The organism is Paraclostridium tenue (assembly GCF_039521565.1).
GTDB lineage: Bacteria > Bacillota > Clostridia > Peptostreptococcales > Peptostreptococcaceae > Paraclostridium > Paraclostridium tenue.
Map to the genome: position 1 here is coordinate 1 of NZ_BAAACP010000003.1, position 57671 is coordinate 57671.

Consider the following 57671-nt stretch of genomic DNA (forward strand, 5'->3'; position numbering starts at 1 on the left):
CTGTTCCCATTCCGAACACAGAAGTTAAGCTCTTTAGCGCCGATGGTACTTGGTGGGAAGCCGCCTGGGAGAGTAGGACGTAGCCACGTAATCTTTTTTTAATAAAATTAGCTAGGTTATGTAGTAGCCTAGCTAATTTTATATTTGTCTAAATTTATAGGGGTAATGGAAATACTAATAAATAAATTGTACTTGAATAAAAGTTTAATATAAAACAAATAATTAGATTATATATAATTATTTGTTTTGGAGGATTTTATGTATAGAGTACAATTAAAATATTTAGATGTTAATAGTAAAGAAAATCCAATAATATTTGATTGTCAGTATTTTGATTTTGATAGTGAAAAATATAATTTTAAAAATGTAGTTATGGGTAATTTTATTATAAATAAATTAGAAGTAAATAATGAACATATAGCATTAATAAAAATAAAGTAATAAATGTGTAGTTTTAACTACACATTTATTACTTTATTTTAGATTTTACATGAAATAAATAATTAAATTTAAATACATCGAAAGCGTGTTCTTCTATATGATATAATTAATTTATAAAGGAAGGGATAGAATATGAATCTTGTAATTAAAGATAATTTAAATGATAGAAAGATTAATGATCTAAAAGATAAATATATAAATTCTATAAAAAATAGTGATAACAAATCAAGTAAAGTTTTATTAATTGTACCAAATAATAAAATAAAATATAAATATGATAATTTATTCAAATTAGATTTTAGTGAAGAGATAAAATCAACTACCTATATATCATTTATATCAAAAGAAGTAATTAAGTTTTGGCCTATAATTGATAAAAAGTGTAGTATCATAACAAATCATAGAATTAAGCCTTCAATTATATCAAATAGTTTAAGTGATTATATTATAAATGAAATAGTTAAAGAAAAAAGAAATCTTGATAACTATTTTCAAGATATTACTGCATCTAATAGGAGTATATCAAGTAGTATATCTTACAATATAAACAAATCAGCTCAAAGTTTAATGGATTTAAAGAGCATAGGTAATAAAATATATTATTCAAAATCAAACAGAGATAAGATAGATAGATTTTCATACACTCAGATGCAAGAAATAATAGATACGTATATAAATTTATTATTAGGAAATTCGATAGTAGATAATTCATTATTGATATATTTATATAATGAATATCTTTTAAAAGATGAGTACTACTTAAATGAATTAAAGAGAAATATAAACTATCTAATAGTAGATAGTTTAGAAAATTGTTCAGCATGCGAAGTAGATTTAATATCTAAATTACTAGATAGTGTATATGACTCACATATATATATTAATGAAACTAAAGATTATGCATCTTTTAATAATGTGGATATGGCTTACATAAAAAAAGAGATATTTAAAAAATGTAAGGTTATAGAAAATGGATATATTGAAAATGTAGATATAAAAAAATTAATCAATTTATCTAAAGATATAAATTTAAACCAAAGTAATCAATTATATAGTGAGATGGTAGTAGAGTCAATTAATAAAGTTATAGAACTTATAAAAAACGGATGTGAGCCAAAAGATATAGCTATAATATGTCCTATAAATAGTACTATATTAGATTATCAAATAAAAAATCTTTTATTAGAAAACAAGATAGATGTTTATAATACAAAAAAAGATAAAAGAATTATTGATTACCCATATGCACATGCATTAATGGTAGCTTCATGTATATTTTATGAGTGCGAAGAATTATTAAATGAAGAAGATTATATATGTTTTATAAGTCTTTTATTAAATAAGAATAAAATTAAATCTCTAAAGATATTAAGAGATAAATATACATGCAATGAATATATAGATTTGCTAAATTATATAGAAGATAAAAAAGATAAGAATATAAGTATATATGAGTTTTTAATTAAATTTTATATAGAAAAGTTATTAAATCTTTCAAATGGAAAAGAAAATGTAAAAATTTGCAAAAGGATAATCCAAGAAAGTGAGAACTTTACAGATAATATAAGTTTATTAGGATTTGATAGAAATAAAACTAAAGAAAAGATTTTTATAGAAGCACTTAAAACAAGTATAAAGGATTATTACTCTTTATCTGAATTAGAGGAGTTTAGTGAAGAAAACTCTATAGTAATTACTACACCATACACTTACATATCACATAATATGAATCATCCTATACAAATATGGTTAGATATAGGAAGTAATATGTGGAGTATGAAATCTGAAAAAGAAATAAGTAATGTACAGGTACTTAAAAAATCTTTTGGTCATAATCAAATTTATACTGAAGATATAGAAGAATTCTATAAGGAGTATTATTTATACAATACAGTATATAATTTATTACTAAACACAAAGAAAGTATATGCATATAAAAGTGAATACACAGTAAATGGATATATACAAGAGGGTCTTTTATATAGTCTAATTTTAAAGTTAATAAATAAAGGTGATTTCAATGAGTAAAATAAATTACAGAGAAGATCAAATACCTATAATTAATTATGAGAGAGGTACTATGGCAGTTCCAGCGGTTCCAGGAGCTGGAAAAACCTTCATAGTTACAAATTTAGTTGCTAAGTTAATAAAAGAAGGTATGAATAAACCTGGTAAAATACTTATACTTACATATATGAATAGTGCAGTTAATAATTTTAAAGGCAGAATAGCTAAGTTATTAGAAGAAAATGATATAAAGGAAACTAATTCCTATGAAGTTATGACAATACATAGCCTAGCTGTAAAGATAATAAAAGAAAAACCTGAAATAGTTATGTTAAATGAAGAGTTTAGCATAGTAGATGATTTAAAGAAAAGCATAATATTAAATGAATGTATAAATAATTTTAAAAATAATGGAGGCGAAAAAGCTTTTAACTTCTTTGTTAAAGAACAAAGAGATGATGAATGGAAAAATAGATGTCTAGAAGCATGGAATCAAGGATTCTTTGATTTAGTAGTAAATTCTATAAGCGAGTTAAAGTATAAATATATTTCTCCTCAAAAACTAGAAAATATAATATTAAATGGACATAAAGGAATATTAAAGTGCATTTTACCTATATATAAAGAATATGATAAGAGATTAAAAAATAATGGACTTTTAGATTATGATGATATTTTAATACTTGCATATGAAGCACTTAGTAATGATGAAGATTTGAAAATTAAATTTCAAAATAGATATTCATATATATTTGAAGATGAATGTCAAGATTCTAATGAACTTCAAGGTAAAATAATAAAATTAATATCAGAAAATAATAATAATCTAGTAAGAGTTGGTGATGTTAATCAGAGTATAAATGGAACTTTTTCTTCCTCAGACCCAATATTTTTTAAAAATTTTATGGAAGAAGCTGATAATTGTTACAAGATGGATATGTCTAATAGAAGTTCTAAAGATATTATAGAGTTAGCAAATGAGTTAGTAGAATTTATAACAAAAGATTTTTATTTAAATGATTGTAAAAGTGCTTTAGAGAAAATGGTAATTAGGACAGTTCAAAAAGGTAAAGGATATAAGGAAAATCCAAAGACAGATAAATACTTACTGAATGCAAAATGGTATGAAACTTGGGAAAAAGAAATAGCTCAGACTGTTAAATTTATAGAATATATAAAAAGAACAACTCCAGAAAAAAGTATAGTAATATTAGTTCCATTTAATAATCAGGTAAGAGAAGTTGCTGAAGTTTTAGAAAGTCATAATATAGAATTTGATGAGCTTGGACCAAATTCATCTCATAAAAGAAAAGTCATAAATAGTATAGGATATATAGTTGATTTTTTAGCACAGTGTGATGATGTTAATAAATTAGTAAATATATTTGATAAGATATATATTAATACAGATAATAAAATTGGAAAAGATGAATTTTTATCTAAATTAAAAAGGTACGATGTTGAAGATATAATATACGATACAGATAACGTGATTAAAGATATTGTAATAGATAACAAAGATAAAATATATCTTGACTTTATAAATGGTATAAATAAAATAAAAAATATTTTAGATTACATATCAGTAAAATTGGATGAGCTAATTTTACTAATAGGAGATAACATAGACGTAACTTGTGAAGAAAAATCAATGATATATTATGTAGCTTTTTATGTAAAACATTTGATTTTAGATAATCCAAATACAAGTTTATATGACATAGGTAAAATATTGTTAGATGATAGAAATAGAGTGTTCAATTATATAAGCGAGATTATATATGAAATAAATGGATATGAACCTAAACCTGGTGGGATTACTGTATGTACCTATCATAAATCAAAAGGAATGGAATGGGATGTAGTATTTTTACTTGATTTAACTGAATTTAAATTTCCAGCAGATATAAATCAAAAATTCCAAGGTGAGTTATGGTACTTAAAAGATAGGTATAAAAATCCAGTAGCTATTGCTAAATCAGAAGTGGAAGCTATTGTAACAGGTGAAAAACCAAAAGATTGTATGTATAAACACAAAATAAATATAATAAATGAAAAAATAAGATTGTTATATGTAGGTATAACTAGAGCAAAAGAGATGTTAATGTTATCTGGACACACTTATAAGGATAACAATTTAAATAAAAAGCAACAACAAAAGCCATCTTTTTATTTTAATAAGTTAGGTAGATTTATAAAAGAAAAAAGGGGTGAGTTAGTTGAATAAAAAACTAGATAATTTTTTATACAGTCAAAATTCTATAAATACATATAAAAATTGTCCTTTAAAATTTAAATTTAAATATATAGATAAGCTAAATTGGAAGCAAGATGATGAAGGTAGCAGAGAATATTATGAAAATCTTAGATTAGGTACGGATTTTCATCTAATATGCGAACGACATTTTAGCAATATACCAACAGGAATAGAATATGCAGATAATAAAGAATTTAATATATGGCTGGATAAAATAAAAAGACTTGTGCCTATAAAGAAGAATAAAATTTATCTTCCTGAGTATGAAGCAAGATATAGATTAGGAAAATTTAATATACAAGCAAAGTATGATTTAATAGTTTTAGATGAAAATAATATTAGCATATGGGACTGGAAAACAGAAAATAGAAAATTAGAATATAAAAATGTTGAAAACAGAATTCAAACTCTAGTTTATTTATTTTTATGTGGTGAAGTTGTAAATAAAATACATAACTTAAATTTAGATTATGAGAATATAAGTATAAACTATTATCAACCAGAATATTACAATGAGCCGATAACTATTCAATACAGTGAAGAAAGACATAACAGTATAAAAAAACAAATAGAAGTTTATATAGATAATATAAGAAAAACAAATTACGATGATGAGTCTAGTATAAAAAATACTAAGCATTGTAAGTTTTGTGAATTTAATAAGTTATGTAACAATGAAGATATAAACTATAGCATATTGGAGGATGAAATATATGAGTCTTAGGTTTATATTCGGAAGAAGTGGTAGTGGTAAAACAACATATTGTTTAAATGATATATCAAAAAAAGTAAATGATGGAGATACTGCTCCTATAATATTATTAGTTCCGGAACAATATACATTTGAAAGTGAAAAAAGATTAAGTAAACATATAGAAAAGGATCCTTATCTTAGAGCAAGGGTTCTTAGCTTTAAAACATTAAGTAATATAGTATTTTCTCAAGTTGGAGGACTTACAGATATAAATATAAATGCAAGTGGTAGATCTATGATGATTTATAAAGCATTAGATGAAGTTAGTGATGACTTACAAATTTTTTCAAAAGCATCTAATCAACCAGGATTTATAGGAACTATATCAGATATGATATCTGAATTTAAGCAGTATAATATTACATCAGAAGCTTTAGAAAATGTAGCAGGAGAAGTTAATAGTGAAACACTTAAGTTGAAATTACAAGATATAAGTAAAATTTATGATAATTATGAAAAAATATTACATGAAAACTATATAGACTCACAAGATTTATTAGCATCACTAGCAGATAAAATAGAAATGTGTAGCTATTTTGACAACGCAAAAATATATATAGATGAATTTACAGGATTTACACCAAATCAGTACAGAGTAATAAGAAGTTTACTATTAAAGGCATCTGAAGTTAATATAGCTTTAACTTTAGATAACAATTTAGTAAAAACTTATAATAAGAGAGATGTATTTTCCCGTACTAAATTTACAGAAGAAAAACTAAGAAAATTATGTTTGGAATCTGGAATTAACATAAAACCTGATATAAGTTTAAATGCAACTAAAATAAAAAGATTTGATGGAAATGAAGAGTTAGAACATTTAGAAAGAAACTATTTTTCATATCCTTATAAAGTTTATGAAGGAGAAACTAAAAGTATAGCTATAAAAGAATTTAGTAATTTATATTCAGAAGTAGAGCAAATAGCAAAAGAAATAGTATTTTTAGTAAGAGAACAAGGTCTTAGATATAGAGATATAACTGTATCAACTAGAGATTTAAATAGATATGATTTTTTAGTACAATCAATATTTAAAGAATATGAGATACCAAATTTTATAGATAACAAAACGGAAGCTAAAAATAATCCTATCATAGTTTTAATAATATCAGCATTAGAAATGCAAAGTAGAAGATATAGTTATGAAACTATGTTTAGATACTTAAAAAGTGGATTATTAGGAATTGATATTGAAGATATAAGTTTACTTGAAAATTATGTTTTAGCAAATGGGATAAAAGGTAAGAAGTGGTTTGAAGAAAGATGGAATTATAGATTAAATCATAGATTAAATGATGATGAAGATGAATATGAGATAGAAGTTATAGAAAGAGTTAATGAAATCAGAAAAATAGTAATAAATCCTATAATTAAGTTACAAGAAAAAGTAAAAGGTAAAAATAAAGCCAAAGATATATGTAAGTATATATATGAATTTTTACTAGATATTAATATACCAGATACTATAAAGAATATGATAGATAATTTCAAATCAAATAATGATATAGATTTAGCTAATCAATATTCTCAAGTTTGGGAAATCGTAGTTGATATATTAGATCAAATTGTTGAAATTATGGGAGAAGATACAATAAGTTTAGATAAATTTATTAAAGTAATAAGTATAGGATTTGATGAATATGAACTAGCTACAGTTCCTCCAAGTTTAGATCAAGTTTTAGTAAGTAGCGTTGATAGAATGAAAAATCAAAATACTAAATATTTATATCTAATAGGAACTACAGATGGAATATTCCCATTAATATCAAAAGATGATGGGATATTAAATGATAAAGATAGAGAAAATCTAGAAAACAGTGGGGTTGAAGTAGATATAGATAGTAAGACAAAGACATTTGAAGAACAATTTTTAGTGTATAAAGCATTGACATCAACAACAAACTCTCTAACAATAACTTATCCTATAGCCGATCATGAAGGAAAAACTTTAAGACCATCTGTAATAGTTTCTAGACTTAAAAAGATTTTCAAAAATATTAAGAATGAAAGTTATTTAAGTGATAGAATTTATGCTACTAGTGAAGATATAGTTGAAAATATAACTACAAAAGCACCAGTTTTTAATGAACTTATAAAATCTATAAAAGATTTTGAAGAAAATAAATATATAAATCCTGTATGGCTAGATTTATATAAATATTATATACAAGATGAAGATTATCATATTAGAGCTAAAAACATAGTGGAAGGACTAAATTATACTAATCAAGTTAAGAAGGTAGAAAGTGAGAAGATAAGAGAATTATATAATAATAAATTATTTAGTGTATCAAGACTTGAAAAATATGCTCAATGCCCATTTGCATATTTTATTCAATACGGTCTTAAAGCAAAAGAAAGAAAAGAGTTTGAATTTACTCCACCTGATTTTGGAACTTTCGTTCATAATATATTAGACAAGTTTTCAAAACAATTATCTAAAGATAATTTAGATTGGAGAGAAATAACTCCAGAATATATAGTTGATAAAGTCACAATTATAGTGGATGAATTAATATCAAAAATACCTGGATATATACTAGAAAGTTCAGCAAGATATAAATATCTATCTTATAGATTAAGAAATATGCTTATATTTGCAATATCTATAATTAGTGAACAGATAAAAAAAGGATCTTTTGACCCTACAGATTATGAAGTTGAGTTTGGTGTAAAAGGAAAATATCCTCCGATTAAAATAGTTTTAGATAATGGAGAAGAGATAAACTTAATAGGTCAAATAGATAGAGTAGATATGCTAGAAGAAGGACAGGAAAAATATATAAGGATAGTAGATTACAAGTCAGGTAATAAAAATATAAGCTTAACAGATGTGTATTATGGATTGCAACTTCAATTATTGGTATATTTAGATGCAATATTAGAAAGTTCAAAATATAATGATGGAAATTTAAACCCTGCAGCAATACTTTATTTTAAAATAGATGATCCTATAATAAAATCTAATGAAGATATGGAAGATGATAATATAAGAGAAGAAATATTAAAACAACTTAAAATGAAAGGTTTGGTATTAAAAGATAGCAATGTAATTAGAAAAATGGATAATACATTACCAGAAGGAGATAAAGGAACATCTTTAGTAGTACCTGTCTCTATAAATAAAGATGGGACAATATCAAAGACTACTTCAGGGGTAAATCAAGAAGAATTTAATGTGCTTAGAAAGTATGTAAAACATACTATAAAAGAATTAAGTAAAGATATGCTTGATGGAAATATAGGCATAACTCCATATAAATCTAAAGAGTTAACATCTTGCGATTTTTGTAGTTTTTCATCAATATGCCAATTTGATAGTACATTTAAGGATAATAACTATAGAATTATAAACAAAAAAAGTCAAGATGAAATAATAAATAAAATGAGAGGAGAGGTTGAGTAGATGAGTTCTCCTAAATGGACAGATGAACAACAAGCTGTTATAGATAGTAGAAATTGTAATTTACTTGTGGCAGCAGCTGCAGGTTCAGGAAAAACAGCAGTATTAGTTGAACGTATAATACAAATAATAACAGATATTAAAAATCCAGTAGACATAGACAAACTATTAGTAGTTACATTTACAAATGCAGCAGCCTCAGAAATGAGAGAACGTGTAGGGGATGCTATAGCTAAAGCTTTGGATAAAAATCCTGAAAATAGTCATTTACAAAATCAATTAGTACTTTTAAATAGAGCAAGCATTACAACTATACATTCATTTTGTTTAGATGTAATAAAATCAAATTTTCATAAGATAAATATAGATCCTAATTTTAGGATAGGGGATCAAACAGAATGTTCTCTTTTAAAACAGGAATCAATTGAAGAAGTTTTTGAAGAGTACTATCAAGCTAAAGATATAGGATTTTTAAATTTAGTGGAAAGTTATGCTGAAAAAAGAGGAGATAAAGAACTACAAGAAATTATTTTATCTATATATAATTTTGCTATGGCTTCACCTTATCCTAAAAAATGGCTACATGATTCTGTTGAGCTATTTAATATAAATGATGATTTTGATTTTTCAAACTCTATATGGGCAGAGTCTATATTAGATAATGTAAAGATAGAGATAAAAGGAATAGAATCTAGCATGAGAAAAGCTATATATTATGTAGATGGAATCGAAGAATTAGAAAGTTATAAAGAAAAACTTAATATAGAATACTTTAAGATATTAGAAATATTAAATGCTTGTAATGAAGGATGGGATAAAGCGTATTACTATATGAGTAATATGCAATTTGAAAACTTTTCAAAAGGAGTAAAAAGACTTCCAAAGGATACTCCAGAATATATAAAACAAGCAAGAGAAAGTGCTAAAGCAATAAGAGATAAAAATAAAAAATCTTTAGAAAGTATAATAGGATCTACTTTTTATAAGAGTAATAGTCAAGTTTGCCATGAGATAAGATATTTATATCCAGTTGTAAAGTCTATTTCAGATCTAGTAATATCTTTTGAAGAAAAGTATCAAGAAAAGAAAAAAGAAAAAGGGATTATAGATTTTAGTGATATAGAACACTTTGCGCTAGATATTTTAACTGACGAAGATGAAGAAGGAAATGTTGTTCCTTCAGATGTAGCTAAAATATATATAGATAGATTTTCAGAAATATTTATAGATGAATATCAAGATAGTAATTTAGTACAAGAAGTTTTATTAAGCACAATAGCTAAAGTTGAAAATCCAAATAGATTTATGGTTGGAGATGTTAAACAAAGTATATATAGATTTAGACAAGCTAAACCTGAAATATTCCTTGAAAAGTATGCTAATTATGATACTAAAGAAGGTAGCAAAAATAGAAAAATAATGCTTTATAAAAACTTTAGAAGTAGGAAAGAAGTGGTAGATTCAGCTAATTATATATTTGAAAATATAATGAGTAGAAATATAGGAGAGATTGAATATAATGAAAATGAACGTCTAAATTTAGGTGCAACTTTTAAAGAATGTGAAGAAGAAAATGCTATAGTAGGTGGGGCTACAGAAATACATTTAATGCAAAAGTCTAGTAAAGTTGAAGAAAGTTCTGATGAGAATGAACAAGAGAGAGAAGAAATAGACAATATACAATTAGAAGCTAGGATGATAGGGAAGATAATAAAAGATTTGATAAAGCCTGATGAAAGTAAAAAAGCAATGAAAGTGTATGACAAGAAACTAGATTCATACAGAAATGTAGAATTTAAAGATATAGTAATTTTATTAAGAGCAACATCGAGTTGGGCACCAGTTTTTGTTGATGAATTAATGAATATGGATATACCAACATATGCAGATACAGGAATAGGATATTTTGATACTATAGAGATAAAAACTATTATTTCATTGCTTCAAATAATAGATAATCCAATGCAAGATATACCACTTATAGCAGTACTAAAATCACCTATGTTTGGATTTACACCAGAGGAACTTATAGATATAAGAATAGAAGATAGACAGAAAAGTTTTTATGAAGTATTAAAATTAACTTGTGAAAAAAATGATGAATTAAGCAATAAAGTTAAGTACTTTATAGACAAGTTAGAAGACTTTAAGAAAAAATCATTATATATGAGCACTGATGAATTTTTATGGTACTTATATATAGAGACTGGATATTATGCATATGTAGGAGCTCTTCCGGCTGGAACTCAAAGACAAGCAAATTTAAAAGTTTTATTTGAAAGAGCTAAGCAATTTGAATCAACAAGTTTTAAAGGTTTATTTAACTTTATAAACTTTATAAAAAAATTAAAACGCTCAAGTTCTGATATGGGAAGTGCAAAAACATTAGGAGAAAATGCTAATGTAGTTAGAATAATGAGTATACACAAAAGTAAAGGATTAGAATTCCCTATAGTTATATGTGCAGGTATGGGTAAAAATTTCAATACCCAAGATTTTAAAAAGAATATTTTATATCATCATAAATTAGGATATGGACCTCAACTTGTAGATTACAATAGAAAAATATCTTATCCAAGTATAGCAAAAGAAGCACTAAAAACTATTATAAATATGGAAAACTTATCTGAAGAAATGAGAGTTTTATATGTGGCATTTACAAGACCAAAAGAAAAATTAATTATAACTGGTTCAATAAAGGATATAGATTCTAGTATAAAAAAATGGGGGGAAGATATAGAAAATGTTGGTCCAGTTTCAGAATATCAAATTTTAAAGGGGAAAAATTTTTTAGATTGGATAATGCCGGCAGTTTTAAAGCATAAAAATTTAAGTAATATAAGAGAGTTAATAAATCTAGAGACTGACACTTTTAATGAACATGAGTCAAAGTGGGAAGCAAGAGTGTGGGATAAAAGTGATGTATTGATAGAAAAAGAAGATATTGAGGATGAGGAAACTATAGATTCTATATTATTAAATATGGATTTAGATAAAGATAATAGTGATTACTATGGCTTAATAAGTAATAAATTAGATTATAAATATCCATTTATAGAATCTGTAAACAGAGCAGCAACAATATCTGTTACTGAAATTAAAAGATTAGAAAGTCAATTAGAAGAAGATTATATTGCTAAAGATTTAATAAGCAAACCAACAGAAATAAAAACCCCACTTTTTATACAGGAAAGTGAAAGTAAAGATAAAATTACAGCAGCTCAAAAAGGTACTATAATGCATTTATTTATGCAAATTGTAAACCTAAGTAAGGTAAGTAATTTAAATGATATAAAAGAAGAAATAAACTTAGCAGTTAAAAAGAAAATTTTAACTCAAACTCAAGCAGATACTATTAATCCATATAAAGTATTAAAATTTTTCAAATCTAATTTAGGAAAAAGAATGCTAAAAGCTTCATTTTTAAAAAGAGAGCAAGCTTTTTATTTACAAATTGGTATTAGAGATATATTTGAAGCAGAAGGTGAATTTAAATATATAGTAAATGATGATACTTTGATGGTAAGAGGGATAATAGATGCTTATTTTGAAGAAGATGGTGAAATAGTTATAATAGATTATAAAACTGATTTTGTAAATGAAGAAAATAAAAATGAAGTTATAAATAGATATACAAAACAACTTGAGATATATAGTAAAGCTTTAAATCAATTAACAGGAAAAAATATAAAGGAAGCATATATATATTTATTTGGGTTAGAGGAAGAAATACTTTATAAACTGTAGGAGGGATATTATGAGGTTTATACATACATCCGATTGGCATCTAGGTAAAAATTTAGAAGGTCATTTAAGATTAGCCGAACAAGAAAAGTTTTGCAAAGATTTTATTGATATAGTTAATGAAAATGATATAGATATGGTTATTATTGCAGGAGATATATATGATACATCAAACCCTCCAGCACAGGCTGAAAAATTATTTTATAAAACAGTAAGTGAATTATCTCAAAATGGAAAAAGATGTGTGCTTATTATAGCTGGAAACCATGATAATCCAGAAAGATTATCAGCAGCAAGTCCATTAGCTCATGAGCAGGGAATAATAATTTTAGGTATGCCAAATAGTTATACACAACCTTATAAGTACGATGGATTTGAGATAGTTTTTAGTGAAGCAGGAGTTTTAGAATTAAAAATAAAGGATGAGAGTGTAGTTATATCTACACTTCCTTATCCAAGCGAAAAAAGATTAAATGAAGTTTTAGTTAAAAGTTCAGATGATAAAGAAAAACAACAAACTTATACTGAAAAAATTGGTGAAATCTTCAAATCAACAACTAGTCGATTTAAAGAAGACACTATAAATATAGCAGTATCACATTTATTTGTTTTAGGGGGAGAGACCACAGATTCTGAAAGACCTATAGAACTAGGAGGAACTCTTATTGTAAATACTAAGGACTTACCCCAAAATGCTCAGTATATAGCACTAGGACATTTACATAAGCCTCAAAAAGTATCAGAAAGACTAAATGCATATTATTCAGGATCTCCTCTTCAATACAGTAAAGATGAAAGAAGTTACAGTAAAGGAGCTAATATAGTTGAGATAAAAGCAGGTGAAAAACCAAATATAAATCAAATATATTTTAAAAACTATAAACCAATAGAAGTATTTAAATGCAGTGGGATAGAAGAAGCTTTAAAAATATGTGAAGAAAATAAAGATAGAGATATATGGTCTTATTTTGAAATAAAAACGGAAGAAGTATTATCACAATCAGATATAAAGAAGATGAAAGATACACTTAAAGACATTATAGAAATTAGGCCTATAATTACAACTAATGAACAAGAAGAAGTTATAGATATGAAAGAAAAATCTATGGGAGAACTCTTTAAAGATTTTTATTCTTTTAGTAGAGGTGTTGAACCTAAGGGAGAATTAATGGATTTATTTTTAGATATAGTCAGTGAAGAGGGTGAAAATATAAATGAAACCAATTAAATTAAAGTTAAGTGGGTTAAATAGTTATGTAGATAATCAGGTCATAGATTTTGAAAAATTAACAGAAAGAGGCCTGTTTGGAATATTTGGGCCAACAGGTAGTGGTAAATCTACAATATTAGATGCTATAACTATGGCTATGTATGGAAATATACCAAGAAACACTAAAGAGTATATAAATAGTGCTAGTGAAAAGGCTAATATATCTTATGAATTTGAAATTGGAAGTAAAGATTCTAAAAAAAGGTATATAGTGGATAGAACTATAAAAAGAACTAAAACAGGTGGTATATTAACTAGTCACTGTAGATTAGTTGAAATTCACAATGAAGAAGAAAGTACAGTTTTAGCTGATAAAGCAACTGAAGTTAATAAAAAAATTTCAGAAGTAGTTGGACTTACAGCTGATGATTTTACAAGATCAGTTGTTTTACCACAAGGTAAGTTTAATGATTTTTTAAAGTTAACTGGAGCTGAAAGAAGGAACATGCTTGAGAGAATATTTGGATTAGAAAAGTATGGGCGAATGTTAATTGATAAAGTAAGACAAAGAAAAAGTGAAGAAAATAAAAATTTACTTATCTTAAATACAAAATTAGGTGGATATGAAGGAATATCTGAAGAAGAATATAAAAATGTATTAAATGAATTAAAAGAATTAAATTTAAGTGAAAGCAAATATAAAGAAGAATTAAAAGACATAGAATTAAAATTTGAGAAGTGTAAAGACATATATGAAAAACAATTAGAACTTGAAAAATATGAATTTGAAAAAAAAGAAATAGATTTAAAATCAAAAGATATAGAAGATAAAGAAAATAAACTAGAAAATGCATATAAAGCAGAAAAAATTAAACCTTATATAGAAAATATAAATTCTTTAGAAAAAAGTATAGATAAAGATAAATGCAGTATAAAAGATATAGAAAATACATTAAATATTGAGAAACAAGAACTTATATTAATTCAAAATCAATATGAAGAAATAAAAACTAAAAAAGATATAGAATTGCCTAGATTAAGTGAAAAAAAGGTAAAACTTGAAAGAGCTATAGAACTTGAATCCCAAGTAGAAGAATTGGATAAAGAGCTTTTAATACTAAGAACTAATTATAAAAAATTAATAATTGAAAAAGAAAGTTTAGATAAATCTAAAATAGAATTAAATTCAAATAAATTATCTATTGAAAAATGTATTAATGACTTAGAAATAAAAAGTAAAGATTTAAGAATTTCAGCAGACTTAAAACAAAAAGTATTTTTAGCTTATGATACTGAAAAGGAATATGAAGTACTAAATGCTCAAATTAAAAAAAGTGCAGAAAAAAGAGAGGTATTAAAAAAAGAACTTTCAGAAAAAGAATTTGATTTTAGAAAATCAAAAAAACATAAAGATGATATAAACAAAGATTTAGAAGAAGCAATAAAAAAACAAGAAACTATAATTAATAAATGTCCAGGAGAAAATGATAATTTAATAAAAAGTAATGAAATTTTAGCAGTTCTTAAAAATAAAATAGAAATTTTAAAAGAACATGAAAATAGAAAAAAAATAGTAAAAGATGAATTAAATACAATAGAAGAACAAAAATTTAAAGTAGAGAGAGAAATAAGTTCAATAGAAGATAAACTAGAAAGAAAATCTAAAGAAATAGAAGATTTGGAAAAAGAGTTAAATAATTTAAGATATATTAACTTAGCCAATGAACTAAGAAAAGAATTAAAAGAGAATACTCCTTGTCCAGTTTGTGGATCTACTCATCATATAAAACTTGATTTAACAAATACATCAAATCAAGTTGAATATACAAGTTCGAAATTAGAAAACTATAAATTAGAACAAAAATCATTAAAAGCTGATTTAGATAAATATAATATAAAAAATAGTTCTATAAAATCAGCATATCAAATTAAAGAAAAAGAGTTAAAAGAATTAACTTTAAAAATTGGAAGTGATAATGTAGATGAACTATCCAGAAAATATGATGAAGAGAAAAGAAAATTAGAGAATTTAAAAATTAATATAGATTTATGGAAAAAAGACAAAGAAGATGTAGATAAAAAGGTTGTTCAATTAAAAGAAAGTAAATATGAGATAGAAAAAGAATATATAAAGTTAGATGAATATATTCACAGTACAAAAAAAGCTCTAGAAAATATAAATAAAGATATAGATGATATAGAAAGTAAATATAATACTATAAAAGATAAATATTTAAGTTTAAAAAGTACACTAAAGATAAATGATTTAAAATCTAAAGTAAATGAAATAAATAATAATGAAAAAACATTAGAAGAACTAAATAAGAAATTAGATCAAAAGCAAAAAGAAAAAAATGAAAATATAGAAAAACTTGAATTAATACAAAAACAAATTCATGAAAAAGATTTAGAATCATCTAGACTTAAAGATTTAGGACAAGAAAAGAAAAAGATAAGAGATGAAAAGTATAATGAATTAATATCTACAACAAAAGGTAAATCTCCAAAACTTATATTAGAAGATATCGAAATTACTATAAATAATATAATAAATCAAGAACGTAGCTTAAGTTTAAAAAAAGATGATAAATTAAAAAGTATAGAAGAACATTTAGCACAAAAAAATAATATAGAAGGAAGCTTAAAAAACTCTAAAGAACAATATGAAAATCAACAAATGATATTAACTAATTTATTAAAAGAATATAAATTTGAATCGATTTATGCAGTAAAAAGGTGCATATTAGATGAAGAATTTATTAATAAATTAAAAGATGAAATATCTGATTATAAGGAAAAAAGTAGTAGAATAGAATTGAAAATAAAAGATTTAAAAAATAAAATAGGAAAAGAATATGTAACTAAAGAAAGTTATGATGAACTAAAGAAAAGTATATCTGATATTAAAATTAAGATTGAGAATATAAATTCAGATAAGGGTGCAAAACAGTTACATGCAAATAATTTAAAAGAAGCTTTAGAGAAGATAGAAGATATAAATAAAGAATTTAAAAAGGTTCAACATAAAGTAGATTTATTAGATGAACTAGATAAAGTTATACAAGGAAATAAGTTAGTTGAATATGTATCAACAAGTCAATTAAAATATATAGCTATAGAAGCTTCTAAGAGATTAAAAGATATAACTAAGGGTAGATATGCATTAGAGATTGACTCAACTTTAAACTTTGTTATGAGAGATGATTTTAATGGAGGAATAAGAAGAAGTGTTGATACTTTATCTGGAGGAGAAACATTTTTAACATCATTATCTTTAGCATTAGCATTATCATCACAAATACAACTTAAAGGAAGTGCTCCATTAGAATTTTTCTTTTTAGATGAAGGTTTTGGATCTTTAGATAGTGAGCTTTTAGAAATTGTTATGAGTTCATTAGAAAGACTTCACAGTGATAGGTTGAGTGTTGGAATAATAAGTCATGTTGAAGAATTAAAAAATAGAGTACCAGTAAAATTAATAGTTACTCCAAGTGAAGCTGGAAATGGTTCAAAGGTTAAAATAGAATATAGTTAAAAATAAAAAATACAATGTGTTTAAGATAAATTTAAACCATTGTATTTTTATTATTAGGGGGAGAGATATATTTAACTTTTCTCGTACATTATAATTATTTACAAATTCAAATTTTATATTCATTAAATCGAAAAATAAATAAAAAAATCACCTATACAAGGGGGGTATAGGTGATAAATAAGGGGGGATAGAAATTATCTATTTTCCGATCATATTTGAATTATTAACAAGTATTTTAATATTATTCATATATATTAAATCTTGTTATTTAAGAAAGATGATTTTTTATCTTTCTTAATGTCATTATATGCATAAAAATAATATTTGTTACTATTTAAAATAAGAATTTATAACCTTTTGCTATTAATTTTTATATTTATTTAAATCAAAATTAGATGAAAACTCTTCAAATCCTATCCTATCTATATAAGCCCCTAATCGTTCTTTTCCAGTAGCATTTGATGCATATAATTTTACTATATCATCAACTAAATCTAGGACTTTTTCATCAGATACACCCATAGCTAATCTATCACCAATTCTAGGTACAGTTCCACCTTTTCCACCTACAAATACAGTCCATCCTTTAGGAGTACCCATAAGGCCTATATCCCTAGTATGGTTATTTGCACAACTATTAGGACAACCACTAACCCCCATTTTAAGTTTATTAGGTAAATCCATTCCATGATATCTATCATCAAGTTTAAGTCCAATATCTACAGAATTTCTAAAACCTCTTTTACAAAATGTAGTTCCAGGGCAAGTTTTAATACTTCTTACGCATAAACCTATAGCAGCACCTGGTTTCATACCTAAATCTTGCCAAGCTGAATCTATATCCTTTTCATCAAGCCCAACTAATGCTATACGCTGTGCAGCTGTAATCTTTATAGCTTGTGCATTATATTTATCGGCAACGTCAGCAAGTTTTCTCAGTTGGTCAGATGATATAATTCCTGCTGGTACGTGAGGAGCTATAGCATAAGTCTTCATATCTCTTTGTAAAACAGCTCCTTTATCTAGCAAATCTTTCATGTAATACCTCCTAAAATATATATTGATAGTAGTTTATGTAGATATAAAAAATATATTATATATATGATAATTTTACTTCTAAATGAACAATATAATATATATAGTAATTAGAGTATAAGTTTTTATTAACATACTTGATTAAATATTAGTTGGAAGTGGTATTTACTTTAATGGTATTTCCAAATTTTTAAAGACTATGATATAATTATATAAAAAGAATAAACTAGGAGTGTGGTAAAAATTGGGTTCGACCGAAGGTAGTATTATTATTCAGTTAGTGATATTAGGAGTATTGCTTATAGCTTCAGGATTCTTCTCAGCATCTGAAACAGCTTTAATGTCACTTAGTAAAATAAGAATTAGACATATGCAAGAAGAAGGAGTTAAAGGAGCTAATTTAGTAAGTAAATTAACAGAAGACTCAGGAAAGCTTTTAAGTTCTATATTAGTTGGAAATAATATAGTTAATATTGCAGCTACATCTTTATCTACATCATTATTTATAACTATATTAAATGGAAGATCAGAAGCTGTTCCAGTCGCTACTGCAGTAATGACTATTTTAGTTTTAATATTTGGAGAAATAACTCCAAAAACAATAGCTGCTAACAACTCAGAAAAAGTGTCTATATTTGTTTCTAAACCTATAAAATTAATAATATTTATTTTAAAACCTATAGTGTGGGTGTTTAATATTATTACAAACGTTATATTTAAATTATTTGGTATAAAAAGCAATATGGGTCAACCATACATTACTGAAGAAGAATTAAAAACAATGGTTAATGTAGGACACGAAGAAGGCGTTTTAGAAATAGAAGAAAGACAAATAATAAATAATGTATTTCAATTTGGAGATATGCAAGCCAAAGAAGCTATGGTTCAAAGATTAGATATGGTTTGTATAAATGCACAAGATAGCTATGAAGAGGTAATAAGCATATTTAAAGAAGAACAATTTAGTAGAATGCCTGTTTATGAGGAATCTGTGGATGATATAATTGGAATAGTTAATATAAAAGATATAGTATTTTTAAGTGAATCAGAAATAAATGAATTTGATATTAAAAAATATGTCAGAGAAGCATTTTTCACTTATGAATTTAAAAAAATAACAGAATTACTTGAAGAAATGAAAAAAGATAAAAGTCAAATGGCTATAGTCGTAGATGAATATGGAGGAACTTCTGGACTTATAACTATAGAAGATTTAGTTGAAGAAATAGTTGGAGAAATAGAAGACGAGTATGATGATGACGATGAAGATATTCAAGTAATAAAAGAAGATGAATTTATTGTAGATGGTAGTAAAAAAATATCAGAAGTTAATGAGCTTATAGGAACAAATTTAGAGTCAGAAGAATTTGATTCTATAGGAGGGTTTATAATAGGTTATTTAAAAAGATTACCTGAAGAAAATGAAGTTATCGAAGTTGATAATGTGAAATTTTGTATAGAAAGCTTAGATAAAAATAGAATAAAGAAAATAAGAGTGTTCACATAAGGTACTATTTATAGTACCTTTTTTATTATAAAAGAATATAAAAAAAATTTAGAAAATTTTAGAAAAAATGTATTAGTTTATTTTCTAGAAATAATTTAAAAAATTTTAATAAAAATTTTTTAAAAGCATTGAAAAACCTGTGCTTTTAGATAATACCATATTTGATAAATTTTGGATAAAGCATTATAATTAAAACGTATTCCTTTAGTTTTGAAAATGGAGATACAAAAATATAATTTAAATAACTATAAATATTGGAGGAAAATTTGCCATGAGAGAAAGAGTACTTGAAAGATTTTTAAAGTATGTAACATTTGATACAACTGCAGATCCTAAAAACTCAAATTGTCCATCAAGTGAAGGACAAAGAGTATTTGCTAAATACATAGTAGAAGAGTTAAAAAATTTAGGTCTTGAAGATGCACATGTTGATGAAAATAGCTATGTTATGGCTACATTAAAAGGAAATGTAGAAGGAGTTCCTACTATAGGATTTATATCTCATTTAGATACAGCTCCAGATGTAACTGGAAAAAATGTTAAGCCAAGAATAGTTAAGAATTATGATGGTAAGGATATAGTTTTAAATGAAGAGTTAAATGTAGTAACATCTCCTAAAGACTATCCAGAAATGGAAACTTTAATAGGTGAAGATGTAATAGTTACAGATGGTACTACCTTATTAGGAGCAGATGATAAAGCTGGTATAGCTGAAATAGTAACTGCTATAGAGTACCTAATAAATAATCCAGAAATAAAACATGGAGACATAAAAATAGGATTTACTCCAGATGAAGAAGTTGGTAGAGGAGCAGATTTATTTAACGTTGAAAAATTTGGGGCAAAATATGCATATACTATAGACGGTGGAATACTTGGAGAACTTCAATATGAAAACTTCAATGCAGCAGCAGCTACTATAACTATACAAGGAAGAAATGTACACCCAGGTAGTGCAAAGAATAAGTTAGTTAATGCTCTACACATAGCAGCAGAAATATCTGAAATGTTCCCAGCAAGTGAAAGACCTGAGACTACTGAAGGATATGAAGGATTCTATCATTTAAATGATTTAAACGGAAATGTTGAAAAAGCTTCTATGATTTATATAATAAGAGATCATGATAATGCTAAGTTTGAACAAAGAAAAGAGTTTATGAAATCTGTAATAGAAAAAATAAATGAAAAATATGAAGGAAGAGTAACTCTAGATTTAAAAGATCAATATTACAATATGAAAGAAAAAGTAGAGCCAGTTAAGTTTGTAGTTGATGTAGTTGAAAAATCTATGAAAGAAACTGATATAACTCCAATAATAGTACCTATAAGAGGAGGTACAGATGGAGCTAGGTTATCATTTATGGGATTACCTTGTCCAAATATATTTACTGGTGGATTAAACTTCCATAGTAAAAATGAATGTATACCAGTTTCAGCAATGGAAAAAGGAGCTAAATTAATAGTTAGAATAGCTGAGAATTATACAAATTTAAAATAAATATAAAAAATGAACTCTAAATAGAGTTCATTTTTTATATTTTAATTAATAAATAATTATTATAAATTTATAACTTCTTTAGTATTTATATCTATTAAGTTTATATCTAAATCTAATTCGTCATGAGTTTGAATTATATCTATAGTTGCAACTGAATGAGATCCATCTTTAGGAATAGATGTACTTCCTGGGTTTATAACAATTAAATTTTCATCAACATACAATTCTTTTACATGAGTATGTCCAAGTATTAATATATCAGCACCCATAGATTTTGCCTTTTTGATAGTTTCTTCCTTAGAGTCTACATATCCATGATTTATTAAAATTCTTGTTTCTCCAAACTGACTTAAAACATATGGGCTTTGTATAGGATGACTTATAACCATTTGATCAACATCAGCATCACAGTTTCCTCTAGCTATAAGTATATTATCTAATTCATTTATTTTAGATATCACTTTCTTAGGGTTATAACCTTCAGGTAAATCATTTCTAGGACCATGATATAAAACATCACCAGCATGAAGTAAAATATCGCAATCTGATAAAACTTCTAAAGCTTTTTCAAAATACACTAAACTACCATGAGTATCACTCATAACGCCTATTTTCATAAGAATACCTCCTAATATTATAAAAATTTATCTGCAACTCTACTCCAAAATTCATAATTTACTAGCCTGACTAATTTTATATTAACATCAGATGTTGTAATTGAAATATTTGTTATACTCTCAAGTCTGTGTTCAACACCATCAACTACCACTAATAATGCATTTTCAAACCTATATTCAGGTAAAATGCCTATTACAGCATCATGAGGGAATATAATACTTGAGGTAAAGCATCTATATGCATTAGTATTTATAGGGTGTAGAGGAGTTAATTGCATTAGTTTTAGACTAGGATCTACTATGCTACCACCAGCAGCATAATTATATGCTGTAGAGCCAGTTGGTGTAGAGATTAATAAGCCATCTCCACTAAAGTTTTGAATATCTTTATTATTAACACTTAACTCTAGGTGAATAGTCCTGGATTTATCACCCTTTATCACAACATCATTAACTGCATACATATCTATACAACTTCCTTTTGTACAAACTGTAGCTTGTATAAGGGAAATATCTTGCAATATAAAATTATTATTTATATAATCATCAATAAATTTGTCAATAAAGTCAGGGTAAACATCAGTAAAAAATCCTAAGTGTCCAGTATTTATGCCTAAAATAGGAATTTCAGGATAATTAAAGTCATGAACAGTTTTTAGGAAAGAACCATCGCCTCCAATAGAGATTATAAGTTCTGAATTAATATCAAAATCATAGGTTACATAAAAACCAGCCTTAATAAGTTTATCAGTTAGTATTTCTCTAGTTTTTAAAGATATATCCAATGAATTTGAATTTATAGTTATAGTTCTTTTCATATCCCCACCTCTTTACACTTGTATTATAACATAATTTAAAAAGTAATTGATACTCTAGTAAAAATGTATCATATAAATAAAAAGTCTTATCTATTATGTAAAAATAGTATAAAATATATAATGTTATTATAAATGAAAGTAGGTGTAAATTTGTTCAAAAAAGAAGAACAAAAATATAATATTATATCTTACACAAGTGATGAAAACTCAACACTAAAAGAAATATTATTAGATAAATTAAATTTTTCAGTTAGGTCTTTATCAAAAATGAAAAGAGAGCAAACTGTATTAGTAAATGGAAAATTTAAAAAGCCTAGTACCAACATAGAAAAAGGTGATTTAATAGAAGTGAAAATAGAAGAAGATATGGCTAATTTCACACCTGAAGATTTAAACTTAGATATAATTTATGATGACTTTGATTTGATAATGGTAAATAAACCTCCATTTATGGTTGTACATCCAACTAAAAGTCATAGTGATAATACCATTGCTAATGGGGTAACAGATTATATAATCAAGAAAAATGAAAAAGTTAAGATTAGATTTGTGAACAGATTGGATATGAATACATCTGGACTTGTAATAGTAGCTAAAAATGCATATGCACATCATACATTATCTACAGATATGAGTGAAGACAAAGTATATAAGAGGTATATAACTGTTGTTAAAGGTATAGTTAAGGATGATTTTGGAACTATAAATGCACCTATATATAGACAGACTGAAGATAGTATAAAAAGAATAGTTGATGAGCGTGGACAAGAGTCTATTACTCATTATAAAGTAATAGATAGGTTAAATGATGCTACAGTTCTAGAGGTTAAGTTGGAAACTGGAAGAACTCATCAAATAAGAGTTCATATGAATCATATTGGACATGGAATAATAGGTGATGAATTATATGGTTATGTGGATGAAAATTTAATTAATAGACAAGCCCTACATGCTTATAGTTTAGAATTTGAGCAACCAAGAACTAAAGAAAAATTAAAATTTAAAGCACAAGTTCCAGAAGATATGAAAAAATTAATAGAAAAATTAAGATAGAGGTGTAAACATGATAATACATAAGTTTATAGTACATGTACTAGATAAAAATAGTGAAGTACCTATATTAAATGATTTTGAAGGAAAAATAAGTCAAGAAGTAGATAAGTTTTTTCAAAAAATAATTAAAAGAGTAAGTAAAGATGATGACTTAAGAAAAGGTATATTCAAAGATTATGAAAATAATGTAGTTAAAAATTGTTGTGAGCAAATTATATATGATGAAAGTACATTCTTAGAAAATTCTAAAGAAATAGCAGCATATTTATTTGATACTATGAAAATCAATGCTGAATTAGAATCTTGTGATTTAGCAATTTGTTTATATACAATAAAAGATGAGAAGTATGTTGGTATATTAAAATTAGATTACAAAAGATTATATACACATTCTATAGAATTTATAGATGATAAATTCAATATACAAATGGTACCTAATGAAATAGGTATACCAGAAACTCAAAGACAAAAGCAATGTGCAATTGTAGGATTAACAGGAATGAATGATGAATATCATTTAAGACTTTTAGATAAAGATGCAGAAAAGGAACATTTAGAATCTAAGTTTATAAATGAGTTTTTAAATGCAGAGAAGATAGTTGATGATAAGTATAAAACTAAAGTATTTAAAAGTAGTGCAGAAACTTGGATAACAAATGCATTAGCTAATGATATAAAACAAGCTGAGGATATAAGAAGTGTATTAAATTATACTTTAAAAGAAAAAGAAGAAATAGATTTAGATGAATTTGTTGAGAAGTCTATAGATAGCGTTGATTTAAAAGAAAGTTTTAAAGAGCATATGGAAGACAAAGGTTTAAATGAATCATTTAGCATAGATAAAGAATGGATAGAGAAAAAGCTTAAAAAAAGAAGTATAAAAACAGATACAGGTTTTGATATAAAAGGAGATTTAAGCAATTTTGAAGATCCTATGAAATATAGTGTAAAGCAAAATCATGACGGAAGTATAGATATAACTATAAAAAATGTAAAATTTTATGAGGAAAAATAAAAAAGCCGAGTCAATAACTCGGTTTTTTATTATTTATTATCTTCTATAAAAGAACATATATCTCCTATACATTTGAAATTTTCAGCTTCTTCATCAGGAATTTCAATACCATACTCATCTTCTAAAGCCATTATAACTTCTACAGCATCTAAAGAATCTGCTTCTAAATCTTCTGTTAAAGATGTATTTAAAGTTATAGTATCTAAATCATCAATGCCTAATTGTTCAGCTATTATTTCCCTAATTCTTTCAAACATAGTAGACCTCCTAAATCAAATTAATAATTTAATTGTAGTTTAATATAAGAACTAGAAATTTTCAATATAAATTATATAAAAATTAGAATATTGTAGTAAAACAAGCATATATATTTATATAAACAAAAACATAGGAGGAATGGTTATGAAGTATATAGGTTTATTAGCATCGTCTATATGCGTAGTAGTAGTGCTATTAATAAACTCATATTACAATATCATAAACTTAGATATTCAAAGGATAAGTTCATATGTAATAGAAGGTAATATGATATTAGAAGATTTTATTACAAAAGAAGATTATGTATTAAAAAATAATGAAGAGTACATATCTAGATTATTAAATATTAAATCACATATTAAAGATACAAAAACATCTTTTTTTACAAAGAAATATAAAAATTATAGGATGAAATCAATAGAAAATTTAGTTAATAGTATATCCAATGATAAAGAAAAAGGTAAACATCTAGAATTAGTGAAAAAATACAATGATTTATCAGAAAAAGAATTAGATAGTTTATTAGACAAGAATCTATTAGAAGTAACATATTTATCTACCCGCGCATATGAATAAGTAAGGAAAGCTATAAGTTTTCCAACATTTAAAGGGGGTAACCATATGTCAAAACTAGATAAACTTCTAAGAAGTTTTGGATGTGGATGCGATTCACCATTTGGAGGTTCAAGTTTATTAATAATAGCTGTAATAGTATTTTTATTATTAGGAACTGATATACTTGATAACTTCTTTTGTGATGACAATTCATGGATTTGGATAATATTAATAATACTTTTATTATTTAACTTTGATGATGGGTGTTGTTAATAAAAAAAGCTCTATATAGAGCTTTTTTTATTGCCAATTTAGTAAGATATCAAAAATTTATAAAAAAATAATAATAAATAGTAACCGTTTTTTTAAAATTCCATAGTATAAATTAAGAGCATGATACATTTGAGATATGACTTCTAAAAATATTTTTAAATATGGGTTAGCTAAATAACTAAAATTATTTAGCAATCCAAAAAATTAGGGGGTATATATGGGATCATTAAGTAGATTATTTGGTGGAGATGGATTCTTCTGCGGTGGAGCATGGTGGATAATAGTATTATTCTTCTTATTCTTAGCATTTCAAGAGTGTTGGTCAGAAATATGTATAACTGACTGGATTCCATTTTTAATACTACTTCTTATTGTCTGCTCATGTGGATTTGATGGATGCGATGACGGATTTGATTGTGGTTGCTAATTAAAAATAAAAAAAGACTGCCTTAGGGTAGCCTTTTTTTATTTTTAAAATTATATATTTAATTTTTATCCAATTTAAATATTAGAAAATATAAATATATAATTTTAAAAATACTACTAAAAATTTATAAAACTATTATCAAAAAGTATTTAACATGCATAGTATATTTTAAGAGCGAAAGCTCAAATAATTAATCATCAACAGGAGGTAACGCAATGTTAGATAGACTATTTGGAAATGATGGATGTTTTGGTGGAGGAGCATGGTGGATAATCGTACTATTCTTCTTATTCTTAGCATTTGGAGACTGTTGGGAAGAGTTAGACATATGTGCATGGATACCTTTCTTAATAGTTTTATTAATATTATGTAGTTGTGGAGGGTTCTTCTAGATTTTAAATTAGACATATTATCAAATTGACATCAGGAGGAAAGTGAAATGTTAGATAGATTATTTGGTGAAGAGGGATTCTTCGGATGTGGATGGGTAATCATAGTATTATTCTTCTTGTTTTTAGCATTTGGAGATTGTTGGGAAGAATTAGATATATGCGCATGGATACCTTTCTTAATACTATTATTAATACTTCTTTGCTGCGATGGATGCTTTTAATAGATGATATTAAAATAGTTAATAAACCAATAAGATAAAATAATAAGTAACCAAAAAATATATAGATTCATAATATATAAAATAGTTAGATATTAAAACTAACTAAATTTAAAAAAGAAAATTTAATAGGAGGTAAATTTATGTTAACAAGATTTTTCGGCGATGATGGATGTTTTGGTGGAGGAGCATGGTGGATAATAGTATTATTCTTCTTATTCCTAGCATTTGGAGAAACTTGGGTAGAAATTGACATAATGGCATGGATACCTTTCTTAATATTATTATTAATAACTTGTTCTTGTGCAGGATTCTTTGATGATAATGATGGTTGTGGATGCTAATTAAATAACTATAAAATATACAAAAATAACACGTCAGTATATTACTGACGTGTTATTTTTTGTCGAAATATATTTAAATCGTTCTAAAATTATGATAAAATTAATTTTTGCACAGATTAAAGAATATATTTTATTAAATATAGTAAAAATGAAGATAAGGAGGAATGCTAAATGAAAACAAATGTAACAATAAAAGATGTAGCTAAGAAAGCAGGCGTTTCTATATCTACAGTATCAAGAGTAATAAATGATTCTAAGCCAGTTACTGATGAAGTAAAGCAAAAGGTATTAGATGTTATAAAGGAAACTGGATATGTTCCAAATCCATTAGCAAGAAGCTTAGTAACTAAAAAAAGTCAATTAATAGGAGTAATAGTTCCTGAAGTTTCGGATTCATTTGTTAGTGAATTATTAAACGGGATAGAAGAAGTTGCTAAGATGTATGATTATGATATATTATTAGCAAATACATATTCAGATAAGGAACAAGAATTAAAAAGTATAAACTTATTAAGAGCTAAACAAGTAGAAGGTATAGTTATGATGTCTTGGAAGGTGGATGAAGAGCATTTAAACTATATACAAAACTGCAGAATACCAGCAGTATATGTAAGTAAAACTGCTAGAAATTATGATGTTTATTCTGTAAGTATAAGCAATACAGATGCTACTTACGATATGACAAAGTATCTTATAGATAAAGGTCATAGAAAGATATCATTTATAATGACTAGTGAAGACGATACTGTTTTAGAAGCAGAAAGATACTTAGGATTTGAAAAGGCTATGAAAGATAATAATATAGAAATAGATAAATCTTTAGTAAAAAATGCAGGAACTACATATAAGTATGGTTATGATAAGATGAAAGAAGTATTAGATGCAGGAAATGTACCTGATGCAGTATTTGTTACAGGTGATGAAGCAGCTATAGGAGCTCTTAATGCAATATGTGATGCAGGATATAGAGTTCCAGAAGATATATCTGTAGCTGGATTTAACGATGCTAAAATAGCTTCTATGTATAGACCTAAATTAACAACAGTTCATCAACCTTTATATGATATGGGAGCTGTAGCAATAAGAATGGTAATAAAAATGATTGATAAAGAAGTTTTAGATAATAAAAAAGTAGAACTTCCATATAGAATAGTAGAAAGAGAAAGTGTTATAGAAAGACACTAATAAAAAGCATGTTATCTATTTTAGATAACATGCTTTTTATTATATACATACTATAAAGTCGACAATTTTAGATAAATTAAAATTAAATTTAAAAGAATAATTTTATATATAAATTTAAAAATATATAATTAATTAACAATATACATTTAAAACAAAGGAAATGAATTTCATTTGTAGAAGATACTTAAATACTTACACATTTAATTTTTTATAGGGGGGAACATATATATGAATAAAATAATTATAGATGGAAGAGATTTGACTATAGAAGATGTAGTAAATGTATCCAGAAATGGGTATAAAGTGGAGTTAAGTGATAATGTAATAAATAAGGTTAAAATAGCTAGGGAATTAGTAGATAAATTTGTTGATGATAAAAAGGTCATATATGGTATAACTACAGGATTTGGTAAATTCTCAGATGTAGTAATATCTAAAGAAGAGACTCATACACTCCAACGAAATTTAATTATAAGCCATGCATGTGGAGTTGGAGAACCACTAGAAGAAGATATAGTAAGAGCTGTAATGCTACTTAGAATAAATAATTTATCACAAGGTTATTCAGGAGTTAGAGTTGAAACCTTAAACACTTTAGTAAATATGTTAAATAATGATGTACATCCGATAATCCCAGAAAAAGGATCATTAGGAGCATCTGGTGATTTAGCACCTTTAGCGCATATGGTACTTACAATGATAGGTGAGGGAGAAGCTATATATAATGGGAAAAGAATGACTTCTAAAGAAGCTATGAATCTTGCAGGAGTTGACATTTTACCTGAATTATCATCAAAAGAAGGCTTAGCACTTATAAATGGAACTCAGGTAATGACTGCCATAGGAGCTCTTACTACGTATGATGCTATGAATTTATTAAAATTAGCAGATGTAGCTTTATCATTAACTATGGAATCTTTAAATGGAATTACATGTGCAATGGATGAAAGAGTACACTTGGTAAGAGCTCATAGAGGACAAATTAATACAGCTAAAAATGTATTAGATATATTAAGTGAAAGTGAAATGACTACAAAACAAGGTGATTTAAGAGTTCAGGATGCATACTCTCTTAGATGTTCACCACAAATCCATGGTGCTAGTAAAGATGCAATTGAGTATGTAAAAAATAAAATAAACATAGAAATCAATTCAGTAACAGACAATCCAATAATATTCCCAGAACAACAAGATGTAATATCAGGAGGAAATTTCCATGGTCAACCTATGGCACTTAGTTTCGATTTCTTGGGAATAGCTTTATCAGAGATAGCAAACATATCAGAAAGACGACTAGAAAGATTAGTAAATCCATCATTAAGTAATGGGCTACCAGCATTTTTAACTAAAAATGGAGGAGTAAACTCCGGATTTATGATAGTACAATATAGTGCAGCATCGTTAGTTTCAGAAAATAAAGTATTAGCACATCCAGCAAGTGTAGATTCAATACCATCATCAGCAAATCAAGAAGACCATGTATCTATGGGAACAATAGCAGCTAGAAAAGCAAAAGAAATAATGGAAAATACAAGAGATGTATTAGCTATGGAAATATTAGGAGCAGTACAAGCTATAGATTTAAGAGGAAAGAAAAAATTAGGAGTTGGTACTGAAGCAGCATATAATTTAGTTAGAAGTCATATTAATTTCATAGAAAAAGATATAGTTATGTATAAAGAAATAAATAAATGCGCTCAAATGATAAAGGAAAATTTAATTGTAGAAGCTGTAGAAAAAGCTTTACAATCTGAACTTTTATTAAATGAAGAAATTGCTTTAATTGAAGGTTAAAAGAAATATAAGGGGGATAAATTATATGGCTACTTTAGAAAAAGTTATGAATGTTTCAAATGAAAGTATTGAAGATGCAATGACTATTAAGCTAGATTATATACCAAATGAAATACCAAAATTTATGGAGGGTATAAGAAGAGCACCAAAAAGAGAAGCTAAATTATCAGAATCGGATGTAAAATTAGCTTTAAAAAATGCTTTAAGATATATACCAGAAGAATATCATGAAAAATTAGCTCCTGAGTTTTTAAATGAACTTATGAGTACTGGAAGAATATATGGTTATAGATTTAGACCAGAAGGAAAATTAAAAGGGAAATCAATAGATGAATATAAAGGAAAATGCACAGAAGCTAAAGCATTTCAAGTTATGATAGATAATAATTTAGATTTTGATATAGCATTATATCCATATGAACTTGTTACATATGGAGAAACAGGTCAAATTTTTCAAAATTGGATGCAATATGTGCTAGTAAAAAAATATTTAGAAGAAATGAATCAAGATCAAACTTTAGTAATACAATCAGGTCATCCTGTAGGATTATTTAAATCTAAGCCAGAAGCTCCAAGAGTAATAATAACTAATGGATTAATGGTAGGTTTATTTGATAATCAAGAAGAGTGGAAAAGAGCATCAGCAATAGGTGTATCTAATTATGGACAAATGACTGCTGGAGGATGGATGTATATAGGACCTCAAGGTATCGTTCATGGAACTTATTCAACATTACTAAATGCTGGAAGATTAATACTAGGTATACCTGAAGAAGAAAACTTATCTGGAAAACTTTTTATAACTTCAGGGCTAGGAGGTATGAGTGGAGCACAAGGAAAAGCTGTAGAAATAGCAGGTGGAGTAGGAATAATAGCTGAAGTTGATTATTCAAGAATAGAAACTAGATATACACAAGGGTGGGTAAGTAAAGTTACTAGTACTTGTGAAGAAGCCTTTAATATAGCTAAGGAATACATGGATAAGAAGGAGCCATGTGCAATAGCTTATCATGGTAATATAGTAGACTTGCTTCAATATGCAATAAAAAATAACATACATGTAGATTTGCTTTCAGATCAAACCTCTTGTCATGCAGTTTATGATGGAGGTTATTGTCCTCAAGGAATAAGTTTTAAAGAAAGAACTGAACTTTTAGCTAATGATAAAGAAAAATTTGTGAAATTAGTTGATGAAACTTTAAAAGCTCACTTTAAAGCTATTAAAGATTTAACTAGTAAGGGAAGTTATTTCTTCGACTATGGAAATAGCTTTATGAAAGCTGTCTATGATGCTGGGTGTATAGAAATATCTAAAAATGGAGTAGATGAAAAGGATGGATTTATATTCCCTTCATACGTTGAAGATATATTAGGACCACAATTATTTGATTATGGATATGGTCCATTTAGATGGGTTTGCTTAAGTGGAAAAAAAGAAGATTTAATAAAAACTGATAAGGCAGCTATGGATTGTATAGATCCTGATAGAAGATATCAAGATAGAGATAACTGGATATGGATAAAAGATGCAGAGAAAAATGGTTTAGTAGTTGGAACACAAGCAAGAATCCTTTATCAAGATGCTATGGGAAGAACAAAAATAGCTCTTAAATTTAATGAAATGGTAAGACGTGGAGAAATAGGACCTGTAATGTTAGGTAGGGACCATCATGATGTATCTGGAACAGATTCTCCATTTAGAGAAACTTCTAATATAAAAGATGGAAGTAATATAATGGCTGATATGGCAACTCATTGTTTTGCTGGAAATGCAGCTAGAGGTATGAGTTTAATAGCTCTTCACAATGGAGGAGGAGTTGGGATAGGTAAATCTATAAATGGTGGCTTTGGAATGGTATTAGATGGTTCTCACAGGGTAGATGAAATATTAAGAACTGCTATGCCATGGGATGTTATGGGAGGAGTAGCAAGACGTGCTTGGGCAAGAAATGAAAATTCTATAACAACTGTTATGGAATACAACAAAATGTGTCAAGGTCAAGACCATATAACACTACCATATATAGTTGATGAAGACTTAATAAATCAAGTTATAGAAGCTAATAACTAAAGTAAATAATGGTTAACTATATATTTAGTTAGCCACTAAAAATAAGTATTAATATGATTATAGGGGGATTATTAATATGGCTATAGTACAATGTGTACCTAATTTTAGTGAAGGTAGAGATTTAGATAAAATAGAAAAGATAGTTGCACCTTTAAGAGGAAAAGAAGGAGTTAAACTTTTAAATTATGAAGCTGACAAAGATTATAATAGGGTTGTAGTTACTGTAATAGGAGAACCTAAAGCTGTAAAAAATGCAGTTTTAGAAGCTATAGGAGTAGCTAAAGAGGTTATAGATATGAACACACACAAAGGACAACACTCAAGATTTGGAGCAACAGATGTGTGTCCATTTATACCTATAAAGGATATGACTATGGATGAAGCTGTAGAATTAGCTAAAGAAATAGGAGAAGAAGTATCTAAATTATATGATATACCAGTATTTTTATATGAAAGTGCAGCATCAAAACCAGAAAGAGAAAACTTAGCTAAAGTAAGAAAAGGAGAGTATGAAGGGTTAGATGCTAAATTTGAAGATCCTAATTGGGCTCCAGACTTTGGATTAGCTAAAAAACACCCTACAGCAGGAGCAATAGCAATAGGAGCAAGAAAGCCTTTAATAGCATACAATATAAATTTAGATACCCCAAACATAGAAATAGCATCTAATATAGCCAAAACTATAAGACAGTCTAGTGGTGGATATAGATTTATAAAAGCAGGACCAGTAGAAATTCCAGAAAGAGGGATAACTCAAGTTACAATGAATTTGACAGACTATACAAAGACTGCTATGTATAGAGCTTTTGAAGCTGTAAAGATGGAAGCAAGAAGATATGGGGTTAATGTTATGGGAAGTGAAATAGTTGGACTATGTCCTATGGAAGCTTTAGTTGACTGTGCTTCTTATTATTTAGGTCTTGAAAATTTCTCTCTAGATAAAGTTTTAGAGACTAGTTTAATGGAGTAGATTTATGAGTGTTGATTTAATTATAAAAAATATAGGAAAACTAGCTACTATGAGAGGCAAATCGCCTTTCATAGGTAAAGCTATGGATGATATAGAAATAATAGAAAATGCATATGTTGCAGTGAAAGATGGAAAGTTTTATGAAATAGGAATTGGAAATGATTATAATCACTTAATAGATGCACATACAATAATAGATGATGCCAAAGGTAAATTAGTTACACCTGGGCTTATTGATGCTCATACGCATTTAGTTCATGGTGGAAGTCGTGAAAATGAATTTGCTAAAAAAATTACAGGTGTTCCTTACTTAGATATATTAAAAAGTGGAGGAGGAATATTAAGCACAGTAAAAGCAACAAAAAGTGCAAGTTTTGAGCAACTTTATGATAAAGCTAGAAAAAGTTTAGATAGGATGTTGGAATTTGGAGTAACTACAGTAGAATCTAAAAGTGGATACGGATTAGAATTAGATACAGAAGTAAAACAATTAAAGGTTGCTAATAAATTGGGAAAAGATCACCCTATAAGCTTAATACATACTTTCTTAGGAGCTCATGCTATCCCTTTAGAATATAAAGAAGACCCAGACAAATTTGTTGATATAATTATAAACGATATGATGCCTAAAGTTAAAGAACTTGAGTTAGCTGAATTTTGTGATGTATTTTGCGAAGATTCAGTATTTAATATAAATCAGACTAGAAAGATATTTAAAAAAGCTAAAGAATTAGGATATAAATTAAAGATACATGCAGATGAAATTGTATCACTAGGTGGAGCAGAGCTTTCGGCTGAAGTTGAATGTGTATCGGCAGATCATCTAATGGCTGCTAGTGATGAAGGGATAAGATTAATGTCACAAAAAAATGTAGTAGCCAATATACTTCCAGCTACATCTTTTAATTTAAATAAAGAATATGCTAATGTTAGAAAGATGATAGATACAAATTTAGCAGTTTCATTATCAAGTGATTATAATCCAGGTAGTTGTCCAAGTGAAAACTTACAATTTGTAATGCAATTAGGTTGTTTAGGATTAAAAATGACACCAAATGAAGTATTAAGTGCTGTTACTATTAACGCTGCATGTGCAATAGATAGACAAGATTGTATAGGATCAATTGATATAGGAAAAGATGCAGATTTAGTAATATTTGATTCACCTAATGTAGAATATTTAATGTATCACTTTGGAATAAATCATACTTATCGTGTATATAAATGTGGAGAGTTAGTTGTTGATGATAAACATACAATATACGATAAAAAGTGTGAATGTATATTGAATTAAATTATATATACTTAATTTAGTAGTTTATATAATTAACAAATATACATAAATTAAGGGGGATAGTATATGAAATTAGTTGAAATGACTATAGAAGATTTTTCGAAAGAAGTAGACTCGAATTCACCAGCTCCAGGAGGTGGATCAGTTTCAGCATTAGCTTCAAATATAGGCATTAGCTTAGCTAGGATGATGGCAAACTTAAGCTTTGGAAAGAAAAAATATGAAAGCCTAGATGAGTCTGTAAGATTAGAGTTTACAGATAGATTTAATAAACTAGGAGATATAAGACAAGAATTAATGATATTAGTAGATAAAGATACAGAATCATTTGAAGAATATATGAAGGCTATAAGGATGCCAAAAGATACTAATGAAGAAATACAACAAAGAAAAACAGCAATTAAATGTGCACAAGAATTTTCTATAGAAGTTCCATTTAAAACAGCATCAGTTTCTATGGAGGCATTAGAATTATTAAATTATATCGTTAAATATGGAAATCAAAATGCTATAACAGATATAGGTGTAGGAACTTTACTTATATACAGTGGTATTGAAGGAGCTGTACTCAATGTAAAGGTTAATTTATTAGGTTTAGAAGACGAAGAAATGATTAATAATTATACTATTAAGTGTAATGATTTAATAAAAAGAGCATGTTATATTAAAGATGAGATAATTGGGGATATACATAGTAAATTAGAGCCAATAAAAGCATAAAAAATGTAACCTATTATAGGTTACATTTTTTATGCTTTTATTGGTCTGTATGCTTTTTAACTTTTTTTACAACCTTTTTAACTTTCTTACTTTGTTTAGAACTTTCATTTGATTTATCATGATTAGTTGATTTTGGCGTTTTATGAGATTCAGATTTATTTGATTTTTTATTAGATATTTCTTTTTTAGAGTGATCAGATTTAGATTTTTTAGATTTTTTGCTATTTACTTTTTCTTGAGCTTCAGCATTAGCTATTTTATTCATTATAGTATCTACTTTTTTTCTTTGATTTTCATCTAAAAAGGCCTTGAATTTTTCAACTACCTCTTCTTTACCTTGAAGTGTTTTACCTATTTTAACTAATTCATCCATAAGTTCATCTTCTGACTTATCCTTATAACTGTCTGCTATTTCTTCAATTTTATTTTTATCTATATTTTTTTCCTTTGCGAATTTTTCCATAGCTTCCTTATCTATTTTTTTCATAAAAGCACCTCTTTCAATAATATATATTTAATTACTTTCATATTATTTATATATAGAAGTATTAGATAAATTATGATTAATAATATGAAAAATAAAAAATACTTATAAATAATATATATGCAGACATATAAAAAAAGTAACAATAATAGTAAATAAAACATAGTTTATATATTAGGAGTAGTATATAGTAAGGGGTGACTGGGAGTGAACAATTTACTATTTATATTGGGAATGATAGCTTTAAGTAATGGCAATATATCACTACTAGATAATAATAAAAATAAATCTAGTAGTGTGGATATAAATACAGAATATGGGAGTATGAGATCGAAGACATCAAATAAAAGTAAAAAAATAAAATTAAAAAATAAATTACGACCTAAGAAAATAGAAGATGAAGAACTAAATTATAATAACGAAGATGAAGAAGAGATAATTGATGTATCAGAATATATAGATGAGTCATCTAGTTTTAATATTAATGATTTAGATAAAGGTATGAAAATGCTAGAATTAAGTGATGATGATTTAGATCGTGGATTAGAGATAATAACAAGGACCAAAAAGTATATGGATAGAGATGAAAAGAAGGTTCTTGTTAAGATAGAAAGTGTATTGGATTTGGTTAAAGGTATAAAAAAACTTAGTAGTGTTGATTTGATAGATGACGATGATGAATCAGATTTTTTTAGAAGTATGGAAGAAGATGATAAAAAAAATATGATGATAAAAGAAATACTAGAAGTCTTTCCAGAAAGAAAAAGAGAATCAGTAGAAAAAGCTATGGATATGAAAAAGAAAATAGAATTATTTGCAGAATTATTTTTACCTGATGATATAGGAGAAGAAAATGGTTCTGGATTTAGTTTAAGTTCATTAGCTAGTATTAATAATTTGGGTAGTTTAAGCAATTTAAAACTTTTAGGTAGTCTTTTAAGAACTGACAATAGGGAAAGTAAAAATGAAAAAAATGATAAAACTACTTACAATACTGTATATAACAATACATATGAAGAATTTGAAGATGAAAACAATTATGAATATGAAGATTATGAAGAAGAAGTTGATGATATAGATGACTACATGGATGATGATTATGTAAGAATAGACAAATAAAAAATGGAAAAATATCAAAAAATAGCTTATATTGCTATATAAAACTACTTTTAAAATTTTTAGATTTATTATATAATAAGTATATGAAATCCTGAGGCATGCGACAGTGCTTTTTTAAATTCAACCGACAAAGTTTGAACGGGAGTATGAGTCTAACAGTGTATAACACGCCCCTTCATAATTATGGGGGAAGTTAAAAACTGTTAGTAGTACACCCACCTGGGAGATTCTCGGGTCTGAATTTAAGGGGCCATCGGTGTTTTGGGATAAAAAAAGTATTGTGATTTCACAATACTTTTTTTATTTATTAAAATTTCCTAATATACCAAATGGATTTTTAGTTATGAATAAACAACTAGATTTGTAATTTAAATCATTAGAATAATTCGATTTAAATTGTGCTCTGATGAACTTCTCATTAATGCTATAATCATCTTCTATACAATCACTCCAAGTAGCTCCTAAATCTTTAGAAGAACAAGTATAAAGTCTATTATCATGAACATATGATATAAATATATTACAGTCATACTTAACTATGGATGGAAATAAGTATATAGATGGAGTAGTTATATATTTATTTAAAATCTCTTCAAAGCAATCATTGTTTAAATATCCATTTATATATTTTATACAATATTTATTTTCATGATTTTCACAATAGGATATATGATAAAAATTTAATTGATCTTTTAATATTGATAAATAGATTTTATTTTTATTAGAATTAGTAATTTGTATAGGAGAACTCCAGTTTAAATTACCTACATTAAATGTAGATGAGTAAATTTGAGGAAACTCATTTTGTTCTTTAAAATAAAATACAGTAGGAACATTATTATTAAAAGAAACTATAAAATTATCCAATATAGGAAGATTTATAAAATCTAATTTATTTTCAATCCATTTACAGCCATCATTATAATGGTGAAATAATATAGTTGTAGGAAGTTCTTTATTAGTTAAGTAGTATAGAATATGGATAGTACCATCTATATATTTTATATAAGGAAAATTTATATTAAAGTTTTTATAATCGTAATGTATTTTATGTAAAAATGAAAACTTATTACTATCTTTGTTAAGCTTTAAAATATTTATATCATTGTCAGTAAAAATACCATATATATTATCATTAGAATCTATATCAAAATAATAATTAGAAAAGTCTATATTTAAATGAGTTATATTTTCAGACATAGTACATGATTCACTGTTTTTAAAATAATTATAAATCAATCCATTTTCAGGTTTAATAACAACCATATCCTTGTTAGATTTTCTTAATATATAAGCACATTCGTTAAAAAATCCCATAACTACCTCCTTAAAAATTTATTTTATAAATGTATATTAATTAAAAAAATATTTATTCTATTAAGAAAAAATTAATAAAATACCAATTAAGTAACAATTAATAAAACATATGCATATTATTAATTAGGCATAATCAAGAGCCTACATTTTTTAAGAAGACAATCAAAGGGGAGGACAAAACTAAATGAAGGATTTAATGAGATCTAAAAAAATAGTTAACAAAAGAGTAATACAACCTACTCAAAACACTGAAGATAGTAGAAGTTATATAGAAGCAAATGAATTAGATGAAGATTTAAACAGAGGATGTAAATCAAACGGATGTAAGCCACAATGTCATCCATATGTACAATGCGATGATAGAGACGATCATAACTGCAATTGCAATGATCACAATCATAATCATCATCATAATCATCACAATTGTGGATGCAATACAGATTGTTGTAATTGCCAAGATGATGATTGTACAGAAAATTGCTTCCCAAACCCTTGTCAAGAAGAGTGTAGTCATCCTTTAATACCACCTAAATTTTCAACATCACAAGCAAAATTATATCCAATAGAAACTGATAGAATATTTGATACTATAATGTTTAGAGTATTCACAGATGGAAAAATGCTAAATGGTGATGATTTAAATTTCAGATATGAATTAGGAAATTTATGTGGACCTCTACCATGTTCTGTACAAACTAATGTAACTATAGAAAAAGTTTGTATAAATTATTCTAGTATAACTATAAATCCAGGAACTACATCACTAGAGCAATTAGAAATTGATGAAGTTGATGATAAAAGAGAAAAATGCAAATCTGTTTTTGAGTACAATGTTTGTGGTCAATTAAACAGATGTTGCAATGATCAATGTCTAGGTCAAAATGTAATGTACAAAGAAAAAGGATTAAATGTAATTGTACATGACTTAGAAATAGAATTAACAGGTAGATTTGGATGTTCTGAATTCACAGCTATAGCTACACCATATAGCAAGTGTGACTCAAATTGTGTAGTTTTCTATTTTAATACTTTATCAAGTGATTTAGTAGTTCCAGCTGATGGAAGATCATTTACTTTAAGACAGGATTTCCAAACTCAACTTACTGTTGATTGTATAGGTAAAGGTATAATAACTCAAGAAATGATAAACAATAAACCATGTTACGAGTTAGACATACCTAATGGAATAGACTTAGTACTTTGTCTACAAAATATAGTTAGTGTATTGATAAAAGAACAAATAGTAGTTTTAGGTGGACCTACAAGAATACAACCTAGACTAGTAGACACATTTGGAAGCGTTTGTGACTTCTCACAATTCACAGGAAGCTGTGACAATGATAGAAGATAAAACTAATAGGTTATTTACACTAATATAAAAAATTATAAAAAGGGCATTGGTTTTGTCAATGCCCTTTTTATAATTATTCATATCTTATACTATTACAATAATCAAATAAAATATTACTAGATTTTATATTAGAAAAATTCATCCAACATTTATTTACAATATCAAATGCCATAGATTTTAAATTATTGGATTTTATTAAATTACTATATGAACATATAATATGATTATTTGAAATATTAATTGTATATATTGAGTTATCAATTTTTCGTACATCTTCAAATTGATATTCTAAAAATTTATAAGTAACTAAGTCATAATTTATGTGATGTATATTATACAAATTATGACTTATATATCTAGCAAAAAAAATATTTAATGAGTTATTTACAATATACATTGATAATTTATTTATCTTTTTAACATAACTATTTAATTTAAATGTTAATATTAAAGTTAAATTGTTTTTTTCATAAGTACAATAATTTAAAAATCCTTTTAAATCTATGTAACACATATGAATGATATCTGAATTATCTATAATTGATGAATGTAAATAAATACTATTAGAAACTTTTTTTATTTCCCCAAAAGAGTCTTTAATAAATAAACAATTATTCTTACTAAAAATATATACAGAAGAATTAGTAGTTGTATTTAAAACAATCATATCATTAACCACCTTATTTTAATGATTTTAAGTATTTATATAAAACAAAATAATTTAAAATACATGATAATATAGGAATTAAAGTTAAAATTATTATATAACCTGATATACCTAAATTTGGTATAGGTAATATAAAATAAAGACATAAGGTTTGTATTAGCATGGATGAAATACCTATAACACTGGCAATATACTCTTTACCTATAGAATGTAAAATTCCAGAAAGTATGTGATTTAGACTTAAAAACAATGGAACTAAACACATAAGTTTTAGATAAGTACCTGCAGGCTTATTATTAAAAATGATTTTACAAATTTCTTCTCCAAAGAAATAAAATAAAGTTGAACATAAAATACCCATAGCAAGTGTAAGTATTAATGAAAAGTAAACTTTACTTTTAATAGCATATGTATTTTTTTTCGTAACTTCCAAAGATATGCTTGGTATTATATTTACAACAAGAGCAGAAACAAGCATAAATGGAAGGTATACAAATGGAAAAACCATACCAGATATAACACCATATATACCTAATGCATTAGTATAACTAATTCCTGATAAAGCTAACCTAGATGGTATTATCATAGAACCAATAGAATTAAGAATTATACTAGACATTCGATTACAGGTAATAGGTATTGACATTTTTATAGTATTATAAGATGCTAATATAAATTCTTTTATATCTATTGTGTATTTATTTTCTATATAAGGTTTTTTAGCCAAGTTAAAGGTCATAAATATTAAGCTAATACATTCTCCTATAGATATACCAATTATAGCTGATAAACATATTAATGTAGGGTTATTAAAATTTCTTGCAATAAGGTAAACAAATACAATCTTTGAAATTTGTTCTAAAATTTGGGATATTGCAGGTATATTTACTTTTTTTATACCGTAATAATATCCCCTTACTACATTAGACAAAGTTATAGCAATAATTGATGGACATATAGCTAACATAAATATAGAAAGTTTATTACTATATAAGAGTTTTGATGATAAATAGCTAGATTTAAAGCCTACAAATATTGAGATTAAAGCTGCTATAAAAAAGGATATATAAATTGTAGATATAAAAAGTGCATTTGTACTATGTTTATCATTAAAAGCTTTTTTTCTAGCTACTAAACAACTAAGGGCTGTAGGTATTCCAGTTGTAGTAAGAGCTATACAAATCATTAAAAAATTAAATACTAAATGGTATATTCCCAGGTGGACTTCAGATAAGTTATTTGATAAAAATATCTTATATAAAAAACCTATTACTCTAACTATAAAATTAGATAAAAAGAGTATTAAAGTTGAATACACAAGATTAGGAATTTTCAACTAAACCACCTCCTATCTTAAGTTATATTCAACTTTAAGTATAAAAATGAAAAAATAATAACCCATATTATATATTTAGAGTTATTATTTTTTTGCTTATTTATATATTATATTTTCTATATTTATAAATTTTGGTTTCATTGAATCGAATGTAGTTACATATTTAAAACCAAGTTCGCTTAATTTTTTATATATAAAATCAAACTTATATGCAACTTGAGATGGGATATGAGAATCTGAACCAGTTGTTATTATTTCTCCACCTAAATCTTTATACATTTTAAGTATATAAGTAGATGGAGTTAAATCTTTAAGACCATATCTAAAACAAGAAGTATTAACTTCAATTCCTTTTCCATTTTGTATAGCTTCTTTTAAGATAGCTTCTAATATATCATAGAAAAGTTTATCATCTAGTTCTGATTTATAATCTCCATATCTTTTGATTAAGTCTAGATGTCCTAATACACTATAGTCATTATAATTTTTTACTATATTATATAACGTTTCATAATATTTTTCATAAGCTTCAGCTTGAGTTTTATCATTAAAAAAAGTTCCATTGTATAAATCAATTTTATCTATTGCATGCATTGAACATATAACAAAATCAAAAGGATATTTTTTTATGTCATTAGAACACTTTTCAAGAATATGTGGCTGAACACCCATTTCTATACCTTTTTTAATAGTAATTTTATTTATATATTTATCTTTAAGCATATTAATGTTTTTAAAATAAGCATCATAATCAGTTTCAAATTCTACATCGCTTATTATGTCATAGTCAACATGGTCTGTGAAGCATATTTCCTTTAATCCAAGGTCTATTGATTTTTTAACCATGTCTTCCATAGGTGTTTGACTATCTCCAGAGAAGTTTGAATGCATATGATAATCGTAATACATAATTATTATCCCCTTTTTTAAAAAATTTTGGTATTATATATACATAATAATATCAAATATAGATATGTGCATCAATAAAGGCATATATAAATAATATCGTTTTAAGTGGGGATAAAATGGATAAATATAAATTTATAATAAAAGAAAGTAGTCCTAAGTATTTACAGATTTATAATCATATAAAGAAAATGATTATAGAAGATGAAATAAAAGCAAATAAAAAACTTCCACCAATAAGAACTTTAGCAAAATTACTAGAGGTTAATAACACTACCATAGTAAAAGTATATGAGCTATTAGAAAAAGAAGGCTATGTATATAAAAATATAGGTAGTGGAACTTTTGTATCTGATGTAAAAAGGAGTATAAATAAAGAAAAATCTATAGAAATGGATGGAATTATAAGATTTGATAATGGAAATCCATCAATAGATATGTTTCCAGTTGATGATTTTAAGGAATCTATAAATATGGCTTTAGAAAAAGAAGGTAATTCTATATTTGAATATGATGATGGACTAGGATTTTTGAATCTAAGAGAGAAATTAGTAGATTATTTAAAAAAATTAAATATAAATACTCGTAAAGATAATATCCAAATAATTTCAGGAGCTCAACAAGGAATAGATATTGTATGTAAAGGTATTATAAATTACTCAGATTTAGTTTTTGTTGAGGAACCTACATATAGAGGAGCCTTAGAAGTATTTAAAAATAGAGGTGCAAAGATTATAAGTATACCGATGCTAGAAGATGGTATAGATATAGGTATATTAAAATTAAAGCTTGAAAAAACAAGACCTAAGATAATTTATACAATGCCTAATTATCAAAATCCAACAGGAATATCGTACTCGATTTATAAAAAGAAAAAACTTATAGAATTAGCTGAAAAGTACGATTTTTATATATTAGAGGATGATTTTATGAGTGATTTAAAATTTAGTTCTCATAAAAATTATCCCTTAAGAAGCTATGATGATAAAGGGAGAGTAATTTATATAAAAAGTTTTTCTAAAATACTTATGCCAGGGCTTAGAATAGGTTTAGTTGAGATGCCAAGTGAAATTTTAAAAAAAATTTTATGGGCTAAATATTCTTCAGACATTTCAACATCAGGTATAATTCAAAGGTCTATGTATTATTACATGGAAAACTTTGATTGGGATGAATACATAGAAAGGTTAGAAAAAGCTTATAGTGAAAAATTCGAATTAGCATCAAAATTAATAAATAAGAACTTAGGAGAAAAACTTAAGTTAAAAGTGCCATCAGGAGGTATAAACTTCTTTTTAGAATTACCGAGAGGATACTCATCTAAAGAATTTAGTTCATATATTTTAAAAAAAGGGGTATCAATTTTATCAGGAGGTCATTTTTTTGACACACCTATAGATGATAGATTCTTTAGAATAAATATAGCACAACCAAGTATATGTGAAATAGAAAAGGGAATAGATATAATATCAAAAAATATAGATGAATTTTTAACAAATTATAAAAATACAGAAGAATTTAAAGAAAATAAATTATTTTTTTAGGAGTGATAATAAATGAATAACGAATTTGATAGAGATAAATTAAATAGAATAAATGAATTAGCAAAAAAACATAAAGGTGAAGGTTTAACAGAAGAAGAACATAAAGAAAGAGAAGGTTTAAGAAAAGAGTATTTAGAGCACTTTAGAGGACATTTTAGATCAAGATTAGAAAATATTAAGGTTGTTTCACCTGAAGAATATGAAGAAGCTATGAAAAACCAAAAGAACCAAAAATAATATAAGCCTAATATTGTAAGTGTGCTATAATTATTGTAAGGAAAAATTTTACTAGAAAGGGAGTATTGTTATGGACTTAAGACATGAATTTAAAAATGCATGGAATCAAATTAATGAAAACAAAGAGTTAAATAGTGTTATGGATTATGCAAATGGTTATATGAAGTTTTTAGATGCAGGTAAGACAGAAAGAACATCAGCTAGAGAAATAATAAGACAAGCTAAAGAAAATGGATATATATCTATAGAAGAAGCCATGTCAAAAGGAAGTTTATCAGCAGGGGACAAAATATATGCAAATAATAAAGACAAAGGTGTTGCATTATTTGTAATAGGACAAGAAGAACTACAAAATGGAATGAGAATAGTTGGTGGACACATAGATTCTCCTAGACTAGATTTAAAACCAAATCCACTATATGAAGATGGAAAAATGGCTTTATTAAAAACTCATTATTATGGTGGAATTAAAAAGTATCAATGGACAGCATTACCACTATCATTACATGGAGTTGTAATATTAAATGATGGAACTAAAGTTGATATATGTATAGGTGAAGATGATAATGATCCAGTATTTTGTGTAACAGATTTATTAATACATTTATCAGCAGATCAAATGCAAAAGAAATTATCTGATGGTATAACTGGTGAAGCTTTAAATCTTTTAGTTGGACATATGCCATTAGAAGGCGAAGAAAAAGATGCAGTTTCTGCAAATGTATTAAGATTATTAAATGAAAAATACAATATGACAGAAAAAGACTTCTTAACAGCAGAAATAGAAATAGTTCCAGCTGGAAAAGCTAGACATTTAGGATTTGATAAATCTATGGTTATAGCTTATGGACATGATGATAGAGTATGTTCTTATGCTGCAATAAAATCTATATTTGATATTGAAAATCCAAGATATACAGCAGTTGCATTATGTGTAGACAAAGAAGAAATAGGATCAACAGGTAATACAGGCATGCATTCAAGATTCTTTGAAAATATTATAGCTGAACTTATAAACATAGAAGGAAATTACTGCGAGCTTAAAGTAAGAAGAGCTATGGCTAATTCTAAAGTATTATCTGCTGATGTTTCTGCAGGATTTGATCCTACATACCCAGAAGTACTTGACAAGAGAAATGCATGTTATATGGGATATGGAGTAGCTTTAACTAAGTATACAGGAGCTAGAGGTAAGAGTGGATGTAATGACGCTAATGCAGAATTTGCAGCACAAGTAAGAAGAATATTTGATAAAGCTGGAGTTGTATGGCAAATAGCTGAACTTGGTAAAGTAGACCAAGGTGGCGGTGGAACAATCGCTCATATATTAGCTGAACAAGGAGCAGAAGTAATAGATTGTGGAGTAGGCGTATTAAATATGCATGCCCCTTATGAAATAGTATCTAAAGCAGATATATATGAAATGTACAAAGGTTATAAAGCATTTTATACAATAGAAGCATAATATAAAAAAAGATAAGTGATTAATCACTTATCTTTTTTTATTGATATCAATATTGAAATAATCGCAAATGCTATCTAAAAATTTATATTCTAAAGGAGAGAATGTTTTTTTATTTGAATATGCAAAATAAAATTTTCTATCAAATTTTACATTTTTAATTTTATAATATCTTATCTTTTTAAGATTTATATCATCTATAACTGAATTATATGAAACAAAAGATACACCAAGTCCTAATCTAACCATTTCTTTTATAGATTCATTAGATTCTACATAAGCAATAGTATCTAGACTGTTTATTGAAATTTTATTAGATTTAAGTTTATTTATAATTATACTTTGTGTTCCAGATCCATCTTTTCTCATTATAAACTTTAAATCATGCAATTTTTCTATATTAATATAATTATTTTCATTTTCTATGATTAAATCAATCGGTGCTATTAAAACAAGTTCATCATCTATAAGATCTATATATCGAACTTTTTTATTATTTATTTTAGAGCCTACAAATCCAAAACTACTACGCTCATTTAATATTTCAGATATGGCATCTTGAGAATCATATCTACTAATGCTAAATTTTACATTAGGATAGTTAGAATAAAAGTTTTTTAAAAAATCAGGTAGTATATATGTTTCAGGAATAGAGCTACAGGCTATATCGATTACTCCTTCGATTTTTCCACTATACTCTTTGATATCGTAAATAGCTTTTTTACAATTATTTAATATATAAATAGCATGCTCATATAAAATTTCTCCTGATTTAGTAAGTGTTATTACTTTATTGTTTCTATTTACTAAAACTGTATCAAAATTTTTTTCTAAATTCTGAATATGAGCACTAACGGTAGGTTGTGTAAGAAATAACTCTTTTGCAGCTTTAGAAAAACTATTATACTTTGCAACAGCTACAAAAACTTCTAGTTGTTTTAAGTCCATAAAAATGTCCCCCCCTAAATTTGTCATAATATATTATATCATACAACTAAGTACTTATAAAAATATAAAGGCAAATGTCGATTTAAAAGAGAAGTCTTACAAAAATATTACAATATTTTGATATAGGTTATTTAATTAAAATAAATATTATATAATTAAGTATAAGTAAATTTAGGAGGATTAGTATATGAGGAAAGTTAAATTAATTAGTATTATGCTAATTTCCATACTAATAATCTCAGGATGCAGTATGAATAAAGAACAAAAAGTAGATAAGGCTACTCAACAAAAGAATATAACGAAAGTTCAAAATGATATAAGCGAAATAATAGGGAAAGATTATGATTATGTTGTTAAAAATATGGGCAAACCATATTTGACAATATACTACATTAATGTTGATAATTACAGAAACTGTAAAAAATTAGATTTTAATCAACTTTTAAGTAAATTAGACATAGAATTGGTATATCCAAAAGAAGGGTATGAAAATAGTGCGTTGTATATAGATATAGATAATAACAAAGTAGTTGATGTAAAAAGCAATGAATTTGCAGGAATTTCATCTGGATTTGAAAATTTACCTAAATATGCAACTAAATCAAATGTCATAATAGACTTTTACAATAATCAAAACTATTTAAGTATGGATAAATTTAAAAATGTTTCGCTAAAATCATATGAAGGAAAAAGTATGGAATATTTTTCGAAAAGCATTGGTTTAGATAAACCAAATGCAATTGCATATAGTGAAAATAATAAAAAAATAATAAGTTATTACATTTTAGATAATAACAAAGATACACTAGAAGATATAATAGCAATAACTCAAGAAAATGAAAAAATAACAAATGTATCACAAGTTTCAAGAGAATCAATTGTAAATTCAATCAAAAAATTAATAAACTAAAAATCCCCTCTATTTTATAAGTAGAGGGGATTTTTTATTTTACTAAGAAACTGGTATATATAATTAAATAATGCAAATAATATTTTATGACTAAAATAAGAAGCTAAAATACATAACTTATGATAAGGAATAAATAAGGAGGTATATAAAATGGGTAAACAAATAATTACTATAGATGGTAATACGGCAGCTGCACATGTTGCATATGCATTTACAGAGGTTGCGGCAATATTTCCAATAACACCATCATCTACTATGGCAGAAGTTGTAGATGAATGGTCAGCTCAAGGAAGAAAAAATATATTTGGGCAAAATGTTAGTGTTGTAGAAATGCAATCAGAAGCAGGAGCAGCAGGAGTATTTCATGGATCACTTCAAGCAGGGGCATTAACAACAACATTTACAGCATCTCAAGGGTTATTACTAATGATACCTAATATGTATAAAGTATCAGGTGAATTGTTACCTGGAGTTTTCCATGTAAGTGCTAGAGCCATAGCATCTCAAGCATTATCTATATTCGGAGATCATCAAGATGTTATGTCAGCAAGACAAACAGGATGTGTTTTACTAGCATCAAGCTCAGTTCAAGAAGTCGCTGATATAGCACCAGTAGCACATTTAGCAGCTATAAAAGGAAGGTTACCATTTATTCATTTTTTTGATGGATTTAGAACATCACATGAGATACAAAAAATAGAAGTTTTAGATTATGAAGATTATGCAAGCTTAATAGATAAAAAAGCTTTACAAGAGTTTAGAGATAGATCTTTATCTCCAAATCATCCAGTTACAAGAGGAACAGCACAAAATCCAGATATATACTTTCAAAATAGAGAAGCTTCAAATAAATATTATGAAAATATAGTGCCTATAGTTGAGGATTATATGAATCAAGTTGGTAAATTAACAGGAAGACATTATGGCTTATTTGATTATTTTGGACCTAGTGATGCTAAATATTTAATAGTTGCAATGGGTTCAGTTACAGAGACAATAGAAGAAACTATAACTTATTTAAATAGCCAAGGGGAAAAATATGGATTAGTTAAAGTGCATTTATATAGACCATTTTCAGCTAAACATCTTATGGATGTTATACCATCTAGTGTAGAGAAAATTTGTGTTTTAGATAGAACAAAAGAACCTGGGGCTATAGGAGAACCATTATATTTAGATGTAAAAACAGCATTTTATGAAAGTGATAAAAGACCTGAAATAATAGGAGGAATATATGGTTTAGGATCTAAGGATACAACTCCAGCAGATATAAAAGCTATATATGAAAACTTAAAATCAGATAATCCTAAAAATCAATTTACTGTAGGCATAGTAGATGATGTAACTAATAGATCAATAGAAGTTGATAGAAGTTTTAAAATAAGCCAAGAAGGAACTATAAGATGTAAATTCTGGGGGTTAGGATCAGATGGTACTGTAGGAGCAAATAAACAAGCAATAAAAATAATTGGTAATAATACAGATATGTTTGCTCAAGCATATTTTGCATATGATTCTAAAAAATCTGGTGGGATAACAATGTCTCATTTAAGATTTGGAAAAACACCTATAAAATCTACTTATCTTATAGATGAGGCTGACTATATAGCATGTCACAATCAATCCTATGTAAGTGAATATGACTTAGTAAAAGGACTTAAAGATGGAGGAACATTTGTATTAAACTGTATATGGGATAAAGATGAATTAGAAAGTCACTTACCTGCAAAACTTAAAAATTATATAGCTAATAATAATATTAATTTCTATACAGTTAATGCTACTAAGATAGCACAAGAAATAGGACTTGGAAATAGAATAAATATGATAATGCAATCTGCATTTTTTAAATTAGCAAAAATAATACCAGAACAAGATGCAATAGATCATTTAAAAGATTCTATAAAGAAAGCATATGGGAAAAAAGGCGAAAAAATAGTAAATATGAACTACGAAGCAGTTGAAAAAGGAATGAGTTCTATTGTTAAAGTTGAAGTTCCTGAATCTTGGAAAACTGCAAAAGATGAAGATACACATTATGATGAACCAGACTTTATCAAAAATATATTAAGACCTATGAACGCACAAGAAGGAGATAACTTACCAGTAAGTGCATTTATTGGTATGGAAGATGGTACATTCCCAAATGGTACATCAGCTTATGAAAAGCGTGGAGTAGGAATTAATATCCCTGAATGGATACTAGAAAATTGTATTCAATGTAACCAATGTTCTTATGTTTGCCCGCATTCATGTATAAGACCATTTTTATTAAATGAGGAAGAAGTAAAACAAGCACCAGAAAGTTTTGAAACTAAAAAAGCTGTAGGTAAAGGTCTTGAAGGATTACAATACAAAATACAAGTAAGTCCAATGGATTGTACTGGATGTGGAAACTGTGCTGATATATGTCCTGCTAAAGAAAAAGCTTTAGTTATGAAGCCTCTTGAAACTTTATCTGACAAAGATGTTCCAAACTGGGCATTTGCAGTTTCACAAGTTGGTCATAAAGGAGACTTGATGAATCCTAATACTGTAAAAGGAAGTCAATTTAGACAACCACTTATGGAATTCTCAGGAGCTTGTGCTGGATGTGGAGAAACTTCATATATCAAATTAGTAACACAATTATTTGGAGATAGAATGATGATTGCTAATGCAACAGGATGTTCTTCTATATGGGGAGGTTCTGCACCATCAATGCCATACACTGTAAATCATGAAGGTAAAGGACCATCTTGGGCAAACTCATTATTTGAAGATAATGCAGAATTCGGTTATGGGATGTATTTAGGTGTTAAGCAAATAAGAAATAGAATTGCAGATTTAATGAGAGAATTATTAAGTATGGATATAGATGAAGAAAGTAAAAAAGCATTTAATTATTGGCTAGAAAGTAAAAATAATGGAGAAGAATCTAAGTGTGCATCAGAAGGTGTTAGAAAAGTTTTAAACAATATAAAATCCTCAGATGAAAAAGTATCTAGCATAATAAATAAAATAAAAGAAGTTGAAGATTATTTAGTTAAAAGATCACAATGGATACTTGGAGGAGACGGATGGGCATATGATATAGATTATGGCGGATTAGATCATGTACTTGCGTCAGGTGAAGATGTAAATGTATTAGTATTTGATACAGAAATTTATTCAAATACAGGTGGACAAGCATCTAAATCTACTCCAGTTGCAGCTATGGCTAAATTTGCAGCAGGAGGGAAGAGAACTAAGAAAAAAGATTTAGGAAGAATGGCTATGACATATGGAAATGTGTATGTAGCGCAAGTTTCATTATGGGCAGATAGAAATCAATTAATAAAAGCTATAGTAGAAGCTGAAAGCTATGATGGACCATCACTTATAATATGTTATGCTCCATGTATATCTCATGGGTTAAAAGAAGGTATGGGACGTTCAATGGCAAATGAAGAACAAGCTGTTAAGTGTGGATATTGGCATTTATATAGATATAATCCAACTTTAAAATCAGAAGGAAAGAATCCATTTACATTAGATTCTAAAGAGCCTACAGAAAGCTTTAGAGAATTTTTAATGGGGCAAGTAAGATATTCAGCTATAGCTAAACAATTCCCTGATATAGCTGAAGAGCTATTTGAAATGACAGAAGAAAATGCAAAAGAAAGATATGAAATATATAAAATGTTAGCACAACAAAAATAAACAAAAAAAGAGAATAGATAAATCTATTCTCTTTTTTATTGGTGCCGGTTGTGGGACTTGAACCCACACGGTATCACTACCAACGGATTTTGAGTCCGCCCCGTCTGCCTATTCCAGCAAACCGGCTCGATATAGTTTTATTATATCAGTTGAAAAAATGTTTCGCAATATATTTTCTCTTAATATACTTTAAATAATATGGTAATATTAAATATAATACAAATTGTCAATAATACAAAGGATAAATAATTAGGAGTGATAAACTTGGATAAAACTTTAGTTATAATAGATGGAAACTCAATAGTTAATAGAGCTTTTTATGCATTACCTGATTTGACTAACAAACAAGGTTTACATACAAATGCCATATATGGATTTACGACTATGTTATTTAAGATAATAGAAGTCTACAAACCTACTCATATAAGTGTTGCATTTGATAAAAAAGCTCCAACTTTTAGACATTTAGAATATAAAGAATATAAAGCTGGTAGAAAGAAGATGCCAGATGAATTAAGAGAACAATTAGAACCATTAAAAAATTTATTGGATGCTTTTAATATAAATAGATTAGAATTAGAAGGTTATGAAGCTGATGATATAATTGGGACAGTATCATTAAAAGCAGAAAAAGAAGGATATAAAGTATATATAGTTACAGGAGATAAAGATGCCATACAATTAGCTTCAAACACTACAACAACTCTTATAACAAAAAAAGGTGTAGGAGAAGTAGAAGAATATGACTTTGATGAAGTCATGAAAAAATATCAAATGACTCCGACTCAATTTATTGATTTAAAAGGACTTATGGGAGATAAGTCAGATAATATACCTGGGGTACCTGGAATTGGAGAAGTAACAGGTATAAAACTTATAAAAGAATTTGGGAGTATTGAGAATATAATCGAAAATATAGATAGTATAAAAGGTAGTCAAAAGAAAAAACTTCAAGAAAATAAAGAACTGGCAATAATGAGTAAAAGGTTAGCAACTATTATTAGAGATGTTCCTATAGAAGTTAATTTAGATGAGTTAATATTTGGAGATTATGACAAATCTAAATTAATTCAAGTTTTTAATGAACTAGGTTTTAATAGTTTAATAGCAAGAATAGGAGAAAATTCACAAGAAGATGGAGAACCTAAAGAATTAAAAATAAATGTAGAACATATTGAAGATATATCTAAATTTATTGAAGAAGTAAAAAGTAAAGGTAAATTGATTTTAAAGACAGTTAAGAAATCTGGTAATATACTTGAAAAAAATATAATGTCTATTTACTTAAGTGTAAACGGAGAAGATATATACTACATAAATGAAAATCAGATAGATGAAGTAAAAAATATATTAATAGACGAAGATATAAGAAAATATGGATATGACTTAAAAGCAGATTATATATCATTAAGACCATATGATATATCTTTAAATAATATGTATTTTGATATATCTATAGCTGAATACCTTATAGATTCAAGTAGTTCTAATTATACATATGATTCTATAGCTATGAATTATTTTGGGGAAAAAATAAAATCTATGGAAGAACTATTAGGAAAAGGTGTAAAGGCTAAAAAATATGAAGATTTAGATAAAGAGGAATTAAACAATCACATAGGAAGTATAATTAACCTTGTTGAAAACGTAGTTTCTAAAATGGAAGAAAAATTAAATGATATGGATATGGATGGTTTATTCTATCATGTAGAAATGCCTTTAGTTGAAGTTTTAGGGTATATGGAATATGAAGGAATAATGGTAGATAAAGATAAGCTAATAGAATTAGGCGAAGAATTTAAATTATCTATAGATAAATTAGAACAAGAAATATATGAACTTGCAGGTGAGAAATTTAATATTAACTCACCTAAGCAATTAGGAGTTATATTATTTGAGAAGTTGGAATTACCAGTTATAAAGAAAACTAAAACTGGTTATTCAACTAATGCTGAAGTACTAGAAAAATTAAGAGATAAACATGAGATAATAGATAAAATAACTGAATATAGACAAATTGTAAAATTAAAATCTACTTATATAGATGGATTAATAAATATAATAAACCCTATAAGTAAAAGGATACATTCTTCATTTAATCAAACTATAACAACAACAGGTAGAATATCATCTACAGAACCTAATCTTCAAAACATACCAGTAAGATTAGAGTTAGGTAGAAATATAAGAAAAGTATTTATAGCAGATAATGGGTGTAAGTTTGTTGATGCAGATTACTCTCAAATAGAGTTAAGAGTATTAGCTCATATGAGTCAAGATGAGCATATGATAGATGCATTTAATCATAATGTTGATATACATACAAAAACAGCGTCTCAAGTTTTTGGTATTGACATAAAAGATGTAACAAGTGAAAAAAGAAGTGCTGCAAAAGCAGTAAACTTTGGGATAGTGTATGGTATAAGTGATTTTGGTTTATCTCAAAATCTTCATATACCAGTGAAAGAAGCTAAAATGTATATAGATAGCTATTTAAATACTTATGAAGATATAAAAACATACATGGACAATACTATAGAAGAAGCTAAAAAAGATGGATATGTAAAAACTATATTAAATAGAAGAAGATATATACCTGAAATAAATTCTGGAAATGTAGTAGTTAGAAATTTAGGTAAAAGATTAGCTATGAATGCTCCTATACAAGGTAGTGCAGCAGATATAATTAAAATAGCTATGGTTAATGTATATAAAAAATTAGAGGAAAAGAATTTAAAATCAAAATTAATACTTCAAGTACATGATGAGCTTATAATAGAATGCTATGAAGATGAATTAGAAATAGTATCAAGAATTGTTAAAGAAGAAATGGAACATGCTGTATCTATGGATGTTAATTTAGATGTAGACTTAAATGTTGGAGATTCTTGGTATGAAACAAAGTAGGTGGTAAAATGTTAGTAATAGGTCTAACTGGAAATATTGGATGTGGAAAAAGTAGTTTATCAAAAATATTAAGACAAAATTCTATAGATGTAATTGATGCTGATATTATATCTAGAGAAATAATGGATAATAAATCAATATTAACTGAGATATTTAATAGTTTTGGAGAACAAGTAAAAAGAGAAAATGGGACTTTAGATCGAAAAAAATTAGGATCAATTGTATTTACTAATGATGAAAAGTTGATAAAACTAAACAATATAACTCATCCTGCTATAAAAAAAGAAATAAAAAAGAGGATAGAGGATATAAAAGCTAATAATAGAAATATAGTAATAGTTGACGCAGCTTTATTAATAGAAGTGAATTTTCTAGATTTAGTTGACAAACTAATAGTTATAACTTGTGATGAGAAAATACAAATAGAAAGAATTATAAGTAGAGATAATTTTACAAGAGAAGAAGCCATAAGTCGTATTAAATCTCAGATGAGTCAAGGTGAAAAATTAAAGTTTGGAGATTATATAATAGATAATTCTGGGGATATGAATGATTTAAAATATAAGGCTAATAAACTAATAACATATATAAAGGAGAATTGGTGTGAATAAAAAAAGATTTATAATTATATTTATAGTCTTTTTGTTATTAGTTTTAGGATGGGTATGTATTGAAAAAAAATTTGTATTAAAATTATTACATCCAAGATTTTATAAGGAATATGTTCAGACTTATTCTAAAGAATTTGATATTGATGAAAATCTAGTTTACAGTATAATGAAAGTAGAAAGTAAATTCAATAAAAAGGCCGTATCTAGAAGGAAAGCTAAAGGTTTGATGCAAATAAGTGATATGACACAAAAATGGGCAAAAGATGAGTTAAATTTAGAAAAAGTTGATATATTTGACCCACAAACAAATATAAAAATAGGTTGTTGGTATTTAAGTAAGTTATATAAGGAGTTTGATGACCTAGAATTGGTTATAGCAGCCTACAATGGAGGTTCAGGTAATGTAAATAAGTGGTTAAATAATACAGAGTATAGTCATGATGGTAATAAATTACACAACATACCATTTAATGAAACTAAAAATTATTTAAAAAAAGTAAAAGAAAACTACTTAATTTACAAGGCATTATATAGAGAGGAAGAATCAAATGAAAAAAATTAAGGTATTAACAATTATTATGATTATGATACTGGCTATTTCAGGATGTAATAAAGATAGTAATAAAGATAAAAATTCACAAAAATATGATACTACATCTAATAATTCAGAATATATACATTTATCAATGGTAAACCCTAAGACTATAAATCCTATAAATAATAATGAACAATCGGTTGGATATATAATGGATTTAGTTTATGATAGTTTATTTACTATAGATAGTGATTATAATGTGGTGCCGCAATTAGTAGATAGTTATTCAATATCGTCAGATGGCAAAAGTATAGATATAAAGTTAAAGGATGCTAAGTGGCATGATAAAAAACCTTTAACATCTGAAGATGTTGAATTTACTGTAAACTTAATAAAAAGATCAGAAACTAGTCCATATAAACCTTTAGTTGAGAATATAACATCAGTATCTACTATTGATAGTAAAAATTTAAAAATAAACCTTCAACAGCCATATGCTTTTTCAATAGATACTTTAATATTCCCTATAGTTAGTGAAAAACAGTTAAGTGGACTAAATAATAATGAATTAAATGATTATAAAAAAAACATGGATGGAACAGGGCCGTATAAAATTGCAAAATTTGATGATAGATCTAATATGATACTTACTCTTAATGAAGATTATTATGATAAAGACAAAATAAAGGATGCTAAAAAAGAAATAAATGTAATAATAGTACCAGATGAAGAAGCTCAAGTAGCTATGACTTTAGCATTATCAAGTGATATAACTAAAGTATCATTAAGTGATTTAAGTCAATTCCAAGCAAAACAGTTTAAAATAACAAATTATGAAGGTAGAGGTTATGAATACATAGTATTTAATTATGGAAATAATATTATGAATGATATTAACTTTAGAAAAGCAATTGCACACGCTATAGATAGAAATAAAATTTTAAAAGAATCATATCTAGGTAAAGCATCTATGGTTAATTTTCCACTACATTCAAAATCAAAGTATTATGACGATAGTATAAAATCATTAGATTATAGTATTAAAAAGTCAAAAGAATGTTTAAGTAAAATTGATATTGATAAACTAAATAATATAGTTGATACAAAATCGGTTGATAAAAAAGAGGAAACTAATAAAAAACAAAATAAAAAAGATAACAAAGAAAACACAGATAAAAAAGAAGAAAAAATAGATAAAGAACAAAAAGAAAATGAAAAGAAAAATAAAATAAAAGAAGAAATTGAAAGATTAAATTTAAAAATTCTTGTAAATAAAGAAAACAGGGAAAGAGTAAAATCAGCTTATATGATAAAAGAAAATTTAAACGATATAGGCATAAAATCTACAATAGTTGAACTTGAGGGAAATGAATTATCAAGTGCACTTGATAAAAAAGAGTATGATTTAGCATTAATTGGATGGGAATTATCGCCTATACCTGATGCAACAGATGTAATTAATTATAGTGGATATACAGATGAAAAATTAACAGGATATCTAAATTCTTTAAGAAATTCAAATAATGTAGATAATACTAAATCTATATATAAATCTATTCAAAAATATACTAGAGATAAAGTAGCTTTTATAAGTTTAGCTATAACTGATAATTATCTAGTAACAAATAAAAGAGTAGAAGGTAATTTAAAACCTAATGATTTTGATATATATGAAGGTATTTATCATTTGAATTTAGAAAAATAATAAACAAAAGGTGGTAATATTATGAGAAAAAAATTATTAGTAGATGGTATGACTTGCATGAATTGTGTAAGACATTTAAAGGAAGCACTTCAAGAAGATATACAAGGGGTAAATGTAGTAGAAGTTAGTTTAGAAGGTAAGTATGCTTTAGTTGAAATTGATGAAACTGTATCAAAAGATATGATAAAAGAAGTTGTAGAAGATTTAGGATATGAATTAAAAGGAATAGAATAATAAATAAAAATACCAGTAATTTTACTGGTATTTTTATTTATTTCAAATTTTTAAATATAGTATCTATTAAATCCATTGCTATATCAGTAGTGGTATCATTTATATCCAACATAGGATTAAGCTCAACTAAATCCATAGATTTTACTAAACCAGATTTAGCTAACTCAGATAGTAAATATTTTGATTCATTAACAGTAAGTCCATTATCAACCCTGGTACCTGTTCCAGGAACAAATTTAGAGTCAATAAAGTCTAAGTCAAAGCTTATGTGAATAGCATTTATATCTTTACTATGTATACTATCTAAAATATCATTTATTAT

The 57671-nt window shown here is 26.4% G+C and carries 47 protein-coding genes, 1 tRNA gene, 1 rRNA gene and 1 other RNA gene (1 of these 50 running past the window's edge); 38 read left to right on the plus strand and 12 right to left on the minus strand.

Annotation, left to right across the window (positions count from 1 at the left end; genetic code table 11):
* The 9 genes from rrf to ABFX13_RS03410 all read left to right on the plus strand — a co-directional run.
* A 5S ribosomal RNA gene (rrf, locus tag ABFX13_RS03370) occupies positions 1–89 on the plus strand; the annotation flags it as partial.
* Positions 90–258: 169 nt separating this feature from the next.
* A complete protein-coding gene (locus ABFX13_RS03375; RefSeq protein WP_346042520.1) occupies positions 259–441 on the plus strand; it encodes a hypothetical protein in 183 nt (60 codons plus the stop codon).
* A gap of 132 nt (positions 442–573) precedes the next feature.
* Positions 574–2469: a hypothetical protein gene (locus ABFX13_RS03380; RefSeq protein WP_346042522.1), complete on the plus strand. Its 1896-nt coding sequence runs from the start codon at positions 574–576 to the stop codon at positions 2467–2469.
* Positions 2462–4675, plus strand: a complete 2214-nt coding sequence (locus ABFX13_RS03385; RefSeq protein WP_346042524.1) for an ATP-dependent helicase — start codon at positions 2462–2464, stop codon at positions 4673–4675. Before ABFX13_RS03380 ends, ABFX13_RS03385 begins: the two co-directional genes overlap by 8 nt.
* Positions 4668–5429, plus strand: a complete 762-nt coding sequence (locus ABFX13_RS03390) for a PD-(D/E)XK nuclease family protein (RefSeq protein ID WP_346042526.1) — start codon at positions 4668–4670, stop codon at positions 5427–5429. Before ABFX13_RS03385 ends, ABFX13_RS03390 begins: the two co-directional genes overlap by 8 nt.
* Entirely contained in the window at positions 5419–8865 is a 3447-nt protein-coding gene (gene addB, locus ABFX13_RS03395) for a helicase-exonuclease AddAB subunit AddB (RefSeq protein ID WP_346042528.1), read from the plus strand. The genes ABFX13_RS03390 and addB overlap by 11 nt, the downstream gene beginning before the upstream one ends.
* Positions 8866–12609 (plus strand): helicase-exonuclease AddAB subunit AddA, encoded by a 3744-nt coding sequence (gene addA, locus ABFX13_RS03400; protein ID WP_346042532.1) that lies wholly within the window; start codon positions 8866–8868, stop codon positions 12607–12609. It begins immediately after the preceding gene.
* A 10-nt stretch (positions 12610–12619) separates the two neighbouring features.
* On the plus strand, positions 12620–13834 hold the full coding sequence (locus ABFX13_RS03405; RefSeq protein WP_346042534.1) for an exonuclease SbcCD subunit D: 1215 nt from the start codon (positions 12620–12622) through the stop codon (positions 13832–13834).
* Complete coding sequence (locus tag ABFX13_RS03410; RefSeq protein ID WP_346042536.1) at positions 13821–17351, plus strand: AAA family ATPase; 3531 nt, start codon at positions 13821–13823, stop codon at positions 17349–17351. Before ABFX13_RS03405 ends, ABFX13_RS03410 begins: the two co-directional genes overlap by 14 nt.
* A gap of 363 nt (positions 17352–17714) precedes the next feature.
* Here the strand turns inward: ABFX13_RS03410 and ABFX13_RS03415 are convergent, their stop codons facing one another.
* Entirely contained in the window at positions 17715–18389 is a 675-nt protein-coding gene (locus ABFX13_RS03415; protein WP_346042538.1) for a nitrite/sulfite reductase domain-containing protein, read from the minus strand.
* Between the two features lie 277 nt (positions 18390–18666).
* Between ABFX13_RS03415 and ABFX13_RS03420 the strand changes: the two genes are divergently transcribed.
* Together ABFX13_RS03420 and pepT are read left to right on the plus strand one after the other, a co-directional pair.
* Positions 18667–19893 (plus strand): HlyC/CorC family transporter, encoded by a 1227-nt coding sequence (locus ABFX13_RS03420; protein ID WP_346042541.1) that lies wholly within the window; start codon positions 18667–18669, stop codon positions 19891–19893.
* A 271-nt stretch (positions 19894–20164) separates the two neighbouring features.
* Positions 20165–21391, plus strand: coding sequence for a peptidase T (gene pepT / locus ABFX13_RS03425; RefSeq protein WP_346042543.1), 1227 nt, complete (start codon positions 20165–20167; stop codon positions 21389–21391).
* A 59-nt stretch (positions 21392–21450) separates the two neighbouring features.
* Here the strand turns inward: pepT and yfcE are convergent, their stop codons facing one another.
* Both yfcE and ABFX13_RS03435 read right to left on the minus strand, forming a co-directional pair.
* The gene (gene yfcE / locus ABFX13_RS03430; RefSeq protein WP_346042545.1) at positions 21451–22008 is read right to left on the minus strand and encodes a phosphodiesterase; all 558 of its coding nucleotides are present in this window, start codon (positions 22006–22008) and stop codon (positions 21451–21453) included.
* Between the two features lie 17 nt (positions 22009–22025).
* The gene (locus tag ABFX13_RS03435; protein WP_346042546.1) at positions 22026–22826 is read right to left on the minus strand and encodes an NAD(+)/NADH kinase; all 801 of its coding nucleotides are present in this window, start codon (positions 22824–22826) and stop codon (positions 22026–22028) included.
* Between the two features lie 150 nt (positions 22827–22976).
* On the opposite strand from ABFX13_RS03435, the gene ABFX13_RS03440 reads away from it, so the two are divergent.
* Positions 22977–23879, plus strand: coding sequence for an RluA family pseudouridine synthase (locus tag ABFX13_RS03440; RefSeq protein ID WP_346042548.1), 903 nt, complete (start codon positions 22977–22979; stop codon positions 23877–23879).
* Positions 23880–23889: 10 nt separating this feature from the next.
* A complete protein-coding gene (locus tag ABFX13_RS03445) occupies positions 23890–24894 on the plus strand; it encodes a nucleoid-associated protein (protein WP_346042551.1) in 1005 nt (334 codons plus the stop codon).
* 29 nt (positions 24895–24923) lie between these two features.
* On the opposite strand, the gene acpP is transcribed toward ABFX13_RS03445, so the two are convergent.
* Complete coding sequence (acpP, locus tag ABFX13_RS03450; RefSeq protein WP_147546118.1) at positions 24924–25151, minus strand: acyl carrier protein; 228 nt, start codon at positions 25149–25151, stop codon at positions 24924–24926.
* A 145-nt stretch (positions 25152–25296) separates the two neighbouring features.
* Here acpP and ABFX13_RS03455 point away from each other — a divergent pair, with 145 nt between their 5' ends.
* From ABFX13_RS03455 to ABFX13_RS03510, 12 genes are all read left to right on the plus strand, one after another.
* A complete protein-coding gene (locus ABFX13_RS03455; RefSeq protein WP_346042553.1) occupies positions 25297–25728 on the plus strand; it encodes a hypothetical protein in 432 nt (143 codons plus the stop codon).
* Positions 25729–25773: 45 nt separating this feature from the next.
* Positions 25774–25980 carry a hypothetical protein gene (locus tag ABFX13_RS03460; RefSeq protein WP_147546122.1) on the plus strand — a complete coding sequence of 69 codons (207 nt, stop codon included), beginning with the start codon at positions 25774–25776 and terminating at the stop codon, positions 25978–25980.
* 217 nt (positions 25981–26197) lie between these two features.
* Positions 26198–26407, plus strand: coding sequence for a hypothetical protein (locus ABFX13_RS03465; protein ID WP_147546124.1), 210 nt, complete (start codon positions 26198–26200; stop codon positions 26405–26407).
* A 215-nt stretch (positions 26408–26622) separates the two neighbouring features.
* Positions 26623–26799, plus strand: coding sequence for a hypothetical protein (locus tag ABFX13_RS03470; RefSeq protein ID WP_147546126.1), 177 nt, complete (start codon positions 26623–26625; stop codon positions 26797–26799).
* A 47-nt stretch (positions 26800–26846) separates the two neighbouring features.
* Positions 26847–27020 carry a hypothetical protein gene (locus ABFX13_RS03475; RefSeq protein WP_346042557.1) on the plus strand — a complete coding sequence of 58 codons (174 nt, stop codon included), beginning with the start codon at positions 26847–26849 and terminating at the stop codon, positions 27018–27020.
* Between the two features lie 140 nt (positions 27021–27160).
* Positions 27161–27361 (plus strand): hypothetical protein, encoded by a 201-nt coding sequence (locus tag ABFX13_RS03480; RefSeq protein WP_346042559.1) that lies wholly within the window; start codon positions 27161–27163, stop codon positions 27359–27361.
* A gap of 171 nt (positions 27362–27532) precedes the next feature.
* Positions 27533–28546 carry a LacI family DNA-binding transcriptional regulator gene (locus tag ABFX13_RS03485; RefSeq protein WP_346042561.1) on the plus strand — a complete coding sequence of 338 codons (1014 nt, stop codon included), beginning with the start codon at positions 27533–27535 and terminating at the stop codon, positions 28544–28546.
* A 228-nt stretch (positions 28547–28774) separates the two neighbouring features.
* Positions 28775–30340: a histidine ammonia-lyase gene (gene hutH / locus ABFX13_RS03490; RefSeq protein WP_346042564.1), complete on the plus strand. Its 1566-nt coding sequence runs from the start codon at positions 28775–28777 to the stop codon at positions 30338–30340.
* A gap of 25 nt (positions 30341–30365) precedes the next feature.
* Complete coding sequence (gene hutU, locus ABFX13_RS03495) at positions 30366–32411, plus strand: urocanate hydratase (RefSeq protein WP_346042567.1); 2046 nt, start codon at positions 30366–30368, stop codon at positions 32409–32411.
* A 76-nt stretch (positions 32412–32487) separates the two neighbouring features.
* Positions 32488–33381, plus strand: a complete 894-nt coding sequence (gene ftcD / locus ABFX13_RS03500) for a glutamate formimidoyltransferase (RefSeq protein WP_346042571.1) — start codon at positions 32488–32490, stop codon at positions 33379–33381.
* A gap of 4 nt (positions 33382–33385) precedes the next feature.
* Complete coding sequence (hutI, locus tag ABFX13_RS03505) at positions 33386–34675, plus strand: imidazolonepropionase (RefSeq protein ID WP_346042573.1); 1290 nt, start codon at positions 33386–33388, stop codon at positions 34673–34675.
* 66 nt (positions 34676–34741) lie between these two features.
* Positions 34742–35395, plus strand: a complete 654-nt coding sequence (locus ABFX13_RS03510) for a cyclodeaminase/cyclohydrolase family protein (RefSeq protein ID WP_346042575.1) — start codon at positions 34742–34744, stop codon at positions 35393–35395.
* A 37-nt stretch (positions 35396–35432) separates the two neighbouring features.
* Here ABFX13_RS03510 and ABFX13_RS03515 read toward each other — a convergent pair whose 3' ends face one another.
* A complete protein-coding gene (locus ABFX13_RS03515; RefSeq protein ID WP_346042578.1) occupies positions 35433–35882 on the minus strand; it encodes a hypothetical protein in 450 nt (149 codons plus the stop codon).
* A gap of 204 nt (positions 35883–36086) precedes the next feature.
* On the opposite strand from ABFX13_RS03515, the gene ABFX13_RS03520 reads away from it, so the two are divergent.
* A complete protein-coding gene (locus ABFX13_RS03520) occupies positions 36087–36998 on the plus strand; it encodes a hypothetical protein (protein ID WP_346042580.1) in 912 nt (303 codons plus the stop codon).
* Between the two features lie 85 nt (positions 36999–37083).
* Positions 37084–37270, plus strand: a non-coding RNA gene (gene ssrS / locus ABFX13_RS03525) — 6S RNA.
* Between the two features lie 28 nt (positions 37271–37298).
* Here ssrS and ABFX13_RS03530 read toward each other — a convergent pair.
* Positions 37299–38315, minus strand: coding sequence for a hypothetical protein (locus ABFX13_RS03530; RefSeq protein ID WP_346042582.1), 1017 nt, complete (start codon positions 38313–38315; stop codon positions 37299–37301).
* A 184-nt stretch (positions 38316–38499) separates the two neighbouring features.
* Between ABFX13_RS03530 and ABFX13_RS03535 the strand changes: the two genes are divergently transcribed.
* Positions 38500–39666 (plus strand): exosporium morphogenetic protein CdeC, encoded by a 1167-nt coding sequence (locus ABFX13_RS03535; RefSeq protein WP_346042584.1) that lies wholly within the window; start codon positions 38500–38502, stop codon positions 39664–39666.
* A gap of 73 nt (positions 39667–39739) precedes the next feature.
* Here ABFX13_RS03535 and ABFX13_RS03540 read toward each other — a convergent pair whose 3' ends face one another.
* From ABFX13_RS03540 to ABFX13_RS03550, 3 genes are all read right to left on the minus strand, one after another.
* A complete protein-coding gene (locus tag ABFX13_RS03540) occupies positions 39740–40333 on the minus strand; it encodes a hypothetical protein (RefSeq protein ID WP_346042586.1) in 594 nt (197 codons plus the stop codon).
* Between the two features lie 13 nt (positions 40334–40346).
* On the minus strand, positions 40347–41669 hold the full coding sequence (locus tag ABFX13_RS03545; protein ID WP_346042589.1) for an oligosaccharide flippase family protein: 1323 nt from the start codon (positions 41667–41669) through the stop codon (positions 40347–40349).
* 96 nt (positions 41670–41765) lie between these two features.
* Entirely contained in the window at positions 41766–42578 is an 813-nt protein-coding gene (locus ABFX13_RS03550; RefSeq protein ID WP_346042592.1) for a histidinol-phosphatase HisJ family protein, read from the minus strand.
* A gap of 116 nt (positions 42579–42694) precedes the next feature.
* Here ABFX13_RS03550 and pdxR point away from each other — a divergent pair, with 116 nt between their 5' ends.
* The 3 genes from pdxR (at position 42695) to ABFX13_RS03565 (ending at position 45821) form a co-directional block, all read left to right on the plus strand.
* On the plus strand, positions 42695–44119 hold the full coding sequence (pdxR, locus tag ABFX13_RS03555) for a MocR-like pyridoxine biosynthesis transcription factor PdxR (RefSeq protein ID WP_346042594.1): 1425 nt from the start codon (positions 42695–42697) through the stop codon (positions 44117–44119).
* 12 nt (positions 44120–44131) lie between these two features.
* Entirely contained in the window at positions 44132–44356 is a 225-nt protein-coding gene (locus ABFX13_RS03560; RefSeq protein WP_346042596.1) for a DUF896 domain-containing protein, read from the plus strand.
* A gap of 70 nt (positions 44357–44426) precedes the next feature.
* Entirely contained in the window at positions 44427–45821 is a 1395-nt protein-coding gene (locus ABFX13_RS03565; protein WP_346042598.1) for an aminopeptidase, read from the plus strand.
* 27 nt (positions 45822–45848) lie between these two features.
* Here the strand turns inward: ABFX13_RS03565 and ABFX13_RS03570 are convergent, their stop codons facing one another.
* Complete coding sequence (locus ABFX13_RS03570; RefSeq protein ID WP_346042600.1) at positions 45849–46766, minus strand: selenium metabolism-associated LysR family transcriptional regulator; 918 nt, start codon at positions 46764–46766, stop codon at positions 45849–45851.
* Between the two features lie 187 nt (positions 46767–46953).
* Here ABFX13_RS03570 and ABFX13_RS03575 point away from each other — a divergent pair, with 187 nt between their 5' ends.
* On the plus strand, positions 46954–47676 hold the full coding sequence (locus ABFX13_RS03575) for a hypothetical protein (protein ID WP_346042602.1): 723 nt from the start codon (positions 46954–46956) through the stop codon (positions 47674–47676).
* Positions 47677–47826: 150 nt separating this feature from the next.
* Positions 47827–51357: a pyruvate:ferredoxin (flavodoxin) oxidoreductase gene (nifJ, locus tag ABFX13_RS03580; RefSeq protein WP_346042605.1), complete on the plus strand. Its 3531-nt coding sequence runs from the start codon at positions 47827–47829 to the stop codon at positions 51355–51357.
* Positions 51358–51396: 39 nt separating this feature from the next.
* Here nifJ and ABFX13_RS03585 read toward each other — a convergent pair.
* Positions 51397–51483 (minus strand) — tRNA-Leu (locus ABFX13_RS03585).
* A 138-nt stretch (positions 51484–51621) separates the two neighbouring features.
* Between ABFX13_RS03585 and polA the strand changes: the two genes are divergently transcribed.
* Genes polA through ABFX13_RS03610 form a run of 5 tightly spaced genes read left to right on the plus strand, consistent with a single transcriptional unit; the run spans position 51622 to position 57349 of the window.
* On the plus strand, positions 51622–54264 hold the full coding sequence (gene polA, locus ABFX13_RS03590) for a DNA polymerase I (protein WP_346042608.1): 2643 nt from the start codon (positions 51622–51624) through the stop codon (positions 54262–54264).
* 8 nt (positions 54265–54272) lie between these two features.
* Positions 54273–54875: a dephospho-CoA kinase gene (gene coaE / locus ABFX13_RS03595; RefSeq protein ID WP_346042612.1), complete on the plus strand. Its 603-nt coding sequence runs from the start codon at positions 54273–54275 to the stop codon at positions 54873–54875.
* Entirely contained in the window at positions 54868–55437 is a 570-nt protein-coding gene (locus tag ABFX13_RS03600) for a lytic transglycosylase domain-containing protein (RefSeq protein WP_346042615.1), read from the plus strand. Before coaE ends, ABFX13_RS03600 begins: the two co-directional genes overlap by 8 nt.
* Positions 55424–57115: an ABC transporter substrate-binding protein gene (locus ABFX13_RS03605; protein ID WP_346042619.1), complete on the plus strand. Its 1692-nt coding sequence runs from the start codon at positions 55424–55426 to the stop codon at positions 57113–57115. Before ABFX13_RS03600 ends, ABFX13_RS03605 begins: the two co-directional genes overlap by 14 nt.
* Before the next feature lie 21 nt (positions 57116–57136).
* The gene (locus tag ABFX13_RS03610; RefSeq protein WP_346042622.1) at positions 57137–57349 is read left to right on the plus strand and encodes a heavy-metal-associated domain-containing protein; all 213 of its coding nucleotides are present in this window, start codon (positions 57137–57139) and stop codon (positions 57347–57349) included.
* 37 nt (positions 57350–57386) lie between these two features.
* On the opposite strand, the gene rocF is transcribed toward ABFX13_RS03610, so the two are convergent.
* Positions 57387–57671, minus strand: the 3' end of a protein-coding gene (gene rocF, locus ABFX13_RS03615) for an arginase (protein ID WP_346042624.1). The gene runs 618 nt beyond the window's last position; only the last 285 of its 903 coding nucleotides appear in the window; the start codon falls outside the window, past its right edge; its stop codon occupies positions 57387–57389.

Bases quoted from the DNA above. Each gene is read 5' to 3' on its own strand.
- ABFX13_RS03610 (WP_346042622.1), top strand. From the start codon at position 57,137: ATGAGAAAAAAATTATTAGTAGATGGTATGACTTGCATGAATTGTGTA.
- hutH (WP_346042564.1), top strand. From the start codon at position 28,775: ATGAATAAAATAATTATAGATGGAAGAGATTTGACTATAGAAGATGTA.
- ABFX13_RS03530 (WP_346042582.1), bottom strand. From the start codon at position 38,315: ATGGGATTTTTTAACGAATGTGCTTATATATTAAGAAAATCTAACAAG.
- yfcE (WP_346042545.1), bottom strand. From the start codon at position 22,008: ATGAAAATAGGCGTTATGAGTGATACTCATGGTAGTTTAGTGTATTTT.
- ABFX13_RS03465 (WP_147546124.1), top strand. From the start codon at position 26,198: ATGGGATCATTAAGTAGATTATTTGGTGGAGATGGATTCTTCTGCGGT.
- ABFX13_RS03605 (WP_346042619.1), top strand. From the start codon at position 55,424: ATGAAAAAAATTAAGGTATTAACAATTATTATGATTATGATACTGGCT.
- nifJ (WP_346042605.1), top strand. From the start codon at position 47,827: ATGGGTAAACAAATAATTACTATAGATGGTAATACGGCAGCTGCACAT.
- hutU (WP_346042567.1), top strand. From the start codon at position 30,366: ATGGCTACTTTAGAAAAAGTTATGAATGTTTCAAATGAAAGTATTGAA.
- ABFX13_RS03550 (WP_346042592.1), bottom strand. From the start codon at position 42,578: ATGTATTACGATTATCATATGCATTCAAACTTCTCTGGAGATAGTCAA.
- ABFX13_RS03380 (WP_346042522.1), top strand. From the start codon at position 574: ATGAATCTTGTAATTAAAGATAATTTAAATGATAGAAAGATTAATGAT.
- ABFX13_RS03410 (WP_346042536.1), top strand. From the start codon at position 13,821: ATGAAACCAATTAAATTAAAGTTAAGTGGGTTAAATAGTTATGTAGAT.
- ABFX13_RS03385 (WP_346042524.1), top strand. From the start codon at position 2,462: ATGAGTAAAATAAATTACAGAGAAGATCAAATACCTATAATTAATTAT.
- ABFX13_RS03535 (WP_346042584.1), top strand. From the start codon at position 38,500: ATGAAGGATTTAATGAGATCTAAAAAAATAGTTAACAAAAGAGTAATA.
- ABFX13_RS03540 (WP_346042586.1), bottom strand. From the start codon at position 40,333: ATGATTGTTTTAAATACAACTACTAATTCTTCTGTATATATTTTTAGT.
- ABFX13_RS03460 (WP_147546122.1), top strand. From the start codon at position 25,774: ATGTCAAAACTAGATAAACTTCTAAGAAGTTTTGGATGTGGATGCGAT.
- ftcD (WP_346042571.1), top strand. From the start codon at position 32,488: ATGGCTATAGTACAATGTGTACCTAATTTTAGTGAAGGTAGAGATTTA.
- ABFX13_RS03475 (WP_346042557.1), top strand. From the start codon at position 26,847: ATGTTAGATAGATTATTTGGTGAAGAGGGATTCTTCGGATGTGGATGG.
- pdxR (WP_346042594.1), top strand. From the start codon at position 42,695: ATGGATAAATATAAATTTATAATAAAAGAAAGTAGTCCTAAGTATTTA.
- ABFX13_RS03435 (WP_346042546.1), bottom strand. From the start codon at position 22,826: ATGAAAAGAACTATAACTATAAATTCAAATTCATTGGATATATCTTTA.
- ABFX13_RS03455 (WP_346042553.1), top strand. From the start codon at position 25,297: ATGAAGTATATAGGTTTATTAGCATCGTCTATATGCGTAGTAGTAGTG.
- acpP (WP_147546118.1), bottom strand. From the start codon at position 25,151: ATGTTTGAAAGAATTAGGGAAATAATAGCTGAACAATTAGGCATTGAT.
- ABFX13_RS03480 (WP_346042559.1), top strand. From the start codon at position 27,161: ATGTTAACAAGATTTTTCGGCGATGATGGATGTTTTGGTGGAGGAGCA.
- addA (WP_346042532.1), top strand. From the start codon at position 8,866: ATGAGTTCTCCTAAATGGACAGATGAACAACAAGCTGTTATAGATAGT.
- pepT (WP_346042543.1), top strand. From the start codon at position 20,165: ATGAGAGAAAGAGTACTTGAAAGATTTTTAAAGTATGTAACATTTGAT.
- hutI (WP_346042573.1), top strand. From the start codon at position 33,386: ATGAGTGTTGATTTAATTATAAAAAATATAGGAAAACTAGCTACTATG.
- ABFX13_RS03575 (WP_346042602.1), top strand. From the start codon at position 46,954: ATGAGGAAAGTTAAATTAATTAGTATTATGCTAATTTCCATACTAATA.
- ABFX13_RS03565 (WP_346042598.1), top strand. From the start codon at position 44,427: ATGGACTTAAGACATGAATTTAAAAATGCATGGAATCAAATTAATGAA.
- ABFX13_RS03510 (WP_346042575.1), top strand. From the start codon at position 34,742: ATGAAATTAGTTGAAATGACTATAGAAGATTTTTCGAAAGAAGTAGAC.
- ABFX13_RS03415 (WP_346042538.1), bottom strand. From the start codon at position 18,389: ATGAAAGATTTGCTAGATAAAGGAGCTGTTTTACAAAGAGATATGAAG.
- ABFX13_RS03515 (WP_346042578.1), bottom strand. From the start codon at position 35,882: ATGAAAAAAATAGATAAGGAAGCTATGGAAAAATTCGCAAAGGAAAAA.
- coaE (WP_346042612.1), top strand. From the start codon at position 54,273: ATGTTAGTAATAGGTCTAACTGGAAATATTGGATGTGGAAAAAGTAGT.
- ABFX13_RS03405 (WP_346042534.1), top strand. From the start codon at position 12,620: ATGAGGTTTATACATACATCCGATTGGCATCTAGGTAAAAATTTAGAA.
- ABFX13_RS03570 (WP_346042600.1), bottom strand. From the start codon at position 46,766: ATGGACTTAAAACAACTAGAAGTTTTTGTAGCTGTTGCAAAGTATAAT.
- addB (WP_346042528.1), top strand. From the start codon at position 5,419: ATGAGTCTTAGGTTTATATTCGGAAGAAGTGGTAGTGGTAAAACAACA.
- ABFX13_RS03485 (WP_346042561.1), top strand. From the start codon at position 27,533: ATGAAAACAAATGTAACAATAAAAGATGTAGCTAAGAAAGCAGGCGTT.
- ABFX13_RS03445 (WP_346042551.1), top strand. From the start codon at position 23,890: ATGATAATACATAAGTTTATAGTACATGTACTAGATAAAAATAGTGAA.
- ABFX13_RS03560 (WP_346042596.1), top strand. From the start codon at position 44,132: ATGAATAACGAATTTGATAGAGATAAATTAAATAGAATAAATGAATTA.
- ABFX13_RS03470 (WP_147546126.1), top strand. From the start codon at position 26,623: ATGTTAGATAGACTATTTGGAAATGATGGATGTTTTGGTGGAGGAGCA.
- ABFX13_RS03375 (WP_346042520.1), top strand. From the start codon at position 259: ATGTATAGAGTACAATTAAAATATTTAGATGTTAATAGTAAAGAAAAT.